53 protein-coding genes, 1 tRNA gene and 1 pseudogene (1 of these 55 cut by a window edge) are annotated in these 56,836 nt (G+C 70.9%); 31 read left to right on the plus strand and 24 right to left on the minus strand.

Annotation, left to right across the window (positions count from 1 at the left end):
- The first annotated feature begins 80 nt into the window (after positions 1–80).
- From QF037_RS27235 to QF037_RS27265, 7 genes are all read left to right on the plus strand, one after another.
- Positions 81–680, plus strand: coding sequence for a TetR/AcrR family transcriptional regulator (locus tag QF037_RS27235; RefSeq protein WP_307029547.1), 600 nt, complete (start codon positions 81–83; stop codon positions 678–680).
- Between the two features lie 124 nt (positions 681–804).
- Positions 805–3,036: an MMPL family transporter gene (locus tag QF037_RS27240; protein WP_307029550.1), complete on the plus strand. Its 2,232-nt coding sequence runs from the start codon at positions 805–807 to the stop codon at positions 3,034–3,036.
- A gap of 92 nt (positions 3,037–3,128) precedes the next feature.
- A complete protein-coding gene (locus QF037_RS27245; protein ID WP_307029552.1) occupies positions 3,129–3,704 on the plus strand; it encodes a cysteine hydrolase family protein in 576 nt (191 codons plus the stop codon).
- A 28-nt stretch (positions 3,705–3,732) separates the two neighbouring features.
- Positions 3,733–4,272, plus strand: a complete 540-nt coding sequence (locus QF037_RS27250; RefSeq protein ID WP_373463821.1) for a YbaK/EbsC family protein — start codon at positions 3,733–3,735, stop codon at positions 4,270–4,272.
- Positions 4,269–5,114 (plus strand): DMT family transporter, encoded by an 846-nt coding sequence (locus QF037_RS27255; protein WP_307029557.1) that lies wholly within the window; start codon positions 4,269–4,271, stop codon positions 5,112–5,114. The genes QF037_RS27250 and QF037_RS27255 overlap by 4 nt, the downstream gene beginning before the upstream one ends.
- Before the next feature lie 56 nt (positions 5,115–5,170).
- On the plus strand, positions 5,171–6,634 hold the full coding sequence (locus tag QF037_RS27260) for a toll/interleukin-1 receptor domain-containing protein (RefSeq protein WP_307029559.1): 1,464 nt from the start codon (positions 5,171–5,173) through the stop codon (positions 6,632–6,634).
- A 242-nt stretch (positions 6,635–6,876) separates the two neighbouring features.
- Complete coding sequence (locus tag QF037_RS27265) at positions 6,877–7,152, plus strand: DUF1876 domain-containing protein (RefSeq protein WP_307029560.1); 276 nt, start codon at positions 6,877–6,879, stop codon at positions 7,150–7,152.
- A 252-nt stretch (positions 7,153–7,404) separates the two neighbouring features.
- Here QF037_RS27265 and QF037_RS27270 read toward each other — a convergent pair whose 3' ends face one another.
- From QF037_RS27270 to QF037_RS27295, 6 genes are all read right to left on the minus strand, one after another.
- Positions 7,405–8,568 carry a serine hydrolase domain-containing protein gene (locus tag QF037_RS27270; protein ID WP_307029562.1) on the minus strand — a complete coding sequence of 388 codons (1,164 nt, stop codon included), beginning with the start codon at positions 8,566–8,568 and terminating at the stop codon, positions 7,405–7,407.
- Between the two features lie 47 nt (positions 8,569–8,615).
- The gene (locus QF037_RS27275) at positions 8,616–9,074 is read right to left on the minus strand and encodes an organic hydroperoxide resistance protein (RefSeq protein ID WP_307029564.1); all 459 of its coding nucleotides are present in this window, start codon (positions 9,072–9,074) and stop codon (positions 8,616–8,618) included.
- 107 nt (positions 9,075–9,181) lie between these two features.
- On the minus strand, positions 9,182–9,649 hold the full coding sequence (locus tag QF037_RS27280) for a MarR family winged helix-turn-helix transcriptional regulator (protein WP_307029567.1): 468 nt from the start codon (positions 9,647–9,649) through the stop codon (positions 9,182–9,184).
- Positions 9,650–9,659: 10 nt separating this feature from the next.
- Positions 9,660–10,427: an energy-coupling factor ABC transporter ATP-binding protein gene (locus QF037_RS27285; protein ID WP_307029569.1), complete on the minus strand. Its 768-nt coding sequence runs from the start codon at positions 10,425–10,427 to the stop codon at positions 9,660–9,662.
- Complete coding sequence (gene cbiQ, locus QF037_RS27290) at positions 10,415–11,176, minus strand: cobalt ECF transporter T component CbiQ (protein WP_307029571.1); 762 nt, start codon at positions 11,174–11,176, stop codon at positions 10,415–10,417. Before cbiQ ends, QF037_RS27285 begins: the two co-directional genes overlap by 13 nt.
- A gap of 1 nt (position 11,177) precedes the next feature.
- The gene (locus QF037_RS27295) at positions 11,178–12,233 is read right to left on the minus strand and encodes an energy-coupling factor ABC transporter permease (protein WP_307029573.1); all 1,056 of its coding nucleotides are present in this window, start codon (positions 12,231–12,233) and stop codon (positions 11,178–11,180) included.
- A gap of 167 nt (positions 12,234–12,400) precedes the next feature.
- On the opposite strand from QF037_RS27295, the gene QF037_RS27300 reads away from it, so the two are divergent.
- Positions 12,401–12,751 (plus strand): SsgA family sporulation/cell division regulator, encoded by a 351-nt coding sequence (locus tag QF037_RS27300; RefSeq protein WP_307029575.1) that lies wholly within the window; start codon positions 12,401–12,403, stop codon positions 12,749–12,751.
- Here the strand turns inward: QF037_RS27300 and QF037_RS27305 are convergent.
- From QF037_RS27305 to QF037_RS27315, 3 genes are all read right to left on the minus strand, one after another.
- Positions 12,748–14,421, minus strand: a complete 1,674-nt coding sequence (locus QF037_RS27305) for a penicillin-binding transpeptidase domain-containing protein (protein WP_307029578.1) — start codon at positions 14,419–14,421, stop codon at positions 12,748–12,750. The genes QF037_RS27300 and QF037_RS27305 overlap by 4 nt on opposite strands.
- 97 nt (positions 14,422–14,518) lie before the next feature.
- A complete protein-coding gene (locus QF037_RS27310) occupies positions 14,519–16,147 on the minus strand; it encodes a penicillin-binding transpeptidase domain-containing protein (RefSeq protein ID WP_307029580.1) in 1,629 nt (542 codons plus the stop codon).
- Positions 16,148–16,254: 107 nt separating this feature from the next.
- Positions 16,255–18,006 carry a dolichyl-phosphate-mannose--protein mannosyltransferase gene (locus tag QF037_RS27315; protein WP_307029582.1) on the minus strand — a complete coding sequence of 584 codons (1,752 nt, stop codon included), beginning with the start codon at positions 18,004–18,006 and terminating at the stop codon, positions 16,255–16,257.
- Positions 18,007–18,068: 62 nt separating this feature from the next.
- Between QF037_RS27315 and rsmI the strand changes: the two genes are divergently transcribed.
- The 11 genes from rsmI (at position 18,069) to QF037_RS27370 (ending at position 30,933) form a co-directional block, all read left to right on the plus strand.
- Positions 18,069–18,917, plus strand: a complete 849-nt coding sequence (gene rsmI, locus QF037_RS27320; protein WP_307029585.1) for a 16S rRNA (cytidine(1402)-2'-O)-methyltransferase — start codon at positions 18,069–18,071, stop codon at positions 18,915–18,917.
- A 353-nt stretch (positions 18,918–19,270) separates the two neighbouring features.
- A complete protein-coding gene (locus QF037_RS27325; protein ID WP_307029586.1) occupies positions 19,271–19,681 on the plus strand; it encodes a hypothetical protein in 411 nt (136 codons plus the stop codon).
- A gap of 51 nt (positions 19,682–19,732) precedes the next feature.
- Positions 19,733–20,632 carry a TatD family hydrolase gene (locus QF037_RS27330; RefSeq protein WP_307029589.1) on the plus strand — a complete coding sequence of 300 codons (900 nt, stop codon included), beginning with the start codon at positions 19,733–19,735 and terminating at the stop codon, positions 20,630–20,632.
- 96 nt (positions 20,633–20,728) lie between these two features.
- Entirely contained in the window at positions 20,729–22,075 is a 1,347-nt protein-coding gene (locus QF037_RS27335) for a resuscitation-promoting factor (protein ID WP_307029591.1), read from the plus strand.
- 33 nt (positions 22,076–22,108) lie between these two features.
- Complete coding sequence (gene rsmA / locus QF037_RS27340; protein WP_307029593.1) at positions 22,109–23,011, plus strand: 16S rRNA (adenine(1518)-N(6)/adenine(1519)-N(6))-dimethyltransferase RsmA; 903 nt, start codon at positions 22,109–22,111, stop codon at positions 23,009–23,011.
- Positions 23,008–23,910, plus strand: a complete 903-nt coding sequence (locus tag QF037_RS27345; RefSeq protein WP_307029595.1) for a 4-(cytidine 5'-diphospho)-2-C-methyl-D-erythritol kinase — start codon at positions 23,008–23,010, stop codon at positions 23,908–23,910. Before rsmA ends, QF037_RS27345 begins: the two co-directional genes overlap by 4 nt.
- Before the next feature lie 78 nt (positions 23,911–23,988).
- Entirely contained in the window at positions 23,989–24,168 is a 180-nt protein-coding gene (locus tag QF037_RS27350) for a hypothetical protein (RefSeq protein WP_307029598.1), read from the plus strand.
- Positions 24,169–24,263: 95 nt separating this feature from the next.
- Complete coding sequence (locus tag QF037_RS27355; protein ID WP_307029600.1) at positions 24,264–26,066, plus strand: ABC-F family ATP-binding cassette domain-containing protein; 1,803 nt, start codon at positions 24,264–24,266, stop codon at positions 26,064–26,066.
- A gap of 191 nt (positions 26,067–26,257) precedes the next feature.
- On the plus strand, positions 26,258–28,045 hold the full coding sequence (locus QF037_RS27360; RefSeq protein WP_307029602.1) for an outer membrane protein assembly factor BamB family protein: 1,788 nt from the start codon (positions 26,258–26,260) through the stop codon (positions 28,043–28,045).
- Positions 28,046–28,100: 55 nt separating this feature from the next.
- Complete coding sequence (locus QF037_RS27365) at positions 28,101–29,936, plus strand: outer membrane protein assembly factor BamB family protein (protein WP_307029604.1); 1,836 nt, start codon at positions 28,101–28,103, stop codon at positions 29,934–29,936.
- 301 nt (positions 29,937–30,237) lie between these two features.
- Entirely contained in the window at positions 30,238–30,933 is a 696-nt protein-coding gene (locus QF037_RS27370) for a helix-turn-helix transcriptional regulator (protein ID WP_307029606.1), read from the plus strand.
- Between the two features lie 100 nt (positions 30,934–31,033).
- On the opposite strand, the gene QF037_RS27375 is transcribed toward QF037_RS27370, so the two are convergent.
- Together QF037_RS27375 and QF037_RS27380 are read right to left on the minus strand one after the other, a co-directional pair.
- Entirely contained in the window at positions 31,034–31,348 is a 315-nt protein-coding gene (locus tag QF037_RS27375) for a hypothetical protein (protein WP_307029608.1), read from the minus strand.
- A gap of 29 nt (positions 31,349–31,377) precedes the next feature.
- Positions 31,378–33,066 (minus strand): sodium:solute symporter family protein, encoded by a 1,689-nt coding sequence (locus QF037_RS27380; protein WP_307029610.1) that lies wholly within the window; start codon positions 33,064–33,066, stop codon positions 31,378–31,380.
- A gap of 111 nt (positions 33,067–33,177) precedes the next feature.
- On the opposite strand from QF037_RS27380, the gene galT reads away from it, so the two are divergent.
- The 4 genes from galT (at position 33,178) to QF037_RS27400 (ending at position 37,252) form a co-directional block, all read left to right on the plus strand.
- Complete coding sequence (gene galT, locus QF037_RS27385; RefSeq protein WP_307029613.1) at positions 33,178–34,239, plus strand: galactose-1-phosphate uridylyltransferase; 1,062 nt, start codon at positions 33,178–33,180, stop codon at positions 34,237–34,239.
- Entirely contained in the window at positions 34,236–35,210 is a 975-nt protein-coding gene (gene galE, locus QF037_RS27390; RefSeq protein ID WP_307029615.1) for a UDP-glucose 4-epimerase GalE, read from the plus strand. The genes galT and galE overlap by 4 nt, the downstream gene beginning before the upstream one ends.
- Entirely contained in the window at positions 35,210–36,361 is a 1,152-nt protein-coding gene (gene galK, locus QF037_RS27395; RefSeq protein ID WP_307029616.1) for a galactokinase, read from the plus strand. The genes galE and galK overlap by 1 nt, the downstream gene beginning before the upstream one ends.
- Before the next feature lie 210 nt (positions 36,362–36,571).
- Entirely contained in the window at positions 36,572–37,252 is a 681-nt protein-coding gene (locus QF037_RS27400) for a hypothetical protein (RefSeq protein ID WP_307029617.1), read from the plus strand.
- On the opposite strand, the gene QF037_RS27405 is transcribed toward QF037_RS27400, so the two are convergent.
- Complete coding sequence (locus tag QF037_RS27405) at positions 37,249–37,704, minus strand: GNAT family N-acetyltransferase (RefSeq protein ID WP_307029618.1); 456 nt, start codon at positions 37,702–37,704, stop codon at positions 37,249–37,251. The genes QF037_RS27400 and QF037_RS27405 overlap by 4 nt on opposite strands.
- Before the next feature lie 258 nt (positions 37,705–37,962).
- On the opposite strand from QF037_RS27405, the gene QF037_RS27410 reads away from it, so the two are divergent.
- The gene (locus QF037_RS27410) at positions 37,963–38,730 is read left to right on the plus strand and encodes a LuxR C-terminal-related transcriptional regulator (protein WP_307029619.1); all 768 of its coding nucleotides are present in this window, start codon (positions 37,963–37,965) and stop codon (positions 38,728–38,730) included.
- Here QF037_RS27410 and tamR read toward each other — a convergent pair.
- Positions 38,689–39,187: pseudogene (gene tamR, locus QF037_RS27415) on the minus strand (MarR family transcriptional regulator TamR). The gene QF037_RS27410 and the pseudogene tamR sit on opposite strands and share 42 nt — an antisense overlap.
- A gap of 88 nt (positions 39,188–39,275) precedes the next feature.
- Here tamR and QF037_RS27420 point away from each other — a divergent pair.
- The 3 genes from QF037_RS27420 (at position 39,276) to QF037_RS27430 (ending at position 40,675) form a co-directional block, all read left to right on the plus strand.
- Positions 39,276–40,073 (plus strand): trans-aconitate 2-methyltransferase, encoded by a 798-nt coding sequence (locus QF037_RS27420; protein WP_307029621.1) that lies wholly within the window; start codon positions 39,276–39,278, stop codon positions 40,071–40,073.
- Entirely contained in the window at positions 40,073–40,435 is a 363-nt protein-coding gene (locus tag QF037_RS27425; protein ID WP_307029623.1) for a VOC family protein, read from the plus strand. Before QF037_RS27420 ends, QF037_RS27425 begins: the two co-directional genes overlap by 1 nt.
- Positions 40,436–40,501: 66 nt before the next feature.
- A complete protein-coding gene (locus tag QF037_RS27430; protein ID WP_307029625.1) occupies positions 40,502–40,675 on the plus strand; it encodes a CsbD family protein in 174 nt (57 codons plus the stop codon).
- A gap of 26 nt (positions 40,676–40,701) precedes the next feature.
- Here the strand turns inward: QF037_RS27430 and QF037_RS27435 are convergent, their stop codons facing one another.
- Together QF037_RS27435 and QF037_RS27440 are read right to left on the minus strand one after the other, a co-directional pair.
- A complete protein-coding gene (locus tag QF037_RS27435) occupies positions 40,702–41,379 on the minus strand; it encodes a TetR/AcrR family transcriptional regulator (protein ID WP_046257589.1) in 678 nt (225 codons plus the stop codon).
- Complete coding sequence (locus QF037_RS27440; RefSeq protein ID WP_307029627.1) at positions 41,376–42,383, minus strand: acyl-CoA desaturase; 1,008 nt, start codon at positions 42,381–42,383, stop codon at positions 41,376–41,378. Before QF037_RS27440 ends, QF037_RS27435 begins: the two co-directional genes overlap by 4 nt.
- A 302-nt stretch (positions 42,384–42,685) precedes the next feature.
- Here QF037_RS27440 and ppc point away from each other — a divergent pair, with 302 nt between their 5' ends.
- Positions 42,686–45,445 (plus strand): phosphoenolpyruvate carboxylase, encoded by a 2,760-nt coding sequence (gene ppc, locus QF037_RS27445; RefSeq protein WP_307029628.1) that lies wholly within the window; start codon positions 42,686–42,688, stop codon positions 45,443–45,445.
- 76 nt (positions 45,446–45,521) lie between these two features.
- Here the strand turns inward: ppc and QF037_RS27450 are convergent, their stop codons facing one another.
- The 7 genes from QF037_RS27450 to QF037_RS27480 all read right to left on the minus strand — a co-directional run bounded on the left by QF037_RS27450 (position 45,522) and on the right by QF037_RS27480 (position 51,032).
- The gene (locus QF037_RS27450; RefSeq protein WP_307029629.1) at positions 45,522–46,172 is read right to left on the minus strand and encodes an LPXTG cell wall anchor domain-containing protein; all 651 of its coding nucleotides are present in this window, start codon (positions 46,170–46,172) and stop codon (positions 45,522–45,524) included.
- Between the two features lie 134 nt (positions 46,173–46,306).
- Positions 46,307–46,822, minus strand: coding sequence for a hypothetical protein (locus QF037_RS27455; RefSeq protein ID WP_307029631.1), 516 nt, complete (start codon positions 46,820–46,822; stop codon positions 46,307–46,309).
- Positions 46,823–46,863: 41 nt separating this feature from the next.
- The gene (gene pth / locus QF037_RS27460; protein WP_307029633.1) at positions 46,864–47,466 is read right to left on the minus strand and encodes an aminoacyl-tRNA hydrolase; all 603 of its coding nucleotides are present in this window, start codon (positions 47,464–47,466) and stop codon (positions 46,864–46,866) included.
- Between the two features lie 81 nt (positions 47,467–47,547).
- Positions 47,548–48,132, minus strand: a complete 585-nt coding sequence (locus QF037_RS27465; protein ID WP_307029635.1) for a 50S ribosomal protein L25/general stress protein Ctc — start codon at positions 48,130–48,132, stop codon at positions 47,548–47,550.
- A 201-nt stretch (positions 48,133–48,333) separates the two neighbouring features.
- Positions 48,334–49,314, minus strand: coding sequence for a ribose-phosphate diphosphokinase (locus QF037_RS27470; protein WP_307029637.1), 981 nt, complete (start codon positions 49,312–49,314; stop codon positions 48,334–48,336).
- A gap of 75 nt (positions 49,315–49,389) precedes the next feature.
- Positions 49,390–50,838: a bifunctional UDP-N-acetylglucosamine diphosphorylase/glucosamine-1-phosphate N-acetyltransferase GlmU gene (glmU, locus tag QF037_RS27475; protein WP_307029639.1), complete on the minus strand. Its 1,449-nt coding sequence runs from the start codon at positions 50,836–50,838 to the stop codon at positions 49,390–49,392.
- A 122-nt stretch (positions 50,839–50,960) separates the two neighbouring features.
- Positions 50,961–51,032: transfer RNA gene (locus tag QF037_RS27480), tRNA-Gln, on the minus strand.
- Positions 51,033–51,288: 256 nt separating this feature from the next.
- Between QF037_RS27480 and QF037_RS27485 the strand changes: the two genes are divergently transcribed.
- Entirely contained in the window at positions 51,289–52,596 is a 1,308-nt protein-coding gene (locus QF037_RS27485; RefSeq protein WP_307029641.1) for a sensor histidine kinase, read from the plus strand.
- Between the two features lie 42 nt (positions 52,597–52,638).
- Here the strand turns inward: QF037_RS27485 and QF037_RS27490 are convergent, their stop codons facing one another.
- Positions 52,639–53,169 (minus strand): SUKH-3 domain-containing protein, encoded by a 531-nt coding sequence (locus QF037_RS27490; protein WP_307029643.1) that lies wholly within the window; start codon positions 53,167–53,169, stop codon positions 52,639–52,641.
- Between the two features lie 72 nt (positions 53,170–53,241).
- Positions 53,242–53,802 (minus strand): YwqJ-related putative deaminase, encoded by a 561-nt coding sequence (locus tag QF037_RS27495; protein WP_307029645.1) that lies wholly within the window; start codon positions 53,800–53,802, stop codon positions 53,242–53,244.
- Positions 53,803–54,093: 291 nt separating this feature from the next.
- Between QF037_RS27495 and QF037_RS27500 the strand changes: the two genes are divergently transcribed.
- Together QF037_RS27500 and QF037_RS27505 are read left to right on the plus strand one after the other, a co-directional pair.
- A complete protein-coding gene (locus tag QF037_RS27500) occupies positions 54,094–55,083 on the plus strand; it encodes an SMI1/KNR4 family protein (protein ID WP_307029647.1) in 990 nt (329 codons plus the stop codon).
- An 8-nt stretch (positions 55,084–55,091) separates the two neighbouring features.
- A protein-coding gene (locus tag QF037_RS27505) for an SUKH-4 family immunity protein (RefSeq protein ID WP_307029649.1) crosses the window boundary here: on the plus strand, positions 55,092–56,836 show its 5' portion. It continues 928 nt past the right edge of the window; the window shows 1,745 of its 2,673 coding nt (coding positions 1–1,745); it begins with the start codon at positions 55,092–55,094; the stop codon falls past the right edge of the window.

Here is a 56,836-nt window from a genome sequence, read left to right on the forward strand (position 1 = left end):
GAAACGGTTTCGTTTCGAATGAGGATGCGCTACATTCGGCATGTACGAAACCGTGTCGTTCGGAGTGGAAGGCGGGAATCATGACTGAGATCGCGACGGCGCGTCGCAGTCGGATCACCCCGGAGCGTGAGGCCGAGCTGTACACGGCCGTGCTCGAACTGCTCCGCGAAGTCGGCTACGACGCCCTCACCATGGACGCCGTGGCGGCCCGCACCAAGTCCAGCAAGGCGACGCTCTACCGGCAGTGGGGCGGCAAGCCCGAGCTGGTGGTGAAGGCCATGCGGAGCCAGAAGCCGGGCGGCACCGCCGACATCGACACCGGGAGCCTGCGGGGCGACCTCATCACCCTCGTCTCCCGCGAGGACGACTGCACGATGGAGCGGAACTCCGACCTGATGCGGGCCCTGGCCATGGCCGTGCACGGAAATCCGGACCTGATGCAGGCCTTCAGGGAACTGCTCGTCGAACCCGAGATGGGCGAGTTCAAGAAGGTCATGCAGCGCTCGGTCGACCGCGGCGAGGTCCGCGCCGACTGCCCGGCGCTGGACTACATCGTCCACATGCTGGTCGGAGCGTTCGCGACCCGCACGATGATCGACCAGCTGCCGCCCACCCAGGCCTTCCTCACCTCGTACATCGACGCCGTGGTCCTCCCTGCCCTCGGCGTACCCACCCCCTGAGTCTCTCCCCGTAGTCAGCACCTGACGTCACCGCTCAAGTCGTCGGGACGATCACCCATGTCCCCACCGGGTCGATCACCCCTTCCCTGCACCGCCCCAACGACCTGACCGGGAGTACGCCCACGTGGCCACGTTCCTCTACAAACTCGGCCGGCTCGCCTTCCGGCGACGGCATTTCGTCGCCCTGATATGGGTCGCCCTGCTGACGCTCGCGGGCGTCGGCGCGGCCAGCGCCCCCAGCGCCGGATCCACCTCCTTCTCCATACCGGGGACCGAGGCGCAGAAGGCGTTCGACCTGCTGGAACAGCGCTTCCCCGGCAGCAGCGCCGACGGCGGGACCGGGCGTATCGTCTTCAAGGCGCCCGAGGGCGAGAAGATGACGGACGCCGCCAACAAGGCGACCGTCGCCAAGACCGTCAAGGAACTGCGCGACGGCTCCGAGGTCGTCTCCGTCTCCGACCCGTTCACCACGAACGCCGTGAGCAAGGACGGCACGGTCGCCTACACGTCGGTCAAGTACGAGGCCCCCGGCATGGAGCTGGCCGAATCGACCCGGGAGGCCCTGGAGAAGGCCGGGGACGAGGCCCGCGCCACCGGACTGACCGTCGACATCGGCGGCGACGCGCTGCAGGCCGCGGCCGAGCCGGGAGCGGCCGGTGAGATCGTCGGCATCGCCATCGCCGCGGTCGTCCTCGTCATCACGCTGGGCTCCCTGGTGGCGGCCGGACTGCCGCTGCTGACGGCGATCATCGGCGTCGGCATCGGTGTCTCCACCATCACCGCCCTCGCCAACGCGCTCGACCTCGGCGACACCACCTCCACCCTCGCGCTGATGATCGGCCTCGCGGTCGGCATCGACTACGCGCTGTTCATCGTCTCCCGCTACCGCGGCGAACTGGCCGAGGGCCGCGACCGCGAGGAAGCGGCCGGACGGGCCACCGGCACCGCCGGCTCGGCCGTGGTCTTCGCCGGCCTCACGGTCGTGATCGCCCTGGCGGGCCTCTCGGTCGTCGGGGTCCCGATGCTGACCAAGATGGGCCTCGCGGCCGCCGGCACGGTCGTGGTCGCCGTCCTCATCGCACTCACCATGGTCCCGGCGCTGCTCGGATACGCGGGCCGCAAGGTCCGTCCGGCGGGCGAGAAGCGCAAGGCCGACAAGGCAAAGGCGGCTCCTGAGGGACAGGCCAAGCCCGCCCTCGGCGTCCGCTGGGCGAGCTTCGTCATCCGCCGCCCGGCCGCCGTGCTGCTGCTCGGTGTGCTCGGCCTCGGCGCGATCGCCGTCCCGGCCACCCAGCTGGAACTGGGCCTGCCCGACGACGGCTCCCAGCCGACGTCCACGACCCAGCGCCGCGCCTACGACCTGCTGTCGGAGGGCTTCGGCCCCGGCTTCAACGGCACGCTGATGGTCGTGTACGACGCCGCGGGCAGCGCCGACCCCAAGGCCGACGCCACCGCGCTGACCGACAGGATCAAGGGCCTCGACGACGTCGTGACGGTGACCCCGGCGCAGTTCAACAAGGTCGGCGACACCGCGACGATCACCGTGATCCCGGATTCCAAGCCGTCCTCGGCCCAGACCGAGGACCTGGTGCACGCCATTCGTGCCGAGGGCGCCGACGTCAAGGCCGACACGGGCGCGAACGTCCTGGTCACCGGCACGACCGCGATGAACATCGACTTCTCGCAGAAGCTCACCGACGCCCTGGTCCCCTACCTGGCCCTGGTGGTCGGCTTGGCGTTCCTTCTCCTGATCGTGGTCTTCCGCTCGATCCTGGTCCCGCTGAAGGCGGCCCTCGGCTTCCTGCTCAGCGTGCTCGCCGCGCTCGGCGCCGTCGTCGCGGTCTTCCAATGGGGCTGGCTGAGCGGCCTGATCGGTGTCGAGGAGACCGGGCCGATCATGTCGATGATGCCGATCTTCATGGTCGGCGTGGTCTTCGGTCTCGCGATGGACTACGAGGTGTTCCTCGTGACCCGGATGCGGGAGGCCTACGTCCACGGCGAGAGCCCGAGCCAGGCCATCGTGACCGGCTTCCGGCACAGCTCCCGGGTCGTGGTCGCCGCCGCGATCATCATGATGGCGGTCTTCGGCGGCTTCATCAGCTCCAGCGAGTCGATGATCAAGATGATCGGCTTCGGCCTCGCGATCGCCGTCTTCTTCGACGCGTTCGTGGTCCGCATGGCGATCGTCCCGGCGGTGCTCGCGCTGCTCGGCAAGAAGGCCTGGTGGCTGCCGAAGTGGCTGGACCGCGCCCTGCCCAACGTGGACGTCGAGGGCGAGGGGCTGCGCACCCTGGACGACGACAAGGACGACAGGGACGACAAGAACGACGAGGACCGGGAGCTCGTACAGGTCTGACAGGTCTGACCTGAGCCCTGTCCCGAAGCCGTGGTGCGGTCCCCCGCACCACGGCTTCGGCGTTGTCAGTGCCCGGGTCTAGCCTGACGACCATGACCACACTGCCTGATCGCTCCCGTACGGCACTGCTCGTCATCGACGTCCAGAACGGCGTCGTGGCCGGGGCCCACCGGCGTGACGAGGTCGTCGCCAACATCGCCGTCCTCGTGGACCGGGCCCGCGCCGAGGGGATACCGGTCGTCTGGGTCCAGCACTCCGACGAGAACCTGCCCCGGGGCAGCGAGGACTGGAAGTACGTCGCGGAGTTGTCCCGCCGCGACTCCGAGCCGCTCGTCCACAAGAACTACGGCGACTCCTTCGAGGGCACCGACCTGGAGGAGGTCCTCGCCGGCGCCGGCGTCGGACGCCTCGTCGTCAGCGGCGCGGAGAGCGACGCCTGCATCCGCTCCACGATCCACGGGGCGTTCGCACGCGGCTACGACGTGACGCTGGTCGGCGACGCCCACACCGCCGGTGACAAGAGCGCGTGGGGCGCTCCACCGCCGGAGCAGGTCATCGCCCACATGAACCTCTACTGGCGCTGGCAGGAGGCCCCGGGGCGCACGGCCGGGGTGGCGGAGACGAAGGCGGTGACGTTCGAGGGGCCCGCACCGGCGGAAAAGCCCTGAGCCGTACCCGTGCCGGGAACTCGGTCGCATGCCCTCTACACCGACCGCTAGCGTGCCGTGCATGACGACGACCGACACCCCGGACTCCGGAGCCCACCCCCTGTTCGCCGCAGCCCTCGACACCCTCGGCCTCGGTGAGCTGCACGCCGAGATCCGCCGCTTCCCGGACGCCACCCGTACCGCCGCCGAGGCGGCCGCGGCGATCGGCTGCGAGCTGAGCCAGATCTGCAAGTCGCTGATCTTCGCGGCGGACGGGGTGCCGGTCCTGGTGCTCATGGACGGGGCGTCCCGGGTGGACGTGGAGCGGGTGCGGCAGGAGCTCGGCGCCGGAAAGGTGACGCGGGCCAAGGCGGACGTCGTACGGGAGACGACGGGCTACGCCATCGGCGGGGTGCCGCCCTTCGGGCACCGGACCAGGACCCGGGTCCTCGCGGACCGATCGCTGCTCGACCACGCCGTCGTGTGGGCGGCGGCCGGCACGCCGTACACCGTCTTCCCCATGGAGCCCAAGACACTGATCGCCCACGCGGGCGCCACGCTGGTGGACGTCCGCGAGCAGACCGCGTGACCCCTCTGGTCACCACGGCCGTCCTGCTCGCCGCGGTCGCCCACGCCAGCTGGAACGCCATCGCGCACAAGATCACCGACAAGTTGGTCGGGTTCACGCTCATCGCGGGCGGCGGGATGCTGATCGGGCTGGCGATAGTGCCGTTCGCGGCGTTCCCGGCGGCCAAGGCGTGGCCGTATCTGCTCTCCTCGGCGTGCATCCACATCGCGTACTACGCGCTGCTGATGAAGTCCTTCCGGCTGGGCGACTTCGGCCAGGCGTACCCGATCGCGCGCGGCACCGCGCCGCTCGTGGTCACCGTGCTCGCCGCGGTGTTCGCGCACGAGGTGCCGGACGGCTGGGCGGCGGCCGGCATCGCGGTGTCCTGCGCCGGGCTGACGGGCGTGGCCCTGTGGGGACTTCGCGGAAACCGGCCGAACTGGGCCGCGATCGGGGCGGCGTTGGCGACCGGGCTGACCATCGCGGCGTACACCGTCGTCGACGGGCTCGGCGTGCGTGCCTCCGGGTCCTCCCTCGGGTACATCGCCTGGCTGATGGCGGTGGAGGGCGTGGTGCTCCCGGCGTACGCGGCCCACCGCTGGCGGGGGCAACTGGTGCCCACGCTCCGGCCGTTCGCGGTCCTGGGGCTCGTGGGCGCCGCCCTCTCCGTCGCCGCGTACGGGCTGGTCCTGTGGGCCCAGACCAAGGCGGAACTGGCACCCATCGCGGCCCTGCGCGAATCGTCCATCATCGTGGGCGCGGCCATCGGGGCGGTGTTCTTCAAGGAGCGGTTCGGGATGCCGCGGATCGCCGCGGCGGGGCTGCTGGTGGTGGGGATCGGGCTGATGCTGCACTCCGGATAGGCCCGTACGGGTGAACCGGGCAGGTACGCCGCTGTTTCTCTGGTAGCAACGGCCCCATGGGCGGCGTATTCATCAACTACCGCAGAGGCGACCACTCGGAGACGGTGGAGCACCTCTACGCGGAACTCGACCGGCACTTCGGCAGGGGCCAGGTCTTCCTGGACCGGCCGTCCATCGTGCCGGGGCAGCGCTTCTCGGACACGCTGCGGGCGCGCGTCGACGACTGCGAGGTGCTGCTCGCCGTGATCCACCCGGGGTGGACGGACGTCCGGGACGTGTCCGGGGCGCGGCGGCTGGACGACGAGGAGGACTGGGTCCGCCGGGAGATCGAGCAGGCCCTGGCGAGCGACAAGGTGCTGATCCCGGTGTTCCTGGACGGGGTCACCGCGCCGCGGCCCGCGGAGCTGCCGCCCTCCATCCGCGAACTCGTCGGCCGCAACGGCCAGCCGCTGCGGCGCACGCACTGGGAGTCGGACCTCGCGGAACTGATCGCCGTACTGGAAGGGCTGGTGCGCCCGGACTGGCGGCCCGTCCCGGCGCCCGAGGAGCGCGGGAAGCGCCCCGGGCGGTGGCTCGGCGTTCTCACCGCGGTGCTCGCCTGCGCGGTGCTGGCCGGAGTGCCCGCGCTGCCGCAGGACGACAGCTGGGCCGGCACGGACGTCCTGCCGTACACCCTGGGCGCCGCCCTGATGTCCACGGTCCTGCTGTGCGCGCCGTTCGTCGCGGTCGCCGCCGTCCGACTCGTCCGGCGGTCCGTCGACGACCTGGAGCGCGAGCTGCACGCGGTCCGGCACCGGACGTACATCCGGCACACCTGGCCCATCGGCCTGGGGATCATCCTGCTCGGCGGATACGGGGCGGTGCTCGGCGACCAGGGCATGGCGGTGGCCCTTCCGCTGCTGCTGGTCCTCGGGGTCGCCGTCGTCCGTGCGGCCGTCACCCACCTGCGCCTCAAGAAGCGGGACGACGACCTGTGGGCGCGCTGGCCCCACCGGCTGCCCGACCGTGTGCACCGGGCCGCACTGCGCCGGGCGGTGGCCCGGCTCCACGTCCGCCTGGACCGGATGACGGCCCCGCTCTCGCTCGAACAGCGGGAGAAGGCGGCCTGGGAGCTCGACGACATCGCGGGCGCGGTGCGGCGCACGGAGCGCGAGGCGGGGCGGACGCGTCGCGAGTGGCTGAGCCAGGACCATCCCTGGCTGTTCGCCGGCTACGTCCTCTGGCTGGCGCTGACGGCCGCGCTGTTCGTGGCGTCGGGGCTCGCCTACGCCGCCGCGGGCGAGGGGACGGTCCGCCGGTACGTGGTGATGGGGGTCGCCGTCCTGACCGGCACCGCTCTGGCGCTGGGCACGCTGGAGACCGCCCACCGCCACCAGCGGCGTCAACGCCGTGAACTGGCCCGACAGGTCACCGGCTTCCGGGAGGGGCTGCTGCGACGGGTCGCGGAGCTGAGCCTGCCCCCGCGCACCAAGCCGACCGCCCCCGCCCGGCGGCCCGAGGAGTACGCCGAACCCGACTAGGGCCTGTCCGGCGGATCAGGCCGGCCCTAAGAAGCGGTGCATACCGGACCGAGCCGAGCGGGGTCTGGTGCGTGCAGCTGCAAGGCGGAGGAGGGAGTCGACGCGGAGCGTCGGCGAGTGACGACAACGCGGCAGATGTGCGTGCCAGGGCCCGCGACGCCGGCATGATCCGCCGGACAGGCCCTAGGCGCGGCCACCTTCCGAGGAGCACTCTGGAAGGAGTTCTTCCGGAGGTGATCGTCATGATGCACACCACTGTGGGATGGCACGTCGAGATGGAGTTCCAGGAGGACGACGACCGCACGAGGGCGGTCGCGATGGTCCGCCTGCCCGATGGCTCCGAGGTACGGGCCCACGGACAGGCCAGCCGCCAACGCACCGACTCCAACCAGCCGAGGGTGGGGGAGGAGATCGCGGGCGCCCGCGCGCTCAACGACCTCGCGATGCAGATGCTGGCCAAGGCGCACGGGGAGATCGACGCGGCGTCCGGGCGGACGTCGCATCCGATCCACGTCTAGTGCCGCGGCAGGCAACGTTTGCCCCGTCGCGACGCCCGGCACGCTCCCCCACTGCCTTGAGGGCGTGGGAGGGGCCCCCACTCGCCGCACCGGCCGAAAGCCCAAGTACGTCCAGTACGAGGGCTTCCGGCCGGCACGCCGAGAGCACGCTCCCCCACCCTCGAACCGCGCTTCGCACGGCTCGGGCGGGAGGGACCCCCACGACGCCGCTCCTTGACGGGCAAACGTTGCCTGCCGCGGCACTAGCCGCGCCTACAGAGCGGCACGCACCGCCCGCACCAGCGCCTGCGCCCGCGGGTCCGCCGTCACCGTCTTGCGCAGGCCGTTGGTCACATAGCCGAACGCGATGCCCGTCTCCGGGTCGGCGAAGCCCAGGGCGCCACCGCGGCCCGGGTGCCCGAAGGAGCCGGGGCCGAGGAACGGCGAGGCGCTGCCGTGCAGCATGTAACCGAGGCCGAAACGGGTGCTGATCACCAGCACCCGGTCGGGTCCGGCGGACTCCTCCGCGCGGGCCAGTCCGACGGTCTCCGGCGTGAACAGCCGTACGCCGTCGACCTCGCCGATCAGCGCGGCGTAGAGGCGGGCCAGCCCGTCCGCCGTCGTGATGCCGTTCGTCGCGGGCAGGGCGCTCGCGCGGTACGCCGGGTCGTTCTGGTCCGGGAAGGGGGTGATCGCGCCGAACGCGCGGTTGGTGAGGGAGTCAGGGTCGGCGTAGGCCTCGGTGACCGAACGCTTGGGGCGGGCGCGCAGGGCGTTTTCGGGCTCGGGCGTCTCGACGCGGCCGACCCGCCCCGTCCGGCACGCCTCCGCCTCGGGCAGCCCCAGCCACAGCTCCGCCCCCAGCGGCCCGGCGATCTCCGCCGCGATCCACTCACCGGTGCCGCGACCCGTCACGCGCCGCACGAGCTCGTCCAGCAGCCAGCCGTACGTCAGCGCGTGATACCCGTGGTCCGTGCCGGGCTCCCAGACGGGCGCCTGGGCCGCGACCGCCTCCGGCCCCCTGCGCGGGTCCAGGGCCTCCTCGGGGGTGAGCGGACGGTCCAGCACCGGCAGCCCGGCCCGATGGTTCAGCACATGCCGGACCAGCACCCGCTCCTTGCCGTGCGCCTTGAACTCCGGCCAGTACGCGGCCACCGGCGCGTCCAGGTCCAGCTGTCCGCGCTGGGCGAGCAGCAGGGGTACGGCGGCGGCGACGCCCTTGGTCGCCGAGCGCACGATCTGCGCGGTGCCGCGCTGCCAGGGCTCGCTGCCGGCGGTGCCGTCGACGTCCTTCGTGCCGGCCCACAGGTCGACGACCTTGCGCCCGTCCCGGTACACGGCGATCGCCGCGCCCCGGTCCCCGAGCGTCTCGAAGTTCCTGACGAACGCGTCCCTGACCGGCTCGAACCCCTCGGCGACCGTGCCGTTCACATCCACGTCCGTGCGCCCCGCTCTCGCTGTTCCCGCTGCTCCGTGCTCCCCCTCTACCCAAGCAGGACGGTCACGTCGATGTTCCCGCGGGTCGCGTTGGAGTACGGGCAGACCTCGTGGGCGGCGTCCACCAGCTTGGTGGCGACGTCCTGGTCGAGGACGGGGAGCGAGACGCTGAGGGCGACCGCCAGGCCGTAGCCGCGCTGTGCGTTGGGGCCGATGCCGACCTTCGCGGCGACGGTGGAGCCGACCAGGTCGAAGCCAAAGCGGCGGCCCACCAGCACCAGCGCGTTGTGGAAGCACGCGCTGTATCCCGCCGCGAACAGCTGCTCCGGATTCGTGCCGTTGCCGTCGCCGCCCATCTGCGGCGGCATCGCGACCTTCAGCTCGATCTGGCCGTCCTGGCTGGTGACATAGCCGTCCCGGCCGCCGTGCGCGGTGGCCTCGGCGACGTACATGATCTTCGTCGGACGGGTGTCGACGGAGGTGTCGACGGCGGTGTCCTCACTCATGACTGGCTCCCCCCAGAACAGGTGCGCACAAATACATCGTGCACAAGGTACTGACCGGTAGGCGAGCGTGGGATGACCAGGGGGTGGCAACCGTGGGTAACAGGAGTTCAGAGGGGGCGCTCGGCCGCGGCCCGCGCCCGGCGTGTGAGCTCCCACAACTCCTCGCGCAACCGCACGACCTCCGTGCCGCCCAGCCCGGTCGCCGATTGCAGCGCGCCCGGCACACGCGCCGCGCGCTCGCGCAGTTCCTCCCCGCGCCCCGTGCACGCGACCAGCACCGAGCGCTCGTCGTGGGCCGCGCGCTCGCGGCGCACCACCCCCGCGCTCTCCAGCCGCTTGAGCAGCGGCGACACCGTGCCGTAGTCGAGCCGCAGCGCCTCCGCTAGATCCTTCACCGTCGTCTCGCCGCGCTCCCAGAGCACGAGCAGGACGAGGTACTGCGGATAAGTGAGACCGAGCTCCTCCAGCAGCGGACGGTACGCGGCCGTCACCGCGCGCTGGGCGGCGTACAGCGCGAAGCACAGCTGCTCGTCCAGGAGCAGCGAGTCCTCAGCGGCGTGGTCCTCGTTCGTCACGCGCCCATTGTCACGGACGCCCGGCCGCACCGGACACCGAACGCGGATCGAAGCCGTAGGGCAGCTCCAGCCGGTGGGCGCGCATCAGGTCGTCGTCGCAGAGGAGTTCGGCCGTTTTGCCGTCGGCGGCGATGACGCCCTCGCTGAGGACGAGGGAGCGCGGGCAGAGCTCCAGGGCGTACGGCAGGTCGTGCGTCACCATCAGGACCGTGACGTCCAGGGAGCGCAGGATGTCGGCGAGTTCGCGGCGGGAGGCGGGGTCGAGGTTGGAGGACGGCTCGTCGAGGACGAGGATCTCCGGCTCCATGGCGAGCACGGTCGCGACCGCCACCCGGCGCCGCTGCCCGAAGGAGAGGTGGTGCGGCGGCCGGTCCCTGAACTCGGCCATGCCGACCTGTGCCAGCGCACGGTCGACCCGCGCCTGGAGTTCCGCGCCCTTCACGCCCGCCGCGGCCGGACCGAAGGCCACGTCCTCCCGGACCGACGGCATGAACAACTGGTCGTCCGGGTCCTGGAAGACGATGCCGACCTTGCGCCGGATCTCAGCCATGTGCTCCTTGCCGACGGGCAGCCCGGCGACCTTCACCGTGCCCGTGCCGCCGGACAGGATGCCGTTGAGGTGCAGCACGAGGGTCGTCTTGCCGGCGCCGTTCGGGCCGAGCAGCGCGACGCGTTCGCCGCGCTCGACGGACAGGTCCACGCCGAACAGGGCCTGGTGGCCGTCGGGGTAGGCGTAGGCGAGGCCGGAGACCTCGAGGGAAGCGGTCACAGCGTCCATCCCAGCAGACATACGACAAGGGCGGCGAAGGGGAGCGCGAAGGCGTACGTCCACTGCGCCCGGGAGGCGGTCACCTCGTCGATGACCGGCATGGAACCGGCGTACCCACGGCTGACCATGGCGAGGTGGACGCGCTCGCCGCGTTCGTAGGAGCGGATGAAGAGGGCGCCCGCGGACTTCGCGAGGACGCCCCAGTGGCGCACGCCGGACGCCTCGAACCCCCGTGACTCCCGCGCGATCCGCATCCGCCGCATCTCGTCCGTGATGACATCGCCGTAGCGGATCATGAAGGACGCGATCTGCACGAGCAGCGGCGGCAGCTTCAACCGCTGCAGGCCCAGCAGGAGTTCACGCAGCTCGGTGGTGGAGGCGAGCAGCACGGAGGCGGCGACGCCCAGGGTGCCCTTGGCGAGCACGTTCCAGGCGCCCCACAGCCCGCTCACGCTGAGGGACATCCCCAGCACCTCGACCCGCTCGCCCTCCGCCACGAACGGCAGCAGCACCGCGAACGCGACGAACGGCACCTCGATCAGCAGCCGCTTGAGGACGAACCCGGCCGGCACGCGCGCGACGCGGGCGACGACGCCCAGCAGCACGGCGTACAGACCGAAGGCCCACATCGCCTCCCGCGGTGTCGAGACGACGACCACCACGAAGGCGAACACCGCGGCGAGCTTGGTGTGCGGCGGCAGCCCGTGCACGGGCGAGTGCCCGTGCCGGTAGAGCTTGTGCGCGTGCCCGGCCCCCATGTCAGGCGACCGTCGTGCTCACCGGGGAGACGTCCTGCGTACGGCGCCTGCGCACCGCCCAGAAGATCCCGCTGCCCGCGACGACCGTGACACCCACGCCGATCACGCCCGCGAGACCGCCGGAGAGCCGGGCGTCGTCGACGTCCTTGACGCCGTAGTCGGCGAGCGGGGAGTCGGCGGCGGCGTGGTCCTCCACCTTCGCGTCGATGCCCTTGTCGGCGGCGACCTTCTCCAGGCCGTCGGGGTCGGCGGAGGCGTAGAAGCTGACGACACCGGCGAGGACGAGGGAGGTGGCGAGGCCCGCGAGCCACACCCTGCGGTGCGAGGAGCGGGCGGCGGCCGGGGCGGGGGCGGCCGGAACGGCTGGTACATCGACGAGCTCGCCGTTGACCCGCAGCTTGAGCTTCTGCTGGAGCCCGCGCGCCCCGTACACGAGGTCGGGGCGTACCGCGATGACGGCGCCGACGGTCAGCGCGGTGATCGCGGCCTCGCCGATGCCGATCAGCACATGCACGCCGACCATGGCGGTCGCCACCTTGCCGATGGCGACGTCGGTGGTGCCGCCGATCGCGTAGATGAGGGTGAAGGCGAGGGCCGCGGCCGGCACGGACAGCACGGCGGCCACGAAGGAGGCGGCGGTGACGGACCGGCGGGTGCGCGGCAGCACCTTCACCAGGCCGCGGAAGACGGCGTACGCCACGACCGTCGTCACACAGCCCATCACGGTGATGTTCACGCCGAGCGCGGTCAGACCGCCGTCCGCGAAGAGGATGCCCTGCATGAGCAGGACGACGGAGACACAGAGGACCCCGGTGCAGGGGCCGACGAGTATCGCCGCCAGCGCGCCTCCCAGGAGGTGGCCGCTGGTCCCCGCGGCGACGGGGAAGTTCAGCATCTGTACGGCGAAGATGAACGCCGCCACCAGGCCGGCCAGCGGCGCGGTGCGTTCGTCGAGTTCGCGGCGGGCACCGCGCAGGGACACCGCGACGGCGGCGGCGGCGACCGCTCCGGCGGCGGCGGACGTGGGGGCGTCGATAAATCCGTCAGGCACATGCACGCATCGATGATGTGGCTTAATGCGAACGTTTTGCAAGAGCGAGTCCCTCGTGCATCGTGCATGTGAGATGTCCTGCGCAGGGGGCGCGATCGGAAAAATATGCGACATTGGAGAGAAAGCGGGTGCACAGCTTCCGCACAGGTCACGCACCGTAAGGGGCCGATCCGATGTCCGTAGTCGAGCAGTACGCGCGAGCCCACATCGTCACGGACGCCGACCTCGCGATCGCGGAACCCGAGGCCGTCCCGGTCGTGCTGCGCTACGACCCCGACACCGACCCGCGCGCGGTACGGGTCGGGCTTCCCGGCCCGCACGAGTGGACCTTCCAGCGCGAGCTGCTGGAACGGGGCCTGCGGGCGCCGGTCGAGGCCGGGGACGTCCGGGTGTGGCCGTGCGGCCGGGTGCAGGCCGTGGTGGAGTTCCACTCCGCCCAGGGCGTCTCTGTGGTGCAGTTCGAGTCGAAGGCCCTGCTCAGGTTCCTGCGCCGGACCTACATGGCCACTCCCGTACGGGGCTAACCGCCCAGCTTCAGCAGCGCCGCCACGATCGGGCCCGCCGTGTCACCGCCGTGCCCGCCCGACTGGACCACACCGGCCGCCGCCAGGTCGCCGCGGTACGCCGTGAACCAGCCGTTGGGCTTCTTCTGACCGTCGACCTCCGCCGAGCCGGTCTTCGCGCCCACGGTGCCGTAGACCCCCTGCATCGCCTCGGCCGCCGTGCCGTACGCCGCCGTGTAGGACATGAGCTCACGCAGCTGCGAGAGCGTGCCCGACGACATCGTGCGCGAGGCCTTCGCCAGCGTCCGCCCGTCCACGTCCGGTGAGACCAGATAGGGCTGCCTGAAGACGCCCGACTCGACGGTCGCCGACACCGACGCCATGTTCAGCGGGTTCATCCGCACCCCGCCCTGGCCGATCAGCGAGGCCGCCATCTGCGCCTGCGACTGCACCGGCACCGAGCCGTCGAAGGTGGGCACGCCGACCGCCCAGTTGTTCATGGACAGACCGAAGACCTGCTGGGCCTGCTCGGTCAGCGAGTCGTTGTCCAGCTCCGGCGCCTGGCTGATGAAGGCGGTGTTGCAGGAGCGGGCGAAGCTCGCCTTGAAGGTGCCGTTCTTGATCTGGAACTTGTCGTCGTTCTGGAACTTCCAGCCGCCGTACGTGAAGTACTTCGGGCACGGGTGCTTCTTGTCCGCCGACGCGAGGTCCTTCTCGATCAGCAGCGACGAGGTGACGACCTTCATCGTCGAACCGGGGGCGAGCGAGCCCTGGAACGCGACGTTGAAGCCGTGGGAGGCGTTCGCGGCGGCCAGGATCTCCCCGGTCGACGGACGCAGCACCACCACGGACGACTTCGCCTTCTTCGCGACCTGCGCCTCGGCGGCCGCCTGCATGGCCGGGCTGAGCGTGGTCTTCACCGTGCCGGGCGTGCCCTTGCTCAGCGTCAGCAGCGTCTTGTCGGACAGTTCGTCCGCCTTGGACTCCTTGCCGCGCACCACCTGGAGTTCGACGCCCGCCCTGCCGCCGGCCTTCTGGCCGTACTTCTCCCGCAGCCCGTCCAGGACCGAGCCCAGCGACGGGTACTTCTTCTCGGTGATCTCCCCGCCGTCCCGGTCGAGCGCCTTGATCGGCGGGGTCCCGGACTCGCCGGTGACCAGGGTGTCGCCGTCCTTCAGGTCGGGGTGGACGACCGAGGAGTGCCAGTCGACCTGCGGCTTGCCGGTGGCGGTGTCGCGCACGACGGTCAGCGAACTGTCGTACGTCAGCGGCTTGCTGGTGTCCTTGTACGACACCGTCGCCTTCACGGAGAAGGGGACCTTGTCGCCGGTGCGGGTGCCGGGGGTGAGGGTGACGTCCTTGAGGTGGGCGTCCTTGGGGTAGGCGGTGAGCAGCTTCGTGGCCGCCGCGGTGTCGTCCGTGACGGCCGCGGCCCGGGTGACCTGGCCCGACTGCCAGGACGTGAGGAAGGTCCGCGCCGCGGTGCTGACCTCTGTCGCGGACAGCGGGCCGGTCTTGACCTTCGGCTTCTGGTCGGCGACGGCGGAGGTCCGGTCCTCGGCCGCCGCCCCGCCCCCGTACAGCGCGTACACGGCGAAGCCGGCGCCGCCGACGACCACGGCGATCATCCCGCCGATCACGGCGGGGCGATGCGTCTTCCGTCGCTCGGCGACGCGCCTTCTCTTGCCCACAGCTCTCTGTCCTCCGCGTTTCCCCAGGGTCCCCGTCGCCCTCGTCCCTCACTCAACGACGGCGACCACCCTAGAGTCCCGTCCTGTGCGGGTGAGTTCAGCCACCCGCCGCCAGTACGGCCTTCACGATCGGGCCGGCCGCGTCGACGCCGTGGCCGCCCTGTTCGGTCATGGCCGCCGCGGCGACATCATCGCGGAAGCCGGTGAACCAGCTGTTGGAGGTGGCCACATTGTCCACCTCCGCCGAACCGGTCTTCGCCCCGATGTCCCCGCCGAGCCCCCGCATGACCGGTGCCGCGGTGCCCTGGGTGGCCGTCAGCCGCATCATCTGCTTCAGCTGGTCGGCCGTGCCCGCCCGCAGCCCCTCGGCGGTGGCCAGCTTGCGGTCGTCCAGCTTCGGCGAGACCAGGTAGGGCTGGCGGAAGGTGCCGGTGATCGCGGTGGCCGTCACGGACGCCATGTTCAGCGGGTTCATGGTGACCTTGCCCTGGCCGATCGCGTTGGCGGCCCGGTCCGGGCCGCTCTCGGCGGGGACGCTGCCGTCGACCGAGGTGATGCCGGTCTTCCAGTCGTCCCGGCCGAGCCCGAACTTGGTCTGCGCCTCCGTGGTCAGCGACTCGTCGGTGAGCGGGTCCTCGTCGATCAGCTTGATGAAGGCCGTGTTGCAGGACCGCATGAAGCTGTTGGCGAGCGTGGCGTTCAGGTCCGGCTTCATGTTCTTCAGGTTCTTGAAGGTCTGCCCCTGCCACATCGCGTCGTCCGGGCAGGGCGCCGGGCCGTTCATCGAGGTCACGCCGTTGTCGATGAGCATCGCCGAGGTGAGGATCTTCATCGTGGAGCCGGGGGGCTGCGCACCCTCGAAGGCCGCGTTGAAGCCGTCCTCGCGGTGGTTGGCGACCGCCAGCACCTCGCCCGTGGTCGGCTTGACGGCCACCACCGAGGAGTTGGCGTACTTCGTCACCGCGGTCTCGGCCGCCGCCTGCGCGCTCGCGCTGATCGTCGTCTGAAGCCTGCCCGCCTTGCCCTTGGAGAGGGCCAGCAGCGGGGTGTCGGGGGAGCCGTCGCCGTCGTGCCGGACGAACAGCTCGACGCCCGGGGTGCCGCCCGCCTTCGCGCCGTACTTGGCGCGCAGCGCGTCCAGGACCGGGCCCAGCGAGGGGTACTTGTCCTTCGTCAGCACCTTGCCGCCCCGGTCCACCGCCTCGATGGGCGGGGTCGCGGACGGGCCGGTGACGAGCGCGTCCCGGGCCGTCCGCAGCTCCGGGTGGATCACGGACGGCTTCCAGTCCACGAGCGCCTTGCCGCTGGTGCGACCACGGACGACGGTCAGACTGCTCTTGTACGACAGGGGCTCGGACGTCCCCCGGTACGCCACCTTCGCCTTCACGGTGAAGGGGACGGTGGCCCCCTGAGCCGTACCGGGCGTGATCCTCACGCCAGTGATGTGCGCGGCCTCGCGGTACTCCGTCAGCAGTGCCCGGGCGGCCGCGTTGTTGTTCGTGTACTGCGACGCCGACGCCGCGGAGCCCTTCTCCCAGGCCGCGAAGAACTTCCCCGACGTCTCCTCGACCTCGTCCCCGCTCGGCGGCCCCGACTTCACCTCGGACCCGCCGGATCCCCCGTCGTCGTTCAGCGCGGACACGATGTTGAACGCGCCGTACCCGGCCCCACCCACCATCACGGCGAACACGCTGCCGACGACGGCGGCCTTGACCCCCTTGCCCATGGAACTGAACCCCTCCCCGTTATCAGTCCTCGCACTGTAAGTGGCGTGAGTGACAACTGTGAGAGGTGTTTCCTTTTGTTGGCCGAAGAGAGACCGGTGCCGGACCGCTAGACCCAGGTGTCCAGCCACATCCGTGAACGCCAGTCGTCGATCGGGATGGCGGTCCCGGTGTACAGGGGCCAGAAGTAGATGAAGTTCCAGGCGATCAGCAGCACCAGCACACCCGCCCCCGTGGCCCCCGCCACGCGCCGGGTGTCGCTGGAGCCGGGCCGGCCGATGATCGCGCCGAGCATCATCGCGACGGCCAGGCACAGGAAGGGCAGGAAGACGACGGCGTAGAAGAAGAAGATCGTGCGTTCCTGGTACATGAACCAGGGGAGGTAGCCGGCGGCGATGCCGCAGGCGATCGCGCCCGCGCGCCAGTCGCGGCGGAAGAGCCAGCGCCACAGGACGTAGGCGATCGCGAAGGCGGCCACCCACCACAGCAGCGGGGTGCCGATGGCGAGGACCTCGCGGGCGCACTTCTCGCCGGCGTCGGCGGGGCAGCCGTCGTTGCCGGGCAGGGGGGACTCGTAGAAGAACGAGACCGGGCGGCCGTCGACGATCCAGCTCCACGGGTTGGACTGGTACGTGTGCGGGGAGTGCAGGCCGACATGGAACTCGTAGACCTGGTGCTCGTAGTGCCACAGGCTGCGCCACCAGTCCGGGAACAGCCAGGACCAGTCGCTGTTTTTGCCGTCCGTCGCGGCCCAGTTGCGGTAGTAGCCGCCGGTGCCGTCCGTGGGGGAGAGGATCCAGCCGAGCCAGGACAGCAGATACGTGGCGATCGCCACCGGCACCGTCGCCAGGAAGGTCAGGCCCAGGTCGCGCCTGAGGACCGCCCCGTACGGGTGGCGGGCGCCCGCGACCTTGCGGGAGCCGACGTCCCACAGGACCGCCATGACGCAGAACGCGGCCAGGATGTACAGGCCGTTCCACTTGGTGCCGATGGCCAGGCCCAGCATCAGACCGGCCAGCCAGCGCCAGGGGCGCCATCCGAAGCGGGTCGTCTCGGCGGTGTGCGCGTCGGGACGGGCCCGGCCGTCCGCGTCGAGCGGGAGCGCGGCCGCGAGTTTCTCCCGGACCCGGTCGCGGTCGACGACCAGAGCGCCGAACGCGGCCAGCACGAAGAACATCAGCACGCCGTCGAGCAGCGAGGTGCGGGCCATCACGAAGGCCAGCCCATCCACCGCCATCAGCGCGCCGGCCAGACAGCCGAGGAACGTCGAGCGGAAGATACGGCGGCCGATACGGCACAGCATCAGCACCGAGAGGGTGCCGAGCAGGGCCGTCATGAACCGCCAGCCGAACGGGTCGAACCCGAACATCAGCTCGCCGAGTCCGATGACGTACTTGCCGACCGGTGGATGCACGACGTACGACGGGTCCGTCGGGACCGACACCTTGCTGCCGACGTCCAGGATCAGGTCGTTGGCGTTCTTGTCCCAGTTGACCTCGAAGCCGCGGTGGACGAGCGCCCAGGCGTCCTTGGCGTAGTACGTCTCATCGAATATCACCGCCTTGGGGCCGCCCAGGTTCCAGAACCGGATGACGCCCGCGACCAGGGTGACGAGCAGCGGACCGCCCCAGCCGGACCAGCGCACGATCCGTTCGACCAGCGCCTTCGGCAGCCCGAGCGCCGCCCACATCCGAGGGTTGGGCTGCGTGTACGGCGGCACGAGCCGGTCCCGCACGTCGCTTCTGGGCCCGGCCGTGTAGCCGAAACGGCGCAGCCGCTGCTGCCACGACGGCCGCTGGTCTTGCGGTGCCTGGGCCTGTCGGGTGTCCGTGGAGTCCATGGACGACGCTGTACTGGTCACCGCGCCATCGTAGGGAACCCGGCTGTGGGAGTCCCGTGGATGGGTGCTGCGAGGATGGAAACGTGACAGGAACCCTTGTTTTGGCAGGCACCCCCATCGGCGACACCGCGGACGCCCCGCCCCGGCTCGCCGCGGAACTGGCCGGCGCGGACGTGGTCGCCGCCGAGGACACCCGGCGGCTGCGGCGCCTCACCCAGGCGCTCGGGGTGACGCCCAAGGGGCGCGTCGTGTCGTACTTCGAGGGCAACGAGGCCGCCCGTACGCCGGAACTGGTCGAGGAGCTCGTCGGCGGCGCGCGCGTGCTGCTCGTGACCGACGCCGGGATGCCGTCGGTCTCGGACCCCGGCTACCGGCTGGTGGCGGCCGCCGTCGAGAAGGACATCCGGGTCACCGCCGTGCCCGGCCCCTCCGCCGTCCTCACCGCGCTCGCGCTGTCGGGGCTGCCCGTCGACCGGTTCTGCTTCGAGGGGTTCCTGCCGCGCAAGGCGGGCGAACGGCTGACCCGGCTGCGGGAGGTCGCCCAGGAGCGGCGCACCCTCGTGTACTTCGAGGCCCCGCACCGGCTCGACGACACCCTCGCCGCGATGGCCGAGGTGTTCGGCGCGGAGCGGCGGGCCGCCGTCTGCCGCGAGCTGACCAAGACGTACGAGGAGGTCAAGCGGGGCCCGCTGGGGGAGCTGGCCGCGTGGGCCGCGGAGGGGGTGCGCGGGGAGATCACCGTCGTCGTCGAGGGGGCGCCGGAGAAGGGGCCCGAGGAGCTCGACGGCCCGGAGCTGGTGCGCCGGGTGCGGGTGCGCGAGGAGGCGGGCGAGCGGCGCAAGGAGGCGATCGCGGCGGTGGCGGCGGAGGCGGGACTGCCGAAACGGCACGTTTTCGACGCCGTGGTCGCAGCGAAGCAAGCTGGTGGATGAGGGCGTTCTCTTCGGGCGCGCCGTCGGGGTGGTCGATCGTCGCGGGGTGCCCGTTCGCTGTGGCTGGTCGCGCCCACGCGGCGGAGCCGTGGACCGATACCGCCCCGCGCCCCTGCCCAGAGGGCGCAAAGCGCCCCTGAGCAGGGCGCTTCTCCTCTGAGCGTGCGCCCCACGGGTAGGCAAAGAGGGATGGCCGAAGGCAAAGCGCAGCCCCCGCCGCAGAGGCCGTTTCGGCAAGGAAAGTCCAAGACGGTTCCAACACTCGACAGGGCTGATGCATTCGCTCCGGCGGAAGCGTCCACTGGATGAAGGGACGCACCCGTCCCTGGGTCCAGCGGACCAGAGGAGCTGGCATGAGCGAGATCGCAGGGCAGACCGCCGCACTGCGCAGCGGCGCCACCGCCGTCGTCCACGAGTCGTATTCCTTCGCCTGCATGCGGTGCGGGCACGGCTGGGAGCAGTCGTACGAGATCGAGCACCACACCGGTGCCGACGGCCACGACTTCATCATGTACGTCGCGAACGGCCAGATCGTGCCGTCGCCGCTGAGCAGGCCCACGTGCCAGAACTGCGACGGGCACGTCGTCCGCATCATGCGGGCGGGGCAGGTGTCCTCGGTGCTCGACGCCGTGCACCGCCGGCAGCGCCGCGCCCCGCAGGCCGGGCCGGTCGAGGCGCCCGAGGTGCCCGCGCAGGCCAAGGAGCGCCACCACTGGCAGCTGTCCGATCTCCTCCACCCGTTCCACCACCGCAAGGCGAGCTGAAGCCCCGCCTCCCCCCGGGGAGAGGGCATGCCCCTTTCGTAGGATCGGGGCATGCCCTCCTCAAGCTCCAGCGCTCGCGAGAAGCACGCAGAAAGCACAGCGCCGCCGCTCCCCGCGCCCCTCCAGGTGCCCGTCGCCGACTCCCACACCCACCTCGACATGCAGTCCGGGACGGTCGAGGAGGCCCTCGCGAAGGCCGCGTCGGTGGGCGTGACGACGGTCGTGCAGGTCGGCTGCGACGTCCGGGGCTCGCAGTGGGCCGCGGACACGGCGGCGCGGTACGACGCCGTCCACGCGACCGTCGCCCTGCACCCCAACGAGGCGCCGCGCATCGTCCACGGCGATCCCGACGGCTGGTCCCGGCAGGGCGCGCGGCAGCCGGGGGGCGCGCAGGCGCTTGACGAGGCGCTCGCGGAGATCGAGCGCCTGGCCGCGCTTCCGCAGGTCAAGGGTGTCGGCGAGACCGGCCTCGACTACTTCCGCACCGGCCCCGAGGGCAAGGAGGCGCAGGAGCGCTCCTTCCGCGCCCACATCGAGATCGCCAAGCGGCACGGCAAGGCCCTGGTCATCCACGACCGCGACGCCCACGCCGACGTCCTGCGCGTGCTCAAGGAGGAGGGCGCCCCCGAGCGCACCGTCTTCCACTGCTACTCCGGCGACGCCGAGATGGCCGAGCTCTGCGCCCGCGCCGGATACTTCATGTCCTTCGCCGGCAACGTCACCTTCAAGAACGCCCAGAACCTGCGGGACGCGGTCGCGGTGGCCCCGCCGGAGCTGCTCCTCGTGGAGACCGACGCGCCCTTCCTGACACCGGTGCCGTACCGCGGACGGCCCAACGCGCCGTATCTCATCCCGGTCACGGTGCGCGCGATGGCCGCGGTGCGGGGCATCGACGAGGACACGTTGGCCACGGCACTCGCCGCGAACACCGCTCGGGCGTTCGACTACTGACCCGATCGGCCGTCACCACCCGTAGCCGCGTCGCTTTGGAGAGTGACGGACACTCCGCTAGGTTCTGGGTCTCTCTGGACCCTGGAGCGTGTCGGCGTGAGCAACTCCCAGTACCAGACGTACGAGACGTACGGCCCGAACGATCCGTACGCCGCGGTGTACGACCCGCACAGCGCGGAGACGGTGGCGTACGGCGTCCAGGTCGCGCCGACACTGCCGACCCCGCCGATGCCCGTGTCGTACGAGGACCCCTACCGGCCCGCCTATGAGCTGCCCGAGGCGCCCGCGCCGCACAGCGGAGCGGGCCGGCGGGCCGCGCGCCGGCGGAAGGGGCGGGGCGCCGAGCGTCCGGACAGCGCGATGCGCCGGCTGCTGCCCCAGGCACTGGTCGTGGCGTTCCTCGCCGGCGGCACCACCGCGTTCGTCGCCAAGGACAAGGCGATCGAGCTGACCGTCGACGGCAAGCCGCGCACGCTGCACACCTTCGCCGACGACGTGACCGAACTCCTCGCCGACGAGGGCGTCGACGTGGGAGCGCACGACGTGGTCGCGCCCGCTCCCGGGACGGAGCTCTCCAGCGGCGACGAGATCGCCGTGCACTACGGGCGTCCCGTACGGCTCACGCTGGACGGGGAGCGGCGCGAGGTGTGGACGACGGCGCGCACGGTGGACGGGGCGCTCAAGCAGCTGGGGGTGCGCGCGGAGGGCGCGTATCTGTCGACCTCGCGCTCCCGGCCGATCGGACGCGAGGGGCTCACGCTGGACGTGCGCACCGAGCGCGCGGTCACGGTCATGGCGGACGGCCGGTCGCGCACCGTGCGCACGAACGCGGCGACCGTGGGGGAGGTCGTCGAGGAGGCCGGCATCACCCTGCGCGGACAGGACACGACGTCGGTCGCACCGGGAAGTTTTCCGCGTGACGGGCAGACCGTCACCGTGCTGCGGATCACCGGGACCAAGGAGGTCCGCGAGGAGGCGATCCCGTTCTGGGTGGAGCGGACCGAGGACCCCTCGCTGTTCAAGGGCACGGAGGTCGTCGAGCAGGCGGGGCAGGCGGGGCTGCGGCGGATCACGTACTCCCTGCGGACCGTCAACGGCGTCAGGCAGAAGCCGCGGCGGATCAGGACCGAGGTGCTCCGGGAGCCGCGGACGCAGCTGGTGAAGGTGGGAACCAGGCCGATGCCGATGTCCGTGCAGGGCGCGGACGGACTGGACTGGCAGCAACTGGCCGCATGCGAGTCGGGGGGCCGGCCCGACGCGGTGGACCCTTCGGGGACGTACGGCGGGCTGTACCAGTTCGACACCCGGACCTGGCAGGCGCTGGGCGGAAGCGGACGGCCGCAGGACGCACCGGCGGCGGAGCAGACCTTCCGGGCGAAGAAGCTGTATGTGCAGCGGGGCGCCAGCCCGTGGCCGCACTGCGGGAGCCGGCTGCACGGGTGAGGGGTGCCCCCGCCGCCCCGTACCCTTGTGGCCGTGAGCAGCAGCCCCGCCCCCGACGCCCTTCTCGGCCCCGCCGACGTCCGTGAGCTCGCGGAAGTCCTCGGTGTGCGACCGACCAAGCAGCGCGGGCAGAACTTCGTGATCGACGCGAATACGGTGCGCCGTATCGTCCGCACCGCAGACGTCCGCCCGGACGACGTCGTCGTCGAGGTCGGTCCGGGGCTCGGGTCCCTCACCCTCGCGCTGCTCGAAGTCGCGGACCGCGTCACCGCGGTCGAGATCGACGACGTGCTCGCCGCCGCGCTGCCCGCCACCATCGCGGCCCGCATGCCCGGCCGGGCCGACCGGTTCGCGCTGGTGAACTCCGACGCGATGCAGGTCGGCGAGTTGCCGGGCCCGGCGCCCACCGCGCTCGTGGCGAACCTGCCCTACAACGTCGCCGTACCCGTCCTCCTGCACATGCTGGAGACCTTCCCGACCATCGAGCGGACCCTCGTCATGGTCCAGGCCGAGGTCGCGGACCGGCTCGCCGCGGGGCCCGGCTCCCGGGTGTACGGCGTGCCGTCGGTGAAGGCCAACTGGTACGCCGACGTCAAGCGGGCCGGGTCCATCGGCCGCAAGGTCTTCTGGCCCGCGCCCAACGTCGACAGCGGGCTCGTGTCGCTCGTCAAGCGCGCCGAGCCGGTCACGACCACCGCCTCCAGGCGCGAGGTCTTCGCCGTCGTCGACGCGGCCTTCGCCCAGCGGCGCAAGACACTGCGGGCCGCCCTCGCCGGATGGGCCGGGTCCGCGGCCGCCGCCGAGGCCGCGCTCGTCGCCGCCGGGGTCTCGCCGCAGGCGCGCGGGGAGGCCCTCACCGTCGAGGAGTTCGCCCGCATCGCCGAGAACCGCGTCGAACACGACAACCACGCCAACGAGGAGCCGAACCGCCCATGAGCGTCACCGTCCGCGTCCCCGCGAAGGTCAACGTCCAGCTCGCGGTCGGCGCCGCCCGCCCCGACGGCTTCCACGACCTGGCCAACGTCTTCCTCGCGGTCGGCCTCCACGACGAGGTGACGGTCACCCCGGCCGACGAACTGCGCGTCACCTGCGCGGGGCCGGACGCGGGGCAGGTGCCGCTCGACCGGACGAACCTGGCGGCGCGCGCGGCGCTGGCCCTCGCCGGGCGACGCGGCATCGAACCCGCCGTGCACCTCCACATCGCCAAGGACATCCCCGTCGCCGGCGGCATGGCCGGCGGCAGTGCGGACGGTGCCGGGGCGCTGCTGGCCTGCGACACCCTGTGGGGCACGAACGCCTCCCGCGAGGAACTGCTCGAGATCTGCGCCGAGTTGGGCAGCGACGTGCCGTTCAGCCTGGTGGGCGGGGCCGCGCTCGGGACCGGGCGGGGGGAGAAGCTGCGCGTGCTCGACGTCGGCGGGACCTTCCACTGGGTCTTCGCGATGGCGGGGCGCGGGCTGTCCACCCCGGCCGTCTTCCGGGAGTTCGACCGGCTGACCGAGGGGCTCGACGTCCCCGAGCCCGTCGCCTCGCAGGAGTTGATCGACGCGCTCGCGAAGGGCGACGCCGACGCGCTCGCCGCGGCCGTCTCCAACGACCTTCAGCCCGCCGCCCTTTCGCTCTTCCCGGAGCTCGCCGACACCCTCGCGGCCGGCCGGACCGCGGGTGCGCTCGCCGCGCTGGTGTCGGGATCGGGTCCGACGACGGCGTTCCTGACGCGCGATCCGCAGGCCGCGGCGAAGGTGGCCGCGGCCCTGACGGCGTCCGGCACCTGCCGGACCGTGCGGACCGCGTCGGGGCCCGCGGCGGGTGCGACCGTGGTGGCCGGATCCTGACGTCTTTGCCCGATCTCCACACGATCTACTGCGGACGTAGTACGTGGGCAACACCACGGGCCCCTGGAAGGCAGGTCCGTGTCCGCATCGGCCACCACCGCCTTCGCCGCCCCCTACGTCGGCGCCCGCTGGGCCGGCGCCGACCTGCGTCTGCCGGACACGGCGACTGGCGGACGCGGCGACTGGCCGGAGACGGACTGCCCCGGGCAGACGATGTACGACCTGCCGGCCGAGGTGCGGGCGGCAGCCGCCCGCTGACCCGCTGAGGAGGGCGGCGTAGCGGGTGCGGGGCGAGGGGCGACCGGCGGCCGGACTACCCTGGAGGGTCGAGCATCCCCCTTGTCAGGAGAGAAATGGCCGTCAATCTGGTCAATGTCGAGAACGTCAGCAAGGTGTACGGCACCCGTGCCCTGCTCGACGGCGTCTCGCTCGGCGTCTCGGAGGGTGATCGCATCGGTGTCGTCGGCCGCAACGGCGACGGCAAGACCACCCTGATCCGGATGCTCGCCAAGCTGGAGGACGCCGACACCGGCCGGGTCACGCACTCCGGCGGGATCCGGATCGGCGTCCTCACCCAGCACGACTCCCTGGACTCGGCCGCGACCGTCCGGCACGAGGTCATCCGGGACATGGCCGACCACGAGTGGGCCGGCAACGCCAAGATCCGCGACGTCCTGACCGGTCTCTTCGGCGGCCTCGACATGCCTGGCTTCCCGCAGGGACTGGACACCGTCATCGGCCCGCTCTCCGGCGGTGAGCGCCGCCGGATCGCGCTCGCCAAGCTCCTCATCGAGGAGCAGGACCTGCTCGTGCTCGACGAGCCCACCAACCACCTCGACGTCGAGGGCATCTCCTGGCTCGCCCGCCATCTGCGCGAGCGCCGGTCCGCGCTCGTCTGCGTCACCCACGACCGCTGGTTCCTCGACCAGGTCTGCACACGCATGTGGGACGTGCAGAAGGGCGATGTCTACGAGTACGAGGGCGGCTACTCCGACTACGTCTTCGCCCGCGCCGAGCGCGAGCGGATCGCCGCCACCGAGGAGACCAAGCGGCAGAACCTGGTCCGCAAGGAGCTCGCCTGGCTGCGCCGCGGCGCCCCGGCCCGTACGTCCAAGCCGCGCTTCCGCGTCGAGGCCGCCAACGAGCTCATCAAGGACGTTCCGCCGCCGCGAGACAGCAGCGAGCTGATGAAGTTCGCGTCCACGCGGCTCGGCACGACGGTCTTCGACCTGGAGGACGTGACCGTCCAGGCCGGCCCCAAGGTGCTGCTCAAGCACATCACCTGGCAGCTCGGCCCCGGCGACCGCATCGGCCTGGTCGGGGTCAACGGCGCCGGCAAGACCTCCCTGCTGCGCGCCATGCGCGAGGCCTGGCGGACCGGGGGCGAGACCCAGCCCGTCGGCGGGCGGGTCTCGGTGGGCAAGACGGTCAAGCTCGCCTATCTCTCCCAGGAGGTCGCCGAACTCGACCCGGCCCTGCGGGTGCTCGAGGCGGTGCAGCGGGTGCGTGAGCGCGTCGACCTCGGCAAGGGGCGCGAGATGACCGCCGGGCAGCTGTGCGAGACGTTCGGCTTCAACAAGGAGAAGCAGTGGACGCCGGTCGGCGACCTGTCGGGTGGTGAGCGGCGCAGGCTCCAGCTCCTGCGTCTCCTCATGGACGAGCCCAACGTCCTCTTCCTCGACGAGCCCACCAACGACCTCGACATCGAGACACTGACCCAGCTGGAGGACCTGCTCGACGGCTGGCCCGGCTCGATGATCGTCATCTCCCACGACCGCTTCTTCGTCGAGCGGACCACCGACCGGGTCTTCGCCCTCCTCGGCGACGCCACCCTGCGGATGCTGCCGCGCGGTATCGACGAGTACATCGAGCGCCGCCACAAGATGGAGGAGGCGGCCGCCGCCTCGGCCCCGGTCGTCCAGAAGGCCGTCCCGGAGAAGAGTGCCGCCGATCAGCGCGTCGCCAAGAAGGAGCTCCAGAAGATCGAGCGGCAGCTCGACAAGATCTCCGAGAAGGAGACCAAGCTGCACGCCCAAATCGCCGACAACGCAACGGACTTCGCGAAGGTGGCCGAACTCGACGGCACGCTTCGGGACTTGGCCGCGGAGCGCGAGGAGCTGGAGATGCGCTGGCTGGAACTCGCCGAGGACGCGTGAAGGGTGCGTGAAGGCGCATAACGGAGGCATCACGGGCCGGTCCTCCCTTGGGTACAGGGGATGATCGGCCCGGGTTCCTGTCGGTCCCGGGTGATAGAAAGAGCCGTCTGAGATCTTTCTGAGTACGACTCTGAGTCCGTTACGTACCTCAGGGCGTGGCTATAAATCAGTGAACGAGGGGGAACGCGCTGATGTCCCAGCCGCCCAACCAGCCGCCCGGCTTCGGAGCACCGCAGGACCCGCCGCCGCAGGGTGGCTTCGGCGCGCCGCCGCCCCCTGCGGGCCCGCCGCAGACGCCGCCGCCTCCGCAGGGGCCGCCGGCGGGTGCGCCCCAGCCCGGTTACGGCTACCCCCAGAAGCAGCCCGCCGGTCCGTACGGCCAGCCGCAGCAGCCGGGGCCGTACGCCCAGCCCCAGCAGCCGGGCCCCTACGGCCAGCCCGGTCCCTACGGTCAGCCCCAGCCGCCCGGCCCCTACGGCCAGCCCGGCTACGGCTACCCGCCCCAGCCGCAGTACCCCGGCGGCCCCGGCACCCCGCCGTCCGGCTCGCGCAACCCCTTCAAGGGCAAGCCGGGCCTCCTCATCGCCGCGGCCGTGGCCGGGCTGCTGGTGGTCGGCGGCACCGTGTGGGCGGTCGCGAGCGGCGGCGACGACGACCCGAAGAAGCCGGTCGCCAAGGAGAGCGGCAGCCCCAAGCCGTCCGCCTCCGACGACCCGGTCAACCCCGGCTACGGCGACGGTGGCGGCGGCGAGGAGCAGACGGACCTCAACGAGGGCCGCCAGTCCGGTGAGTCGAAGGTGCTCTGGTACAAGGACGCGCCCGACGCGCCCGGCAACGGCGCCGACGCCCCCGGCATGTGGATCACCGACAAGACCGCGGTGAAGGCGGCCTACAAGCAGCTCTTCGCCTACAACGTCGGCGACGGCAAGCCCACCTGGGCCCCGATCACCTTCGACCAGAAGATCTGCGCGACCACCCCGCAGCAGACGGCCTCCGGCAAGATCGTCGTGGCCTACATGAGCGGCAGCAGCGACCGCGCGGAGTGCAACAAGCTCCAGGAGATCGACCTCAACACCGGCGAGAAGGGCTGGAGCGGCGAGGTCGCCGACGGCGAGCTGTTCGACAGCACCCTCCAGATCGAACTGTCCATCACCGGCAAGACGCTGATGGTGGGCCGCTCGATGTCGGGCACCGGCTACGACGTCGAGACCGGCAAGAAGCTCTTCGACAAGGCGAAGTACGGCAACGCCTGCTTCCCCAGCGCCTTCGCGGGCGGCGCCAAGCTGATCGCCGTCTCCTCCTGCGACGCCTCCGGTGACAACGAGCACGACGAGGTGCAGGAACTGGACCCGACGACCGGCAAGGTCAAGTGGACCCAGAAGTTCGACAAGGGCTGGCGGGTCGCGCGCGCCTACTCCCTCGACCCGCTGGTCATCTACAGCACCAACAAGGACAAGAACAGCTGGAACATCTCCACGTTCACCGACGGCGGCAAGTTCCGCTCCCAGGTCGCCTTCGACGAGGACTTCGCCCCCGCCTGCGACTGGGCGATCTTCGCGCGTGACCTGACGGGCTGCACGGGCGCGGTCGCCGACGCGGACACGCTCTACCTGCCCACCGAGGCCACCTCCAGCGCCAACGAGATCGTGGCGATCAACCTCTCCAACGGCAAGGAGAAGTGGCGGGTCAAGTCCCCGGCGGACGAGTCGATGCTGCCGCTGAAGATCGAGAACGGCAAGCTCATCGCCTACGTCCAGCCGTCGTACGACGCGGGCGGTCAGGTCGTCTCCCTCGCCACCACCGGCTCGAACCACAAGCCGGCCAAGCTGCTCCAGAACCCGGCGGGCATCGCCGACATCGAGGACGGCTTCTACTCCAAGGCCGTCGACTGGGTCGACGGACGCTTCTACCTCTCGACCACACGGCTGAGCGGCAACGACGACACGCAGGAGAAGCTGATGCTCGCCTACGGCAAGTAGCCCCTCGCACCGTCACGTTCCCGCCGTCGTCCCTACTTCCCGAGGTACCCGCGTCATGACCCAGCCGCCGCCCCCGCCGCCCAACCAGCCCCCGCCCGGGGGAGGTTTCGGCCCGCCGCAGGACCAGCCGCCGCAGCAGCCCGGATTCGGCGCCCCGCAGCCGCCGGCCCAGCAGCCCGGTTACGGCTACCCCCAGACGCCCCCGCCGCCGCAGGGCGCCCCGCAGACGCCCCCGCCCCCGCAGGCACCGCCGGCGGACCAGGGCTACGGCTATCCCGGCCAGCAGCAGACGCCGTACGGGCAGCAGCCGAACCCGTACGGGCAGCAGCAGCCCGGCGGTTACGGCCAGCCCGACCCCTATGGCCAGCAGCCCGGTTACGGCTACCCGCAGCCGACCATGCCGATGCACCCCCAGCCCGGTCAGCCTGCCGGTGGCGGACGGAAGATCAGTCCGCAGCTGGCGATCATCGTCGCGGCGGTGGTGGTGATCGCGCTGATCGTGGGCGGCGGTGTCTGGTACGCCTCCTCGTCCGGCGACGACAAGAAGGACACCGCGAGCACCAGCGGCGGCACCGGCGGTGGCGGCGACGAGAAGGGCGGCACCGGCGGCACCTCCAGCAAGGGTGACGAGAAGGTCCCCTCCAGCACCGCCGCGTCCGTCCTCTTCCAGGTCCCGCAGCCCGAACTCGAGGTCGACACCACGTACACGGTGGACGGCTCCTGGCTGACCGACAAGGTCTATGCCAAGAGCGGCATCGCCGAGATCGTCGGCTACGACCTCGCCAAGGGCACGAAGCTGTGGACGATCAAGTTGCCCGGGCCGGTGTGCCGGGCCAGCCGGCACATGACCGAGGACAACCTGACGGCCATCGCCTTTGAGCCGGCGATGCCGACGAAGGACCGTACCGCGGGCTGCAGCCAGATCGCCGCGATCGACCTGGACGCGGGCAAGAAGCTGTGGACCAAGACGGCCAAGACCGGTGACCGGCTGATCACCTGGGACAACGTCAACGTCAGCGCGAACACGGTCGCCTCGGGCAGCACCAGCGGCGGTGCCGCCTGGGACATCTCCACAGGCAAGTCCCTGTGGACCCCCAAGCCCACCGACCCCTGCTACGACGCGGGCTACGGCGGCGGCGAGAAGCTGGTCGCGGTCCGCAAGTGCGGCTCGTACGACGCCCGCCAGCTGCACATCCAGACCATCGACCCGGCCTCCGGGAAGGTGATCTCCGAGTACAAGCTGGCGCAGGGCATCGAGTACGCGAGCATCATCTCCACCGAGCCGCTGGTCGTGGCCGCCGAGGTCGGCGAGGTCGAGGGCGCCAGAGGTATCTCGGATGTCTTCGCCATCGACAACAAGACCGGCAAACTGCGCTCCCATGTCTCCCTGGCGACGGACCAGTACGAAGCCCGCTGTGACGGGATCTACCAGATCGAATACTGCTTCCAGGTCGTGGTCGGCAACGACCGGCTCTACGTGCAGACCGCGGAACACGACGGCACCGGTGACGAGTACAGCAACCGGACCAACGAGATCGTCGCCTTCGACCTGGCCTCCGGCAAGCAGACCGGCCAGCGCGCTGACGCCGGCGACAGCTACACGATCACCCCGCTGCGCATGGACGGCGGCAACCTGCTGGCGTACAAGCAACCGCCGTACGACAAGGGCGGCCAGATCGTGACCATCGACGGCGGCTCTTTCAAGGAGACGAAGCTCCTGGAGATGCCGTCGACGAAGGCGGTGCGCGACGTGGAGACCAGCATGCTCCCCGACTCTTCCGAGATCCTCTACCACGACGGCCAGTTGTTCATGTCGAAGGTCTACGCGAGCGATTTCGGCAGCGGTTCGACCGAGAAGAGGTATCTCGCGATCGCTTTCGGCGCGAAGTAGGCGCAGAACCACCCGTGATCACGGCCCCGTCCCTGCTCAGGGACGGGGCCGTGCACGTACCACCCATCAACCTCGAATGCCGGAAATTCCGTCGATCCGGGGCACTTCTCACCGGTAGGGGGAGCGCAACGTCGAACAAGCGTGTAGCTTCCGGGGGCATGAAGGGCGGGGGAGCCGGGAGGGGGCTCCTGTCCGTGCGATCAGTGGGCATCCATAGTGGAGCTCCCACAGCGGGGCATGGGGATCGTTGCATGGGGATCCATTGGGGGGACTGGGGGGTTGCTCGATGGGAGTTCGGCTCATGGTGGTCGACGACCACCGACTGCTCGCGGAGGCGCTGGCCTCGGCGTTGAAGCTGCGCGGGCACCGGGTGCTCGCCGCGGCGGCACCCGCCGCGGGGGCGGCGGAGCTGGTGATCACCCGGTCGCCCGAGGTGTGCCTGCTGGGCACGGCGACACCGGCCGAACCGGGCATCTTCGACCCGGTGGTGAAGATCAAGCGCGACCGTCCGCAGGTGGCGGTTCTGGTGCTGGGCCCGGTACCGAATCCGCGCGGTATCGCGGCCGCCTTCGCCGCCGGTGCCTCGGGCTATGTGCGCCATGACGAACGCATCGAAGGTGTCGAGCGGGCGATCATGAAGGCGAGGGCGGGCGAGGCGGCGGTCGCGCCCCAGCTTCTGCAAGGCGCCTTCAGTGAACTCCTCAACCCGGCCGCCCAGCCCGACGACGAGGGCCAGCGGCTGCTCCAGATGCTCACCCCGAGGGAGGTGGAGGTCCTGGTACGCGTCGCCGACGGCGAGGACACCAGGCTCATCGCGGCCGGCATGGGCATCGCCCCCTCCACGGCCCGCACCCACGTCCAACGCGTCCTGATGAAGCTGGGAGTGGGATCCCGCCTGGAGGCAGCGGCCCTGGCGGCCCGAACAGGCCTGCTGGACCGGGCGGGCCCGATCCCGCACTCCTCCGTTCCGGACCTGGGCGGAGGACCGGAAGCCTGAGCGGTGCGGAGACGGCGTCCCGGATCACCACCGGGGCAGCCGGGGGGATGACGAGCACGGGGCCGGAGTCCCCCGTGGGCTCCGGCCCCGCCGGGGCCCCTTACTCGGTCGGGCTTTCGGTTTCTGCCAGTTCCGGCGCGACCGGCGGCGGTGTGGGCCGCAGCTTCAGCCAGACCAGGAAGAAGATGCCGAGGAGCAGCATCCCGAGGCCGGTCCAGAGGTTGATGTTGACGCCCTCGGCCTTGTCGAGGGTGGCGTCGGAGGGGTTGATGCCGGCGATCGTGACGATGACGCCGTAGAGGACGAACAGGCCGCCGATGATGCGGCGCAGGTCGAAGATGCGGGCCGCGGTGGCGGACTTGGCCTGCAGTTCGGCGACTTCCCGCTGGACGTTCTTGCCGGAGTGGTCGGACATGGTCTCTCAGACTCCCTTCCGGAGCGCGATCAGAACGAGAACGGGATGTAGCAGGCGGCAGCCAGGATCACCGCGCCCCAGCCCAGCAGGGCCGGCCTGCGGTACCAGGCGTCGTCTCCCTCGGCCGGCGCCTCGGACATGCCCGGCGAGCGGGTGCCGTAGACCAGGCCCTGGAGTTCCGCCGCCGGCTTGGGCGCGGTGAACAGCGACACCGCGACCATGACCACCGCGCCCGCCATGAAGCCCACGATCGCCGAGACGAAGTTGGCGCCCTGGTCGGACGGGATGTCGATGATTCCCTGCTTGTAGATCCAGAAGTAGTTCACCATCGCCGCCAGCGTGCCTGCCAGCAGGCCCCAGAAGCCCGACTTCGCGGACGCGCGCTTCCAGAACATGCCGACGACGAAGACGACGAACATCGGCACGTTGAAGAAGGAGAACAGGGTCTGGAGGTAGCTCATGATGTTCGAGAAGGACGAGGCCAGGAACGCCGTGCCCACCGACGCCACCACGCCGATCACCGTGATCAGGCGGCCGAAGCGCACGTAGTAGGCGTCCTCGCGGCCCCTTTCCACGTACCGCGCCCAGATGTCGTTCGTGAACACCGTGTTGAAGGACGACACGTTCGCCGCCATGCCCGCCATGAAGGCGGCCAGCAGACCGGTCACCGCGATGCCCAGGACCCCGTTGGGCAGCAGCTGTTCCATCAGGTACGGGATCGCGTCGTTGTACTGGTAGCCGGACTCCGCGGTGCCGAAGCCGGGGATCAGGGCCGCGGCCGTCAGGCCCGGGATCATCACCAGGAAGACGATGAAGATCTTGGGGTAGGCGGCGATCAGGGGGGTCCGCTGGGCCGCGCTCAGGTTCTTCGCCGACAGCGCTCGCTGGACCTCCGCGAAGTTCGTCGTCCAGTAGCCGAAGGACAGCACGAAGCCCAGGCCCAGCACGATCGTCAGCCAGTTCGCGCCGAGCGGATTGTCCGAGCCGATGCCCGTACCGCCCCACGCCGTCGTGAAGTCGGCGCCGTGCTGGGCCGTCAGCTTGTCCGTCAGGCCGCCCCAGCCTCCCACCTTCTTCAGGCCCAGCACCACGATCGGGATGAGGGCCGCGAGGATCACGAAGAACTGCAGGACCTCGTTGTAGATCGCCGACGACAGACCGCCGAGCGTGATGTACGCCAGCACGAAGGCGCCCGCGACCACGATCGCCACCCACTGCGGCCAGCCGAGGAGCGCCTCGACGACGATCGCGAGGGCGTACAGGTTGACCCCGGAGATCAGGATCGCGGCGAAGGCGAAGAGCGCCGAGCTCAGCAGGTGCGCCCACTTGTCGAAGCGCAGCAGCAGCATCTCGGGGACCGAGCGGACCTTCGAGGAGTAGTAGAAGGGCATCATCACCAGGCCGAGGAAGACCATCGCCGGGATGGCGCCGATCCAGTACCAGTGCACGGTGTAGACGCCGTACTGCGCACTGTTGGCGGCCATGCCGAGGATCTCGGTGGCGGCCAGGTTGGCGGAGATGAAGGCCAGGCCGGTGATCCAGGCGGGAAGCGAGCGCCCCGAGAGGAAGAAGTCGAGGCTGGTCTTCACCGAGCGGCGGGCCGCGAACCCGATGCCCAGGACGACCACGAAGTAGATGCCGAGGATCGTGTAGTCGAGCCAGTTAGTGGGGAGTCGCAGCTCGGCTGCTAGATATGTGTCTTTTGTGACGATTTGCATGGGCAGCCATTCAACCCTTCCGCTGGTGCACTTTGTTTGATTCCGACGTTGACGTGACTGTCGAGTTATGGTTACTTGTGTTTAGTTCTGTTTGAGTGAAGGAGTCCGGCGGTGAAGAAGACCTCGACCCGACTGGCCGACGGTCGCGAGCTCATCTACTACGACCTGCGCGACGACACCGTGCGGGACGCGGTGGACCGCCGTCCGCTGGACCGGACGGTCACCACGTCCGAGGTCCGCCGTGACGTGCTGCTCGGCGACTCGGTCGCGATCGCCTCGCACCGCCAGGGCCGCACCTACCACCCGCCGGCCGACGAGTGCCCGCTGTGCCCGTCGCAGGGCGACCGGCTCAGCGAGATCCCGGACTCGTCGTACGACGCCGTGGTCTTCGAGAACCGCTTCCCGTCCCTCGCCGGTGACTCCGGTCGCTGCGAGGTCGTCTGCTTCACCTCGGACCACAACGCGTCCTTCGCGGACCTCACCGAGGAGCAGGTGCGGCTTGTCCTCGACGCGTGGACGGACCGGACGTCGGAGTTGTCTCATCTGCCCTCCGTGGAACAGGTCTTCTGCTTCGAGAACCGCGGTGCCGAGATCGGTGTGACCTTGGGTCACCCGCATGGGCAGATCTACGCGTACCCCTTCACCACGCCCCGCACCGCACTGACCCTGCGGTCGGTCGCCGCCCACAAGGAGGCGACGGGCGGGGAGAACCTCTTCGACGCCGTCCTGGAGCGCGAACTCGCCGACGAGCGGGTCGTCCTGGAGGGTGAACACTGGGTGGCCTTCGTGCCGTACGCGGCGCACTGGCCGTACGAGGTCCACCTGTACCCGAAGCGCCGGGTGCCGGATCTGCTGGGGCTCGACGAGGACGCGCGCTCAGAATTCCCCAAGGTTTATCTGGAACTCTTGAGGCGCTTCGACCGGATCTTCGGCGAAGGTGAGCCCCTCACGCCCTACATCGCGGCCTGGCACCAGGCCCCGTTCGGCGCGCTGGAGGAGTTCGAGGGCGTCAACCGTGACGACTTCGCGCTCCACCTCGAGCTTTTCACCATCCGCCGCACGCCCGGCAAGCTGAAGTTTCTCGCGGGTTCCGAGTCCGGCATGAACGTGTTCATCAACGACATCCGGCCGGAGGCCGCGGCCGAGCGACTGCGAGAGGTAGCGAGTTCATGAGCGGTAGGTACCTGGTCACCGGTGGCGCGGGCTATGTCGGCAGCGTGGTCGCCCAGCATCTGCTGGAGGCGGGCCACGACGTCGTCGTCCTCGACAACCTGACGACGGGCTTCCGCGAGGGCGTCCCGGCGGGCGCGACCTTCATCGAGGGCGACATCCGCGACGCGGGCAAGTGGCTGGACGGCTCCTACGACGGAGTCCTGCACTTCGCCGCCTTCTCTCAGGTCGGCGAGTCGGTCGTGAAGCCCGAGAAGTACTGGGACAACAACGTCGGCGGCACCATGGCGCTGCTGGGCGCCATGCGCGAGGCCGGCGTGCGCAAGCTCGTCTTCTCCTCCACGGCCGCCACCTACGGCGAGCCGAAGGAGGTGCCGATCGTCGAGTCGGCACCGACCTCGCCGACCAACCCGTACGGCGCCTCGAAGCTCGCCGTCGACCACATGATCACCGGTGAGGCGGCCGCCCACGGTCTGGGCGCGGTGTCGCTGCGCTACTTCAACGTGGCGGGCGCGTACGGCCGGCAGGGCGAGCGCCACGACCCCGAGTCGCACCTCATCCCGCTGGTCCTCCAGGTCGCGCAGGGCAAGCGGGAGGCGATCTCCGTCTTCGGCGAGGACTACCCGACGCCGGACGGCACCTGCGTCCGCGACTACATCCACGTCGCCGACCTGGCCGAGGCCCACCTGCTGGCGCTGAAGGCCGCGCAGCCGGGCGAGCACCTGATCTGCAACCTCGGCAACGGCGAGGGCTTCTCCGTCCGCCAGGTCATCGAGACCGTCCGCCAGGTCACCGGCCACCCGATCCCCGAGGTCGTGGCCCCCCGCCGCGGCGGCGACCCGGCGATCCTGGTGGCGTCGGCGCGGGCCGCGCGCGAGAAGCTGGGCTGGAACCCGTCCCGCGCGGACCTCGCGGGGATCGTCGCGGACGCGTGGGAGTTCGCGCAGAACATCGGCACAGCAAGGGAGCAGTAGTGGGGCAGCAGGTGCGGGACGGATTCGTCGAGCTCTACGGAACCGAACCCGAAGGTGTCTGGTCGGCGCCGGGCCGCGTCAACCTCATCGGTGAGCACACCGACTACAACGACGGCTTCGTGATGCCCTTCGCGCTGCCGCACACCGCCGTGGCGGCGGTCTCGCGGCGCACGGACGGCATCCTGCGGCTGCACTCCGCGGACGTCGAGGGCGGGGTCGTGGAGCTGACGCTCGACGCCCTGACCCCGGAGTCCGACAAGAACTGGACGGCGTACCCGGCGGGTGTCCTGTGGGCCCTGCGCGAGGCCGGCCACCCGGTGACCGGCGCCGACATCCATCTGTCGTCGACGGTCCCGTCGGGCGCGGGCCTGTCCTCGTCGGCGGCGCTGGAGGTCGTGGTGGCCCTGGCCGTCAACGACCTGTTCGAACTCGGTCTGCAGCGCTGGCAGCTGGCCCGCCTGTGCCAGCGCGGGGAGAACGTCTACGTCGGCGCCCCGACCGGCATCATGGACCAGACCGCCTCGGCCTGCTGCGAGGACGGCCACGCGCTGTTCCTCGACACCCGCGACCTGTCCCAGAAGCAGATCCCCCTCGACCTGGCGGCCGAGGGCATGCGTCTGCTGGTCGTCGACACCCAGGTCAAGCACTCCCACAGCGAGGGCGAGTACGGCAAGCGCCGCGCGGGCTGCGAGAAGGGTGCGGCACTGCTGGACGTGGACGCGCTGCGGGACGTGCCGTACGGCGAACTGGACGCGGCGCTGGCCCGGTTGGGCGACGAGGAAGAGGTCGTACGGCTGGTGCGTCACGTCGTGACGGAGGACGAGCGCGTCGAGCGCGTCGTCGGGCTGCTGGAGTCGGGCGACGTCCGCGCCATCGGCCCGGTCCTGGTCGAGGGCCACGCCTCCCTGCGCGACGACTTCCGTATCTCCTGCCCGGAGCTGGACCTGGTCGTCGACACGGCCCTCGCCTCGGGAGCCCTGGGCGCCCGGATGACCGGTGGCGGCTTCGGCGGCTCGGCGATCGTGCTGGCGGACGTCGCCGACGTGAACACCATCACCAAGGCGGTGGAGGAGGCCTTCGCCGCGGCCGGGTTCACGGCGCCCCGCGTCTTCGAGGCGGTGCCTTCGCCGGGGGCCCGCAGGCTCTCCTGACGTTCGCTGCTCCCGTCGGCCCCGTGCTCTTCGCCGAGCGCGGGGCCGACCCATGTGCTGCCCCTGTGCTGCCCGCGTGCGAACACGTTGTGGGGATTGTCGCCGGGTCGTCCCGGTCGTGCCCGGTCGGTAACCGGCCCGCGACTCCCCCCGCAGAACCGCCCGTTCTGTGTGACGGTGGGCATATCGCCGTGAGCGGAGGGGGAATTCATGGCTGTGCAGGACGGTCCTCATCAGGCGTCGCCGCGCAAGGAGCCGGGATGTCTCAGGGGCCTGGTGGCTCTGGTCGTGTTCGTCGGGATCATCTACGCGATCTGGTGGTTCACGGGCGGCAGGGACGGCGACGACGAGGCCTCCTCCACGCCGTCCGTGTCCGCCTCGGCCACCGGGGACCGCGGCGGCAGTTCGGGGGAGTGGAAGGCCGGGGACTGCGGCGGTCCCGACCCGGACCGGGCTCCCGACGGGTACGAGGCGTACGACTGCGGCGACCCCGACGCCACCTTCAGGGCGCTGAAGATCATGGACGGCAGCATCCTGCCCGCCGCGGTCCAGTGCCCGGCGGGGACGGACGTGATCATCGAGGTGTCGATGAACTCCGGGTCCGACGTGAAGCCGAGCGGCGGCATCCCCACCGACACCGTCTGCGGGCGCAACCTCTCGGGCGACCACCCCGGCGACGCGGGCGCGGGCGGCGGGCAGCTGGTGAAGGGGGACTGTGTCACGGCGGACGTCGAGGAGATCGCGTGCGACCAGGCGGGTCCCGGTGACCTCAAGGTGCTCGGGCTCGTCGACGCCGGTTCCGCCCGCTGCCCCTCCGGCACCACCGACCCCATCCGGCTGACGATCGTGGTGGGACGGCCGTACGACACCGTCTGCGGCCGCGAGCCCTAGCCGATCCGCTTCGTCAGCGTGTACTCGGTGACCCCCGGCGGATAGTCGGGGATCACGCACACCACCTCGTACCCCCGCTTCCGGTAGAACTCCGGTGCCTGGAAGTCCCAGGTCTCCAGGCGGGAGTTCACACACCCGCGCTCGTCGCGGGAGAGGGACTCCGCCGTCGCGAGCAATTGCGAACCGAGGCCCGCCCCGCGCCACCGGCCGTCCACCCACAGGTACGTCACGTGCAGCCACGTCGTCCAGGTGTGGCCGACCAGACCGCCCGCCAGTTCGCCCGTCCCGTCCAATGCCCAGACGTGGAGCGGAAGTTCCCGTTCACCTGGGGTTCCGCGCAGGGCGCGCAGGACCGGGGAGGCCGCCGTGTTCGCGTCGCGGAGCCGTCTGTGGAGCAGATCACGTCGGCCTCTGTCGACTTCTGTCTCAATGCGAAACATGCGGCTCACCATAAACGTGCTGGACAGCCAGTTCTGCAAATTACCTTCCGCTCCCGGCCCCCGGCCGTACCCTGATGAACAGCACCGGTGGGGGCCGGTGCTGATCAGGGGGCGAGACAGTCGGGTACGACGCCCGAAGTGGGGGTAACAGTTCGTGCACGGCGGCGGCCGTGCGGCCATCGCGCTTCGGACGTCGTACCCGCGCCGGTCTTTCCGTCTCCCGACGATGGGGTATCCCCTGCTCTTACAGAGCTTGGGGAAGGGGGTTTCGTGGTTCGCATCCGAGTCCTGGTAGTCGACGACCATCGCATTTTCGCCGAGTCGCTCGCCGCAGCTCTGGCGGCCGAGCCCGATGTCGACGTATCCGCCGCAGGCAGCGGTCCCGCCGCGCTGCGCAGTCTGGAGCGCGCGGCCGCCGAGGGGCGCCGCTACGACGTGCTGCTCGTCGACGCCGACCTGGGCGGCAACGTCCAGGGCATCCGGCCGGCCGTGCCCGTACAGGAGGGCAATGAGGACGGGCTCGTCGACGGCATCTCGCTGGTGGTCGGGGTGCGTTCCGCGCAGCCCGGCGTACGCATCGTCGTCCTGGCCGAGAAGGACGACCAGCGGCGTGCCGCGCTCGCCCTGCAGGCCGGGGCGTCGGGGTGGGTGGCCAAGGACTGTTCGCTGTCCAGACTGCTGACCGTCATACGAGGGGTGCTGCGGGACGAGACGCATCTGCCGCCCGCCCTGCTCACGGGGGTTCTCAGGGAGCTCACCGCCGCTCGCAAGCACCGCACCGAGAGCGAGCGGCTCGTCGAGTCCCTGACCCCGCGCGAGCGGGAGGTGCTGCGGTGCATGGTCGCCGGTCTGGGCAGAAAGGCCGTCGCCGAGCGGCTGTTCCTCTCGCCGCACACCGTCCGCACCCATATGCAGAACGTCCTCGGCAAGCTGGGCGTGCACTCCACGCTGGCCGCCGTCGCGCTCGCCCGCCGTGCCGGGGTCGGACCCGCCGACCTAGCCGGGGATGTTGTCGAACGGGGCGGTCAACTGGCGTAGCAACCCGGCCAGTTCGCCCCGCTGGGCCCGGGAGAGTTCCGCGAGGATCGCGCGTTCCTGGTCGAGCAGTCCGGCGAGGGCCTGATCCGCGCGGTCCTGGCCCTCGTCCGTCAGCCGGACCAGCACACCACGCCGGTCCGAGGGGTCCGGCAGACGCTCCACCAGGCCCTTCTTGGTCAGCCGGTCGATGCGGTTGGTCATCGTGCCCGAGGTGACCAGCGTCTGTGTGAGCAGCTGCCCCGGGGAGAGCTGATACGGGGTTCCCGCGCGCCCGCAGCGCGGTGAGGACGTCGAACTCCCACGGCTCCAGGCTGTGCTCGGCGAAGGCCAGTCGACGTGCCCGGTCCAGGTGCCGGGCCAGTCTGCTCACCCGGCTGAGCACCTCGAGCGGTTCCACGTCGAGGTCAGGGCGCTCCCGGCGCCATGCTGCGACCAGCCGATCGACCTCGTCCTCCATGGCGATCAGTCTAGTGGTTGTGTCGATGTGGAGTCTCTTGATGTGAAGTCTCTTGACGTCGAGATAAATCGGGGGTCACAGTGGATCCATGACGACTTGGGACCCCGCCCAGTACCTGCGCCACGCCGACCACCGCGCCCGCCCCTTCGCGGACCTCCTCGCGCGCGTCCCCGGCCTGCCCACCGAGGCGGCGCCCCGCATCGCCGACCTCGGCTGCGGCCCCGGCAACGTCACCGCAGTCCTCGCCGACCGCTGGCCCACCGCCCGCGTCACCGGCTACGACAACTCGCCCGAGATGCTCGACCGGGCCCGCACCGAGCACGAGGGCCCCACACCGGGCGGCGGCCGCCTCGACTTCGCCCACGCCGACGTCCGCACCTGGACGCCCGCACAGCCGTACGACCTCATCGTCAGCAACGCCACGCTGCAGTGGGTCCCCGGCCATGTGGAGCGCTTCGCCGACTGGATCGCGGGGCTCGCGCCGGGCGGCACCTTCGCCTTCCAGGTGCCCGGGAACTTCGGCGCCCCCAGCCACCAGCTGATGCGCGAACTCGCCCACACCAGCGGCCTCGGCGACCTCCTGCGCCACGACGACGCCGTCCTCACCCCCGAGACCTATTTGGAGCACCTGACCGCCCTCGGCTGCACGGCCGACGTGTGGGAGACGACGTACATCCATCTCCTCACCGGCGAGGACCCCGTCCTCGACTGGGTGAAGGGAACGGGACTGCGACCCGTCCTCACCGCGCTGGCCGACGAACCGCGGACCCGCGACGACTTCGTGAGCCGCTACCGGGACGCCCTGCGCAAGGCCTATCCGGCGGGACCGCACGGCACCCTCTTCCCGTTCCGCCGGATCTTCGCCGTCGCCCGCAAGGGGCAGTGATGCTCACCGGGGTCGACCACGTCCAGCTCGCCGCGCCGCCGGGCTCCGAGGACCGGCTGCGGGCGTACTACGCCGGCGTGCTCGGCATGGCGGAGATCCCCAAGCCGCCGGTGCTCGCCGCGCGCGGCGGGTGCTGGTTCCGGGCGGGGGCCGTGCAACTGCATCTGGGGATCGAGGACGACTTCAGACCCGCCGGGAAGGCCCACCCCGGGCTGCGGGTCACGGACATCGAGACCTACGCCGCCCGGCTCCGGGCCCGCGGCGCCGAGGTGATCTGGGACGCGGACCTGCCGGGACACCGGCGCTTTTACTCCCACGACCCCGTCGGCAACCGGCTGGAGTTTCTGGAGCCGGTTGTTTGAGCCCTCCGCAGCGGGCCACTCGCCGGAGTGACAGTGGGAAGAAGATCCAGCCCGGGAGTGAGTGACGTGGCGAAGGAACAGAAGGCCCGCGCGAAGAAGGAACAGGCCAAGGGCAAGGCCAAGGAGACCATGGGCCGCGCGGTCGGCAACGAGCGGATGGAAGCCGAGGGCCGCGCCGGACAGGGCAAGGGCGACGTGCGTCAGGCCAAGGAGAAGACCAAGGACGCCTTCAAGCACTGACGTGACCCCGTAGGGCGCCGCAGGACTCAGCTCTTGCGGCGCCCTATCAGGTGCGGCTTCTGCTCCAGGCCGTCCAGCCCGTGCCACGACAGGTTCACCAGGTGCGCGGCGACCTCCGCCTTCTTCGGGCGGCGCACGTCCAGCCACCACTGGCCGGTCAGCGCGACCATGCCGACCAGGGCCTGGGCGTACAGCGGGGCCAGCTTCGGGTCGAAGCCGCGGCTCTTGAACTCGCGGCCCAGGATGTCCTCCACCTGGGTGGCGATGTCCGAGATCAGCGAGGCGAAGGTCCCCGTCGACTGCGGGATGGGGGAGTCACGGACCAGGATGCGGAAGCCGTCCGTGTACTCCTCGATGTAGTCCAGGAGCGCGAAGGCCGCCTGTTCGAGGAGCTCGCGGGGATGGCCGGCGGTCAGGGAGCTCGTGACCATGTCGAGCAGGCGCCGCATCTCACGGTCCACCACCACCGCGTACAGGCCTTCCTTGCCGCCGAAGTGCTCGTACACCACCGGCTTGGACACCCCGGCCTTCGCCGCGATCTCCTCCACCGACGTGCCCTCGAACCCCTTGGCGGCGAAGAGGGTGCGACCGATCTCGAGCAGCTGCTGACGACGCTCGGCTCCCGTCATCCGGGTGCGGCGCGTGCGCCTCGGCTTCTCATTGCTCTCGGTGCTGCTGGAGTCGGTCGCCACGGCGTCAATCATGCCGCCTTCGCGGGCTCCTTCCCCCGTCGGGAGCCGCCTTCGTCGGTGTTACGGCGCGAATCGATACGCGAGCGTGACGGCCAGCGGACGTCGTACGCCCAGCCGAACATCTCGAACCAGCGGATCAGACGCGCCGAGGAGTCGATCTGACCGCGCTCCACCCCGTGCCGCGCGGAGGTCGGGTCGGCGTGGTGCAGGTTGTGCCACGACTCACCGCACGACAGCACCGCCAGCCACCACACGTTGCCCGAGCGGTCCCGCGACTTGAACGGCCGCTTGCCCACCGCGTGGCAGATCGAGTTGATCGACCAGGTCACGTGGTGCAGCAGACAGACCCGGACCAGCGAGCCCCACAGGAACGCCGTGAACGCGCCCCACCACGACATCGTCACCAGGCCCCCGACCAGCGGAGGGATGGCCAGGGAGAGCAGCGCCCAGAAGATGAAGCCCCGGGAGATCCAACGGATCGCCGGGTCCTTGATCAGATCCGGCGCGTACTTCTCCTGCGGGGTCTGCTCCTCGTCGAACATCCAGCCGATGTGTGCCCACCACAGGCCTTTCATCAGCGCCGGAATCGTCTCGCCGAACCGCCACGGGGAGTGCGGGTCGCCCTCCGCGTCCGAGAACTTGTGGTGCTTGCGATGGTCGGCGACCCACCGGACCAGGGGCCCCTCGACCGCCATCGACCCCGCGAGCGCCAGCGCGATCCGCAGCGGGCGCTTGGCCTTGAAGGAGCCGTGCGTGAAGTAGCGGTGGAATCCGATCGTGATGCCGTGGCAGCCGAGGAAGTACATGAAGACGAGCAGGCCGAGGTCCAGCCAGCTCACCCCCCAGCCCCACGCCAGCGGTACCGCCGTGAGCACGGCGAGGAACGGAACGATGATGAAGAGCAGCAGGGTGATCTGCTCGAGCGAACGCTTCTGCTCGCCGCCCAGGGTGGCGGACGGCATCGAGGGATCGTCGGGCGCCGGGGCGTCTTCGATCACATCGGAGCTTGTGGTCATGGGGCGTCCCCTGTGGGGTTCGAGGGTTTTGTGACAAGGGCCTGGTCAGCGGAGCCCTTGGAAGGAGAGCGGGACTTCCCTACGGTTCCGTAACCTACGGCGTCGTAAGTATGGCAGCGCGTCGCCCGACGGCAAGAGCCCAAGAGTCTGCGCGTCTGCACGGACACCTATCCTGGAGTCGTTCGGACAGCGCGGTCCGCTCTCAATTCTTCCCGGATGTCCGATTCGTATGCGGCAGCCGCCGCTCGACCGGTCCCGGGTTCCCTCCCGGACGAGCTTCAACACTGCAAGGAGCCGCACCTGTGAGCAGTGCCGACGACAAGACCGTTTCTCAGGAGACCACATCCACCGAGCTGCGCGCCGACATCAGGCGACTCGGCGACCTCCTCGGCGAGACCCTCGTCCGGCAGGAAGGCCCGGAGCTGCTGGAACTCGTCGAGAAGGTCCGCAGCCTCACCCGTGAGGACGGTGACGCCGCCGCCGAACTGCTGCGGGGCACCGAGCTGGAGACCGCCGCCAAGCTGGTGCGCGCCTTCTCGACCTACTTCCACCTGGCCAACGTCACCGAGCAGGTCCACCGCGGCCGCGAGCTCAGAGCCAGGCGGGCCGCCGAGGGCAGCCTGCTCGCCCGCACCGCCGACCGCCTCAAGGACGCCGACCCCGAGCACCTGCGCCAGACGGTGCAGAACCTCAATGTGCGTCCGGTGTTCACGGCGCACCCCACCGAGGCCGCCCGCCGCTCGGTCCTCAACAAGCTCCGCCGTATCGCCGCGCTGCTGGAGACCCCGGTCCTGGAGACCGATCGCCGCCGCTACGACACCCGCCTGGCCGAGAACATCGACCTGGTGTGGCAGACCGACGAGCTGCGTGTCGTACGCCCCGAGGTGACCGACGAGTCGCGCAACGCCATCTACTACCTCGACGAGCTGCACGCGAACGCGGTCGGCGACGTCCTGGAGGACCTGACCGCCGAGCTGGGCCGCGTCGGCGTCACCCTCCCCGAGGACACCCGCCCCCTCACCTTCGGCACCTGGATCGGCGGCGACCGCGACGGCAACCCGAACGTCACCCCCCAGGTGACCTGGGACGTCCTGATCCTCCAGCACGAGCACGGCATCAACGACGCGCTCGACCTGATCGACGAGCTGCGCGGCTTCCTCTCCAACTCCATCCGCTACACCGGCGCCACCGAGGAGCTGCTCGCCTCGCTCCGGACCGACCTGGAGCGCCTCCCGGAGATCAGCCCCCGCTACAAGCGCCTCAACGCCGAGGAGCCCTACCGGCTCAAGGCCACCGCGATCCGCCAGAAGCTGGAGAACACCAAGCTGCGGCTCGCCAAGAACACCCCGCACGAGGATGGCCGCGACTACCTCGGCACCGCCGAGCTGCTCCAGGACCTGAAGCTGGTCCAGACCTCCCTGCGCGAACACCGCGGCGGCCTGATCGCCGAGGGCCGGATGAACCGGACGATCCGTACGCTCGCCGCCTTCGGCCTCCAGCTCGCCACCATGGACGTCCGCGAGCACGCCGACGCCCACCACCACGCCCTCGGCCAGCTGTTCGACCGGCTCGGCGAGGAGTCCTGGCGCTACGCGGACATGCCGCGCGACTACCGCGGCAAGCTGCTCGCCAAGGAGCTCAGGTCGCGCAGGCCGCTGGCGCCCACCCCGGCCCCGCTGGACGCCGCAGGCGAGAAGACCCTCGGCGTCTTCCACACCGTCAAGCGCGCCCTGGACGTCTTCGGACCCGAGGTCATCGAGTCGTACATCATCTCGATGTGCCAGGGTGCCGACGACGTCTTCGCGGCCGCCGTCCTGGCGCGCGAGGCGGGCCTGATCGACCTGCACGCCGGCTGGGCGAAGATCGGCATCGTGCCGCTCCTGGAGACCACGGACGAGCTCAAGGCCGCCGACACGATCCTGGAGGACATGCTCTCCGACCCGTCCTACCGGCGCCTGGTCGCGCTGAACGGGGACGTGCAGGAGGTCATGCTCGGCTACTCCGACTCCTCGAAGTTCGGCGGCATCACCACCTCCCAGTGGGAGATCCACCGCGCCCAGCGCCGCCTGCGGGACGTGGCGCACCGCTACGGCGTGCGCCTGCGTCTGTTCCACGGCCGTGGCGGCACCGTCGGCCGCGGTGGCGGCCCCTCGCACGACGCGATCCTCGCCCAGCCCTGGGGAACCCTGGAGGGCGAGATCAAGGTGACCGAGCAGGGCGAGGTCATCTCCGACAAGTACCTGGTCCCCTCGCTGGCCCGCGAGAACCTGGAGCTCACGGTCGCGGCCACCCTCCAGGCCTCCGCCCTGCACACCTCCCCGCGCCAGTCCGACGAGGCGCTGGCCCGCTGGGACGCCGCGATGGACGTGGTGAGCGACGCGGCGCACGCCGCCTACCGCCGTCTGGTCGAGGACCCGGACCTGCCGTCGTACTTCCTCGCGTCGACGCCGGTGGACCAGCTCGCCGACCTGCACCTGGGCTCGCGGCCCTCGCGCCGGCCCGGCTCCGACACCTCCCTGGACGGACTGCGCGCCATCCCGTGGGTGTTCGGCTGGACCCAGTCCCGTCAGATCGTCCCCGGCTGGTTCGGTGTCGGCTCCGGTCTCAAGGCGCTGCGCGAGGCGGGTCTGACTGCAACATTGGGAGGAGAGGGCGTGCTCGACGAGATGCACGAGCAGTGGCACTTCTTCCAGAACTTCATCTCCAACGTCGAGATGACCCTGGCCAAGACCGACCTGCGCATCGCCCGGCACTACGTGGAGACCCTGGTCCCGGCCGAGCTCCAGCATGTCTTCGCCGACATCGAGGCCGAGCACGCGCTGACCGTCCGCGAGGTCCTGCGGATCACCGGCGAGACCGAACTCCTGGACGCCCAGCCCGTTCTGAGGCAGACCTTCGCCATCCGCGACGCCTACCTCGACCCGATCTCCTACCTCCAGGTCGCCCTGCTCAAGCGGCAGCGCGACGCGGTCGCCGCGGGCGAGGAGGCGGACCCGACGCTGGCCCGGGCCCTGCTGCTGACGGTCAACGGTGTGGCGGCGGGTCTGCGCAACACCGGCTGACGGTCTCCGGTGGACATGGCGGTGCCCCCGAGCCTCGTACCGACTCGGGGGCACCGCCATGTGCGAGCCTTCCGCCCTACGACGCCTTCCGACGCCGGAACACCAGGTAGCCGCCCGCCGCGACCAGCACCGCCGCGACGCCGCTCAGCAGACCGACGGGGGCGCCGCTGCCGGTCTCGGCGAGGTCGCCGGCGTCGCCCTGGGCGGACGGGGAGGAGGAGGCGGACGGGGTTCCCGCGGCCCCGGCGGGCTGCGAGGCGGAGGCCGACGGGGAGGCGGACGGCGTCGCCGTACCGTCACCCGGGTTGCCGTCGTCGGAGTCCTCGCAGTCCGTCCAGAACACCTTGTGCTTGGCCGAACCGTTCTCGCCGTCGAAGTTCCAGAACAGCTTGTAGTGGCCGTCCGGCAGCGACAGGTCCTCCGTACGGCCGTGACCCTCGCCGTCCAGGGTGATCTCGCCGGACTTCACGGTCTCGCCCTTGACGCCGGCCGTCGGGGCCCAGGCCTCGATGTGCCAGTCGACCTCCTGGACGCTGTCGAAGCCGAAGGCGTCCAGATAGAAGGTGCACACGTGCGGCTCGTTGCGGCGCAGCTCTTCGCCGGTGGAGGCGTCGTGGATTTTCACTGTGCCGTTGTCACCGGGAGGGGTGGCGTGGGCGGAGGGGGCCGCGAGCAGGGCGGCCACGGCGACGGCGGACAAGGCGCCGGCCCGGGGGAGGGTACGCATGGGCAGTCCATCTTCGAGATGTGACAGGGAAGATGTGGAGGGGGCGGCTCAGCATCCAGCCCCGCCTGACCCAAGGTCAATCACGAACAGGCAACGCTCAGGTCCTCCACAGATATGGAGAACCGCGAAAGCCGTCAGATGGTCACGAAAGCGGCGGTGAGCAGTGCGATTCCCGCCCCCGCCATGACCCACGCGCCCCGCGTGCGCCCCAGTCCGCCCGCGACGACGACCGACGCCAGCAGCAGCGCACCGCCCAGCGGAACCCAGGCGTAGAGGATCCCGGCCGGCCCGGAGCGGACGACGTCGTCACTGCTGGGCTTCACGACGACGGTGTACGTCTGGCCCTTCCGCACCGCGACCGTCTTCTCGATGACGACCTTCGCGCGCGGCTTGGACCCCTGCGAGATCGGCGTGTACGGCCCGGTGCAGGTGTCGTCCTCGCACCGCGTCACCTCGATCGTGCCGCTCTCCCGGCCCTTGGTCAGCAGCACGTGCTGCGCGGTGCCCCACGACGCCCACACCCCCGCGATCAGGATCAGCGCCGCGACCGTGCCCATCGCCGCGAGCCGTCCGAAGCGGAGGGCGGCGACCGAGGCCGGGCGGGAGGCCTGACGGGACTTGGCGGCTGTGGCAGGCATGGCGGGGATCATTGGCCATGCCTGATCAGCCCGTCAACTCGGCGGGTGACAAGTCAGGAGTTGTACGTGCTTTGCGCCCGCTCCAGCCCCTCGATGACCAGACACTCCACGGCGTCCGCGGCCCGGTCCACGAAGTAGCCGAGCTCCTTGCGCTCGCTCGACGAGAAGTCCTTCAGCACGAAGTCGGCGACCTGCATACGTCCCGGCGGCCGCCCGATCCCGAACCGCACCCGGTGGTACTCCGCGGTGAACGCCTTCGTCATCGACTTCAGACCGTTGTGTCCGTTGTCGCCGCCGCCGAGCTTGATCCGCAGCGTTCCGTAGTCGATGTCCAGCTCGTCATGGATCGCCACGATGTTGGCGACGGGCACCTTGTAGAAGTCCTTGAGCGCGTTCACCGGCCCGCCGGACAGGTTCATGTACGACATCGGCTTGGCCAGGATCACCCGGCGGTTCAGCGGCCCGGGTGGCCCGATCCGCCCCTCCACGACCTGCGCCTGCGCCTTGCCGGCCCGCTTGAACCTCCCCCCGATCCGCTCGGCCAGCAGATCGGCCACCATGAAACCGACGTTGTGCCGGTTGGCCGCGTACTCCGGCCCGGGGTTGCCGAGGCCGACGATCAGCCAGGGCCCGTTGGCATCGGTCGTCACGTCCATGTCTCCTTCACGGTCCCTCGATACGCGCCGACCGCCGCCCCCGAGGGGAGCGGCGGCCGGCAGTCGCTAGTGCGGGGAGGATCAGGCCTCGGTGGCCTCGGCCTCGGCATCCGCCGGGGCCTCCTCGGCCTGGGCGGCCAGGATCTGGAGAACGACCGCGTCCTCGTCGGTCGCCAGCGTGGTGCCCTCGGGCAGCGGGATGTCCTTGGCGAGGATGGAGTCGCCGGCCGCCAGGCCCGCGATGGAGACGGTGACCGACTCCGGGATGTGCGTGGCCTCGGCCTCGACGTTCAGCGTGCTGAGCACGTGCTCGAGCAGGAAGGCGCCCGGCGCCAGCTCGCCCTCGGTGTGCACGTAGACCTCGACGTTGACCTTCTCGCCGCGGTTCACGAGAAGCAGGTCGACGTGCTCCAGGAAGCCCTTGATGGCGTCGCGCTGGACGGCCTTCGGGATCGCCAGCTGGCTCTTGCCCTCGATGTCCAGGGTGAGCAGGACGTTCGGGGTACGCAGTGCGAGGTTCAGCTCGTGGCCCGGCAGGGTGATGTGGACGGGGTCGGCACCGTGACCGTAGACAACGGCGGGAACCTTGCTGTCACGGCGGATACGGCGGGCCGCACCCTTGCCGAACTCGGTACGGGTCTCGGCGGTGAGCTTGACGTCAGCCATGGTCGCTCCTCGTAGAACAGTTGGGGAAGGTGGTCACCCGGCCAAACCATCGGCCTGCTACGAAGAGCGCGTCGATAACGGAGCGTCACACCCGCGTGAATGGGTACGGCCTCCCTCGCCGAGCAACTTGCGCAGTCTACTCGGCAGGGGAGGCCGTAGAAAAATCGATCATGCAGAAGCGTTCTTCCGCAGGGGCAGGGCCTAGTGCTCGTCGAAGAGGCTCGTCACCGAACCGTCCTCGAACACCTCACGCACCGCGCTCGCGATCGTCGGCGCGATGGAGAGGACCGTGATCTTGTCCAGGTCCACGCCCAGCTCACCCGGCGTCGGCAGCGTGTCGGTGAACACGAACTCGCTCACCCGGGAGTTCTTGAGCCGGTCGGCCGCCGGACCGGAGAGCACACCGTGCGTGGCGGTGACGATGACGTCCTCGGCGCCGTGCGCGAAGAGGGCGTCGGCGGCCGCGCAGATGGTGCCACCGGTGTCGATCATGTCGTCGACGAGGACGCACACACGACCCTTGACCTCACCCACGACCTCGTGGACGGTCACCTGGTTCGCCACGTCCTTGTCGCGCCGCTTGTGCACGATGGCCAGGGGCGCGCCGAGGCGGTCGCACCAGCGGTCGGCGACCCGCACCCGGCCCGCGTCCGGGGAGACGACCGTCAGCTTGGACCTGTCGACCTTCCTGCCCACGTAGTCCGCGAGCAGCGGAAGGGCGAAGAGATGGTCGACCGGGCCGTCGAAGAAGCCCTGGATCTGGTCGGTGTGCAGATCGACGGTGAGGATGCGGTGGGCACCGGCCGTCTTCATCAGGTCCGCGATCAGACGCGCCGAGATCGGTTCACGCCCACGGTGCTTCTTGTCCTGCCGCGCGTAACCGTAGAACGGCACGATGACGGTGATGGAGCGGGCCGACGCGCGCTTCAGCGCGTCGATCATGATCAGCTGCTCCATGATCCACTGGTTGATCGGAGCCGTGTGGCTCTGGATCACGAAGCAGTCCGCGCCGCGCGCCGACTCCTCGTAGCGGACGTAGATCTCGCCGTTGGCGAAGTCGAAGGCCTTGGTCGGGACAACCCCGACGCCCAGCTGCTCGGCAACCTCCTTGGCAAGCTCGGGGTGGGCGCGGCCGGAGAAGAACATCATCTTCTTCTCGCCGGTCGTCTTGATCCCGGTCACAGCTGTCTCCTCAGAGGTGTCTCAACTGGGTGTGCATTTATCACGGTACGCCGTCCCGGACGCACGCGTTTCCGGTCAGTCTTCGCTCTCGACCTGGCGAGACGCCGCCTCGGCCGCCTTCGCAGGCGCGCTGCCCGGACGCTTGCGAGCCACCCAACCCTCGATATTCCGCTGCTGACCACGGGCCACAGCGAGCGAACCGGGCGGCACGTCCTTCGTGATCACGGACCCGGCGGCGGTGTACGCACCGTCCCCGACCGTGACAGGAGCCACAAACATATTGTCCGAACCGGTGCGGCAGTGCGAGCCGACGGTGGTGTGGTGCTTGTCCTGTCCGTCGTAGTTCACGAAGACGCTCGCGGCACCGATGTTGGTGTACTCGCCGATCGTGGCGTCACCGACATAGGAGAGGTGCGGAACCTTGGTGCCCTCGCCGATCGAGGCGTTCTTGGTCTCGACGTACGTCCCGATCTTGCCCTTGGCGCCGAGGCGGGTACCGGGCCGCAGATAGGCGTACGGGCCCACGGTCGCGTCCGGGCCGACATGGGCGCCGTCGGAGACGGTGTTGTCCACGCGGGCGCCGGCTCCGACCACGGTGTCCCTGAGCCGGCTGTTGGGGCCGACCTCCGCGCCCTCGCCGACGTGGGTGGCGCCGTGCAGCTGGGTGCCGGGGTGGACGAGGGCGTCCTGCTCGAAGGTGACGGTGACGTCGATCCAGGTCGTGGCCGGGTCGATGACGGTGACGCCGGCGAGCATGGCGCGGGTCAGGAGGCGGTCGTTGAGGATGCGACGGGCCTCGCTGAGCTGGACCCGGTTGTTGATCCCGGCGATCTCGCGGTGGTCACCGGCGACGGAGGCGCCGACGCGGTGACCGGCCTCGCGCAGGATCCCGAGGACGTCGGTGAGGTACTCCTCGCCCTGCGAGTTGTCGGTGCGGACCTTGCCGAGAGCGTCGGCGAGGAGCTGCCCGTCGAACGCGAACACCCCGGAGTTGATCTCACGGATGGCGCGCTGCGACTCGGAGGCGTCCTTGTGCTCGACGATCCCGGTGACGGCACCGGAGACACCGTCGCGGACGATACGGCCGTAGCCGGTGGCGTCCGGGACTTCGGCGGTGAGCACGGTGACGGCGTTGCCGTCGGCGGTGTGGGTGGCGGCGAGGGCGCGCAGGGTCTCACCGGTGAGAAGGGGAGTGTCCCCGCACACGACGACGACGGTCCCGTCGACGACACCGCCCAGCTCTTCGAGGGCCATGCGTACGGCGTGCCCGGTGCCGTTCTGCTGCGCCTGGACGGCGGTGCGTACGCCGGGGTCGATGACGCCGAGGTGCTCGGTGACCTTCTCGCGCGCGTGGCCGACGACGACGACGAGATTCTCGGGGTCCAACTCCCGCGCTGCGGCGAGCACATGGCCCACGAGGCTGCGGCCACAGAGCTCGTGCAGGACCTTGGGTGTGGCCGACTTCATACGGGTGCCCTCACCCGCTGCGAGAACGACGACGGCTGCCGGGCGAATGGCGCTCACGGGATGCCCTTCGGCTGTGGAGGGGGTGGGTGACATCCGCAGGATACCGGGGCGTTTCATGGGGGACATGGGAGCGGGCCCTGACTGTGCTGTCGCCGGTCAGGGCCCGATCCGTGCTGGTGCTCCCCCGCCAGGACTCGAACCCGGACAAATGGCACCAAAAGCCACGGTGCTGCCAATTACACCACGGGGGATGGACTCGACGGGACCGGACACCTGGTCAGGTCGCCGAGCGGGCACCCAACACTATGCCGTACCGGGCCCCTTTCATGCGACGGTACAAGTCGTCGTCGCCCGGGTGGAATTCGATCTTCCGGGACGGAACGGTGAGCGATTCGGCAGTTCGAGGGATATCGGGTTGTTTCGCATCCGGCCGGTCACGCAGTGTGGTGTAGGCCAATCCCGGAAACTCACCGGAAAACGCGTGCTGCCCGACCGTAGGCTGGAGACATGACCACGACGGGGGAAGACCATGCCGCGGCCCGGCCAGGGCCCTGGTGGTGGGATCGGTGGCGCAGTGCGGTACTGGACGCGAGCCTGGCTCTCGCGTCCGTCGTCGAGTGCGGGGCGGAGGGGTACCGGTTCGCGGGGGACGCGGGGATCCCCAGCGCAGCGGGGATCGTGTTCGGCGTTCTCGCCGGGTCCGCGCTGCTCGTGCGGCGCAAGTGGCCCATCGCCGTCGTGCTCGTCTCCATCGCCATCACGCCCGCCCAGATGGGCTACCTCATGGCGATCGTCGGCCTCTACACCCTCGCCGCCTCCGAACTGCCCCGCCGGATCATCGGCTCCCTCGCGGGGATGTCGCTGGTCGGCCAGCTGATCGTGATGTTCGTGCGGATACGGCAGGGCACCACGCGCGGCGGCTGGGAGCTCGGGGACTGGTTCGTGCCGTTCGCCGCGATCACCATCGCCGTCGGACTGACCGCGCCTCCGCTGCTCCTCGGGCTGTACGTCGGCGCCCGGCGCCGGCTGATGGAGAGCCTGCGGGAACGGGCCGACAGCCTGGAGCGGGAGCTTCAACTGCTCGCGGAGCGGGCGGAGGAGCGGGCCGAGTGGGCGCGCGGCGAGGAGCGGACCCGGATCGCCCGTGAGATGCACGACGTCGTCGCGCACCGGGTGAGCCTGATGGTCGTCCACGCGGCCGCCTTGCAGGCAGTCGCCCGGAAGGATCCCGAGAAGGCCGTCAAGAACGCCGCCCTCGTGGGGGACATGGGGCGCCAGGCGCTCACCGAACTGCGGGAGATGCTCGGGGTGCTGCGCAGCGGGGAGGGCGTCAGGAGCGTCCGCTCGTCCGACTCCGTGCCGCTCGCCGCCGTCGGTTTCGCCGCCGCGGCTGCCGCCTCGCGGGCCGTCGACGAGTCGGACGGGCCCTGTCTGTCCGAACTGGAGGAGCTGATCGGGCAGTCGGCCGCCACGGGGATGGTCGTGGACCTGACCATCGACGGTGACGCCCGGGACTACGGCGCCGACATCGAGCAGACCGCGTATCGCGTCGTGCAGGAGGCGTTGACCAACGTCCACAAGCACGCGGCGGGCGCCAAGACGCATGTGCGGCTCGCGCACCGGGTGTCCGAGATCGCGATGCAGGTGGAGAACGAGCCGCCGCCGGAGGTCTCGACGGCGTCGGCGCGGCTGCCGTCCGGGGGGAACGGTCTGGTCGGGATGAAGGAGCGGGTCGTCGCGCTGGGCGGGGTGTTCGTCTCCGGGCCGACGGACGCGGGCGGCTTCCGGGTGTCGGCGGTCATCCCGGCGGCGTGACCCGGCGGTCCTTCCTCGTACCGCTCCGGGCGCTTTCCCGCGTCAGCCCGCCGTGAGCCGTACCGGTTCCATGCCCGCGACGAGGACGGCCAGGGCCTGGTCGATGTCGGGGCCGAGGTACCAGTCGCCGGTGTGGTCGAGGACATAGGCGCGCCCCTCGGTGTCGAGGGCCAGGAGCGCGGCCGACTCGGTCTCGGCGCCGAGAGGGCAGACCTCGGTGTCGAGGGCGCGGCCGAGGTCGGCGAGGGTGCGGGCCATGTGGAGGCCGTGCAGGGGGTCGAGATGCAGGCTCACCGGGGCGATCTGGCGGCCGGGTCCGGTGGGTGCGATGTGGAGGCCGCCGAATTCGGCCCAGACCTCGACGGCGGCGGGGAAGACGGCGTGGCGGTGGCCCGCGGGGGAGACGTGTTCGCGCAGGGCGTCGGCCCAGATCTCGGCCTGCTTGATGTCCCAGCGCCCGGGCTGCCAGCCGGCGGCGCGCAGGGCGGCGTCGACGGGGACCGGGAAGCGGGATGGGGGTCCCCCCGGTCGAGCGGAGCCGAGACTGGGGGAGGAGGTGCGGTCGGGGTGCATCTGCCCTTCGATCGTCGAGTTCGCTGACGTGGTGCCCGGCTTGCCGGCCGTCCTGCCTGTCGTGCGTGGGGATCAGTCGTCGGCTGCCGCCGGGTCGACGACGCGTACGCCGAAGTGGGCGCTGAGGGCCGTGCAGGCGCGGCAGGGGGCGGCGAAGCTGCCGTGGAGGGGGTCGCCGTCCTCGCGGATGCGGCGGGCGGTGAGTTTGGCCTGCTTGAGGGCCTTGCGGGCCTCGCCGTTGGTCATGGGTCTGCGCGCGGCGCGTCTGCTGCGGGCCTCGTCGGCGGCGGCGAGATGGCGCGAGATGAGGATCGTCTCGGCGCAGCGGCCGGTGAAGCGGTCGCGCTGGGCGGAGGTGAGGGTGTCGAGGAAGTCCTGTACGAGCGGGTGCAGGGGCGGGCCCTGGTCGCCGCGGGCGGCGGTGCCGGTGAGCGTGGCGCCGCGGACGGACAGGGCGGCGGCGACGGTCGGGAGTATGCCGTCGCGGCGGTGCCGGAGAGTGGGCGCCTGCGGTGTGTCGGTGCTGCTCCAGCCGATCCGGGGATCGCCGGACATACCGTCCCGCGGGTCGTGGGACGTGGCTGGTCGCGGCCCTGTGTGCGGTCCCGTCTGCGTCGTGTTCATGATCGTCATCCCCTCCCGAGCATCCCCCGGACGACACAGAGTGCCAAATGCCGTGGCTGGTGCGGAAGCTGGGGCGGCGCGACACGCCCGGGTTTGGGCGGGCTGTCACGACGGGGTGACGGCTGGTCACGGAACCGGAGGGCCGCTGACCGGCGCCCGGTGACCGGTGTCGTCGTACCGCATAGGCTGTCGGCACCCGCATGTGTGCGGTCAACGCGTTGGAGAAGTCGAATACGGGCTGGGGCGGGCCGGAGCCGGTCGTGCCGTAGGCCGTACAGAGTGCCGCAGGGGGCAACCGCCATGACGACAGGTCGGCTCGGGCAGCAAGCCGCGCCGCCGAACGCGGCCTACGCCGGGCAGGTCGTGCATTTCCCGGATCCGGTCCGGGCCTCCCGTCACCCCAGAGGGGTGCGGGTGGACGAGCACGGCTACCCCGACTTCTCCGCGTATGCGCGTGCGGCCACGGAGATCGCCGATCCGCCGGAGGGTTTCGGCGTCGACGAGCTCCGGCTGACGGACTATGTGTCGGCGAACGCGGCCCTCGCGGCGACCGGTCATGAGCTGTGGGACACGGTTCCCGCGGTGGCGACCCCGCACGGCTGGACGTGGCACCACGTGGTGGGTTCACGGCGGCTCGAACTGGTGCCCGTAGAGGTGAAGGCGCTGCTGCGGCATCACGGCGGTATCGCGACGGCGGCGGTCGACCACGGCAAGCGGGGGACGCGCCCGCTGCAGGAGACGCGGCCCGCGCACTTCGGTCTGCCGAAGTCGGGTGCGGCGGTGTCGGAGTCGCAGGTGCTGGGGGTCGAGGAGGAGCTCGGGTACCGGCTGCCGGGTGCGTACCGGTCGTTCCTGAAGGCGGCGGGCGGCTGTGCCCCCGTGGGCGCGGCCCTGGACCCGGAGCTGGGCCTCCTGGTCGACCAGCCGTTCTTCACGGTGCGCGACGAGGCCGCCGTCAACGACCTCGTCTACGTCAACAAGTGCCTCCGGGACCATCTGACCAAGGACTACCTCGGCGTCGGCTTCGTCCAGGGCGGACTGCTGGCCGTGAAGGTCAAGGGCGAGCGGATCGGATCGGTGTGGTTCTGCGCCTACGACGACGCGCGGGACGTGGATCCCTCCGTTCCGCCCGCCGACCGCGTGGAACGGCTGCTGCTGCCGTGCGGCGAGGACTTCGACGCCTTCCTGTCCCGACTGGCGGGCAATCCGCCCGAGTTGGAGACGGTGGCGAACCTGATGGTGGACGGCGGGTTCGCGCGGTCCGTGCCGGTTTCCGGGGCTGGGGAGTGAACTGACCGATGGTGACCTTCGCACAGGCGCAGGAGCGCGCCGAAGAGTGGATCAACGGGGATGTGCCCGCGTACCAGCACCGCGAGGTGCGGGTGCGGGAGTTCGAGCTCGGCTTCGTCGTGTGGGCGGAGGACCGCGCGGACGGGCCGCGCTCGGACGGTGGTGCGCAGCGGCTGGTGATCGCCCGGGACAGCGGTGAGGCCACGCTGTGGCCCTCGCTGCCGGTGGGTGAGGTGATCCGCCGGTACGAGGAGGAGTACGGACGTGCCGACGACGACGCCGCTGCCGCGCCGGCGCCCGCGGCCCGGGTCGATCTGAATCAGACGTCCTTCTTGTTGACGCCGCCGGAGTGGTTGCAGGAGGCGGCGGATCAGCTGGGGATTCCGGATCGGCGCAGTGGGTCCGGTGCCGGGGCCGGTGCCGGGTCCGGGCCCGGGGCCAGGCCCCTTCCTGAGACGCAGGGCGGGGTGCCGGCCGGGGCGGCTTCCTCGGCGGGTGTGCCTGCCGGTGCCACGCCGTGGGCCGGTACGGACACCAACGCGGATGCGGGGGACGACCGTTCCGTGCCGCTGCCCGCGACCGTGTTCGCGCCGCCGCTGAGCGGTACCGACGACGACACTCCGCCGCCCGCGACGCCGCCGGACGCCAAGACGGCGCTCATGTCGGGCGGCAGCGGGCTTCCGTCGACGGCGCTCGCACCGGCGCTCGACGATCCGCATGCGCCGCGTGCCGGCGGGGGCGCGCCTGCGCCTGGGACGGGTGGGTCGGCTCACGGCTATCCGGGTGCGCCGGGTACGCCTCCGCCGGGTGTGCCGCAGGGCAGTACGCCGCCGCCGGTGCCGGGGCCCCCTTCTTATGGGTATCCGCAGGGGCCCGGGGGTGCGCCGGGTGCGCCTCAGCCTCCTGTGGGGCCGGGTGCGCCGGAGCGGTCGCTCGCGGCGAACGCCGGGGACATCGCGGATGCCGCCACGAGCAAGGCGTCGCCTCCGCCGCGCCGGGGTGGTGGCTCGACCACGCCGCCTCCGCCGGGCAGCCCCGGGGCGCCGGGCGCGCGACCGGGTGCCACGCCTCCGCCCGCGCCGGGTGCGCCGGCCGGCGGGTATGTGCCGACGCAGCTCGTCTCCGCGCTGGGGCCCAACGGGCTCGAGGGCGGGCCTGCCGGGCCGGGGGCACCGCAGCCTCCGGGCGCACCGGGTGCCCCGGGCGCGCCCGTTCCGCCGGGTGCGCCCAATCCGCCCGGCGGTACGCCTCCGGGCGCTATGCACCATGCCGCCACGATGCTTGCCGACCCGGGGCGCATGGGCCCGGGCGGGGGCGCGCCGCAGCCTCCGGGCGCCCCTGGCGTACCGGGTGCGCCTGGCACGCCGATGCCGCCTGGCCCCCCGGGCGTACCTGGAGCACCGCACGCCCCCGGCGCACCTCAGCCTCCCGGCGCCCCGGGTATGCCCGGTGCGCCCGGTGCGCAGGGCTCTTCAGGGGGCCCGCGCGGTGCTGTTCACCACGCCGAGACGATGCTGGCCGCGCCCCCCGTGGGCGCCCCCGGCGCGCCTCCGCCGCCGCACGCCCCCGGCGCACCCGGTGTTCCGGGCATGGCTCCGGGCGCCCCCCAGCCGATGCCGCCCGGAGGGATGCCTCCCGGTGCCGTGCCGCCGCCCGGACAGCCCGGGCCCGGTCAGCCGCCGGCGTACGGCTACCCGCAGCAGGGGCAGCCGACCGTCGGTCCCGGGTATCAGGCCGTGCTGCGCTACCGCGC

Source organism: Streptomyces canus (genome assembly GCF_030815415.1).
Classification (GTDB): Bacteria; Actinomycetota; Actinomycetes; order Streptomycetales; family Streptomycetaceae; genus Streptomyces; species Streptomyces canus_F.

What these genes read in the sequence shown, in the direction of transcription:
- QF037_RS27235 (WP_307029547.1), top strand. Translation starts at nt 81, where the DNA reads ATGACTGAGATCGCGACGGCGCGTCGCAGTCGGATCACCCCGGAGCGT.
- QF037_RS27245 (WP_307029552.1), top strand. Translation starts at nt 3,129, where the DNA reads ATGACCACACTGCCTGATCGCTCCCGTACGGCACTGCTCGTCATCGAC.
- QF037_RS27250 (WP_373463821.1), top strand. Translation starts at nt 3,733, where the DNA reads ATGCCCTCTACACCGACCGCTAGCGTGCCGTGCATGACGACGACCGAC.
- QF037_RS27260 (WP_307029559.1), top strand. Translation starts at nt 5,171, where the DNA reads ATGGGCGGCGTATTCATCAACTACCGCAGAGGCGACCACTCGGAGACG.
- QF037_RS27265 (WP_307029560.1), top strand. Translation starts at nt 6,877, where the DNA reads ATGATGCACACCACTGTGGGATGGCACGTCGAGATGGAGTTCCAGGAG.
- QF037_RS27275 (WP_307029564.1), bottom strand. Translation starts at nt 9,074, where the DNA reads ATGAGTGAGGACACCGCCGTCGACACCTCCGTCGACACCCGTCCGACG.
- QF037_RS27285 (WP_307029569.1), bottom strand. Translation starts at nt 10,427, where the DNA reads ATGGACGCTGTGACCGCTTCCCTCGAGGTCTCCGGCCTCGCCTACGCC.
- cbiQ (WP_307029571.1), bottom strand. Translation starts at nt 11,176, where the DNA reads ATGGGGGCCGGGCACGCGCACAAGCTCTACCGGCACGGGCACTCGCCC.
- QF037_RS27300 (WP_307029575.1), top strand. Translation starts at nt 12,401, where the DNA reads ATGTCCGTAGTCGAGCAGTACGCGCGAGCCCACATCGTCACGGACGCC.
- QF037_RS27310 (WP_307029580.1), bottom strand. Translation starts at nt 16,147, where the DNA reads ATGGGCAAGGGGGTCAAGGCCGCCGTCGTCGGCAGCGTGTTCGCCGTG.
- QF037_RS27325 (WP_307029586.1), top strand. Translation starts at nt 19,271, where the DNA reads ATGAGCGAGATCGCAGGGCAGACCGCCGCACTGCGCAGCGGCGCCACC.
- QF037_RS27330 (WP_307029589.1), top strand. Translation starts at nt 19,733, where the DNA reads ATGCCCTCCTCAAGCTCCAGCGCTCGCGAGAAGCACGCAGAAAGCACA.
- QF037_RS27345 (WP_307029595.1), top strand. Translation starts at nt 23,008, where the DNA reads ATGAGCGTCACCGTCCGCGTCCCCGCGAAGGTCAACGTCCAGCTCGCG.
- QF037_RS27355 (WP_307029600.1), top strand. Translation starts at nt 24,264, where the DNA reads ATGGCCGTCAATCTGGTCAATGTCGAGAACGTCAGCAAGGTGTACGGC.
- QF037_RS27360 (WP_307029602.1), top strand. Translation starts at nt 26,258, where the DNA reads ATGTCCCAGCCGCCCAACCAGCCGCCCGGCTTCGGAGCACCGCAGGAC.
- QF037_RS27365 (WP_307029604.1), top strand. Translation starts at nt 28,101, where the DNA reads ATGACCCAGCCGCCGCCCCCGCCGCCCAACCAGCCCCCGCCCGGGGGA.
- QF037_RS27370 (WP_307029606.1), top strand. Translation starts at nt 30,238, where the DNA reads ATGGTGGTCGACGACCACCGACTGCTCGCGGAGGCGCTGGCCTCGGCG.
- QF037_RS27375 (WP_307029608.1), bottom strand. Translation starts at nt 31,348, where the DNA reads ATGTCCGACCACTCCGGCAAGAACGTCCAGCGGGAAGTCGCCGAACTG.
- QF037_RS27380 (WP_307029610.1), bottom strand. Translation starts at nt 33,066, where the DNA reads ATGCAAATCGTCACAAAAGACACATATCTAGCAGCCGAGCTGCGACTC.
- galE (WP_307029615.1), top strand. Translation starts at nt 34,236, where the DNA reads ATGAGCGGTAGGTACCTGGTCACCGGTGGCGCGGGCTATGTCGGCAGC.
- QF037_RS27400 (WP_307029617.1), top strand. Translation starts at nt 36,572, where the DNA reads ATGGCTGTGCAGGACGGTCCTCATCAGGCGTCGCCGCGCAAGGAGCCG.
- QF037_RS27405 (WP_307029618.1), bottom strand. Translation starts at nt 37,704, where the DNA reads ATGGTGAGCCGCATGTTTCGCATTGAGACAGAAGTCGACAGAGGCCGA.
- QF037_RS27420 (WP_307029621.1), top strand. Translation starts at nt 39,276, where the DNA reads ATGACGACTTGGGACCCCGCCCAGTACCTGCGCCACGCCGACCACCGC.
- QF037_RS27425 (WP_307029623.1), top strand. Translation starts at nt 40,073, where the DNA reads ATGCTCACCGGGGTCGACCACGTCCAGCTCGCCGCGCCGCCGGGCTCC.
- QF037_RS27435 (WP_046257589.1), bottom strand. Translation starts at nt 41,379, where the DNA reads ATGATTGACGCCGTGGCGACCGACTCCAGCAGCACCGAGAGCAATGAG.
- QF037_RS27440 (WP_307029627.1), bottom strand. Translation starts at nt 42,383, where the DNA reads ATGACCACAAGCTCCGATGTGATCGAAGACGCCCCGGCGCCCGACGAT.
- QF037_RS27450 (WP_307029629.1), bottom strand. Translation starts at nt 46,172, where the DNA reads ATGCGTACCCTCCCCCGGGCCGGCGCCTTGTCCGCCGTCGCCGTGGCC.
- QF037_RS27455 (WP_307029631.1), bottom strand. Translation starts at nt 46,822, where the DNA reads ATGATCCCCGCCATGCCTGCCACAGCCGCCAAGTCCCGTCAGGCCTCC.
- pth (WP_307029633.1), bottom strand. Translation starts at nt 47,466, where the DNA reads ATGGACGTGACGACCGATGCCAACGGGCCCTGGCTGATCGTCGGCCTC.
- QF037_RS27465 (WP_307029635.1), bottom strand. Translation starts at nt 48,132, where the DNA reads ATGGCTGACGTCAAGCTCACCGCCGAGACCCGTACCGAGTTCGGCAAG.
- QF037_RS27485 (WP_307029641.1), top strand. Translation starts at nt 51,289, where the DNA reads ATGACCACGACGGGGGAAGACCATGCCGCGGCCCGGCCAGGGCCCTGG.
- QF037_RS27490 (WP_307029643.1), bottom strand. Translation starts at nt 53,169, where the DNA reads ATGCACCCCGACCGCACCTCCTCCCCCAGTCTCGGCTCCGCTCGACCG.
- QF037_RS27495 (WP_307029645.1), bottom strand. Translation starts at nt 53,802, where the DNA reads ATGACGATCATGAACACGACGCAGACGGGACCGCACACAGGGCCGCGA.
- QF037_RS27500 (WP_307029647.1), top strand. Translation starts at nt 54,094, where the DNA reads ATGACGACAGGTCGGCTCGGGCAGCAAGCCGCGCCGCCGAACGCGGCC.